Consider the following 57,671-nt stretch of genomic DNA (forward strand, 5'->3'; position numbering starts at 1 on the left):
GGCCCTACAATCCAGCCACAATCTCCTTGTCTGGCTCCGGCCGCTTCAACATTCCACAAGCCAGCAACCCCACCTCGAACAGCACCCACATCGGTACTGCCAGCATCGTCTGCGAAAACACATCCGGCGGTGTCAGGATCATCCCCACCACAAAGCACCCGACGACCACGTAGGGCCTGCTGCGCCGCAATGTGGCCACATCGGCCAACCCTGCCCAGACCACGATGAACGTCGCCACCGGGATCTCGAACGCCAGCCCGAACGCCAGAAACAGCGCCAGGATAAAGTCCAGGTACTGGCTGATATCGGTCATCATCGCCACGCCGTCCGGCGTCACGCTGGCAAAGAAACCGAACATCATCGGGAAAACCAGAAAGAACGCGAACGCCATGCCGGCATAGAACAGCACGATGCTCGATACCAGCAGCGGCAGGGCAATGCGCCGTTCACGGCGGTAAAGCCCCGGCGCCAGAAAACCCCAGGCCTGATGCAGCAGCAGCGGCATGGCCAGGAACAGTGCGCACATCGCGGTCAGCTTGAACGGTGTCAGAAAGGGTGAGGTGACACTGGTGGCGATCATGCTCGCGCCTTCCGGCAAAAAGCGCCGTAGCGGCTCGGATATGAGCGTGTACAGCGTCTGGGCGAAGGGGAACAGGCCGGCAAACACCAATGCCACCAGCGCCAGGCAACGCACCAGGCGTTTGCGCAGGTCGCGCAGGTGTTCGGTCAGGGGCATGCTCGCGGCAGGGTCCATGGCAATACTCATGAAGCATTTTCCTTGGGCAGCACGGCCGTGGCCGCATCATTGGCCGGTTCCGCGTTCAGGCTGATGCCCTGGCGGATCTCCTGTTCCAGGCGTTGCAGAGGTGCCTGGTCGAGGTTGGGCATCTCGATTTCGCGCTCCACCTGCGTGCGCAAGGCGTGCATGGCCCGGCGCGCCTGGCCCAGGCCGCGGCCGAGGGTACGGGCTGCCACCGGCAGGCGCTCGGGGCCCAGCACCAATAGCGCGACGACGCCGATCAGCAGCAACTCGCTGAAGCCTACCTCGAACATCAGGCCTGGCGGTCCGCTTGAGATTGCTGGGCAACTTGGCCGTTCAGCGGGCACTGTTGCTGCACGTGCGCCTGGTCAGCGGCGCTGGCGTCATTGTCACCACCCATGGACTTGCGAAAACCCTGGATCGCCTCGCCCACATCGCTACCCAGGCCCTTCAGGCGCTTGGTACCAAACAGCAAGAACACGATCAGCAGTACGATCACCAGTTGCCAGATTCCAATGCCACCCATAGCGACCACTCCTGTAAGGTCATGAAAAGGAAGGGCAATCCTGCCTTGCCTAGATGACGAGCACATGACGAACGGGCACTGCCATCTAGCTGAAACACCCCGCGTGTTGACTGGCGTTTTTATTCCGCGAGCGAGGCACACACCGATGGGTGGAAGGCAACAGCAGGGTGCGGCCCTGTTGATGGTGATGGTGGTGCTGGCAATGCTGGCGGCGGGCATGGCCTGGCTGGTGGAAGATGGCCGGCGTCAGGTCGACGAAGTGCGCCTGCTGCACCAGCGAGTGCAGGTGCGGGCCATGGAGCAGGCCGGCCTGGCCTATGCTGGGCAGGCCCTGCGTGACCCCGCCTGGCGGCTCAGTCCGCTGTTCTGGCAAGCCTTGCGCGGGCAGCCGCTGAACTACGACTTTGGCGCTGGCCAGGCGCAGTTGCGGGTACGCGACCAGCACACCTGCTTCAATGTAAACGCATTGCTGGGTGCCGATGGCGAACGCGCCGAGCGCCAGCTGCGTTACTTGCTGGGCAATGACATGGCGGCCGAACGCCTGGTCGACGCCCTGGCCGACTGGCTCGATGCCGACAGTGATGCCCGCCTGCAGGGCGCCGAGAGCGCCCAGTACCTGCGTCAGCAACCGCCACGGCTGGCGGCTGACCAGCCGATGCTCGACACCAGCGAGCTGAACCTGTTGCTGGAGCCGGACGCCAGCCGCCAGGCGCGTTACCCGATGCTGTGCGCCTTGCCCCAGACCACGGGTTGGCGGCTCAACGCCAATGCGCTGGGGTTGGAGCATCTGCCTCTGCTGGAGGCGATGTATGAAGGGCGTTACTCGCGTTCGTTGCTCAGCCGCATTGTCAGCGGCAGGCCGGCGTCGGGGTATGTGGACGCGGCTGCACTGCGCCAGGCGCTGGGGGCGGTGGATGACGAAACGTTCGAACGGTTGAGCGAAGGGCTGCTGCTCAACAGCGGGCATTTTCTGTTGCAGCTGTCGTTCGAGGAAGAGGGGCGGGTGATGCGCAGCGAGTTCCAGGTGGAGGCGCTGGGGGTGGTGCAATGGCATGCCCGGGTGCCGGCACAGCAGGTGCGGGTGCGTAGTAGAGAGCCTATAGCCTGGTAGGTTAGCGCAGATCAGGCAGTGCCGATCTCACCACCATCGCTCCGCGGTAGAGGCCCGCGGCCGCCCTTCTCCTCGACTCGTCGTGCGGCTGATGGTGGTGCGATACATGCTTGGAAAGCGCTGCACAAGCTCACACCGTCTTCCAAACTTTTCCACTATTCCGAGTCATAACGATAACGACTATAAGGATAATGGGGCATTTGATCAGTTCCGGTTCGTAATTGTAATGCCATATCTCTGTACATGTTGCGCTCGAGATAGGCGTAAGTTAATGTACCGGCGGCAAAACCGACAGGTATACTTGCTGCGCCAACGGCGCTGTGACTCGCAAGATATATTCCATAACCGAGCCCACCTGATACGGCACCATTTTCGTAACGGGTCATCATAGTTCCCCAGAACTCGGCTAGATCATTTGAACTCCTGAAAATTTCCCTTGCCCCATGCGCAATGGTCTCGATTCCATTGATCTCTAGGGTAACGTGGGGCGCGTTGGGTGGCGGGGTTTGTCCTGCCCTATACAAATTGATTCTCGGATCAAGATGTTGAACGGTGCTGTTGCCGTTACTGGTACTTAAAAGTGGTCTGACTACAGAAATGCGTGGAAGCTGACCGATCACCCAGTTCACTGCTCGACTCACTCCTCGCTGCACGCTTCGGCTGAACCACTGCCAAAACTGTCCAGTCGGGTCATTACGATTGATGGGGTCGTTCTGACAATAGCTATATCCGTTGGTCCCACCTTTACGAAATGGAGACTGAGTGTCAGATTGGATAAATCGCCTCAACGTGGGGCTGTAGAATCGGTGCCCATTGCCAAGTGGGTAACAGTGCAGCATCTGATCAAGTCGTTGCCCGCTATACGCGACAAGTTGTGAAGCGGGCAGCGTGTGGAGAAAACCATAGGGTGTATAGTTCTGTGGCAAGCCTTCAGGAACGATGCGCAAAGCAGTATTTGCATGATCAGACTGTAGGATCAGGCCTGCCTGTGTGGGGGCGTCTAACTCTGCTAAAGCGATACCATTGCCCCGTAACAATTGACGTGGGCTGTCACCGACTTCACAAGCCAAATGGTCGACTTGGAAGAAGAAATTTTTCCTGTTTGACAGCCACTTGGTTGAGCGCATATGCGTGATCCGTGGAGTGGTAGGTGGCCTAATGATTTTCTACGCGCATGTTGATGTCTACTGGCAGATTTATCAGGTCGCTTGGATACGCCACTGTGTGTGCGGCTTCCCAGCGAAGTGGAAAGAGAAAGTTTGCTGATTGCGGTGCAGCCCATCGCAACATAAGGCCGCTCCACGAAATACGCGATCCCTGGTAGGCGCGGGCTCACCCGCGAAGAGGCCTGCACAGCCAGCACAAGGCTGGCTGTGTTACCGCAGGTCAGGCGGTGCCGATCTCACCGCCATCGATCCGCTGAATCACCACCGTCGAAGCCCGCGGCCGTACGGTAGCCCCAGCCGGCGTCGCATCGGTCGCCTTGTCGGTATACGGCCAGTTGTCCGGGTGTTGAATGTTGACGAACAGCGTCTTGTTGTCCGGGGTAAAGGTAATCCCGGTCACCTCGCAACCATTTGGCCCGACAAAGAAGCGCCGCAGGTCCACCTGGTTCTGTGCGTTCACCGGCACCTGCTTGCCGCTGGCATCCACCAGGTCGGTAGGGATCACCGCCAGTAACTGGTCGTTGGTGTAGTCGGTCAACGTGGTTTCGCCGTTGTCGGTCTCGAACCACAGCACGCCGCGGCTATCGAAGCTCATGCCGTCGGGGCTGGCGAACTGGTTCAGTTCGGTCAGGCCGGAGCGGTTGATGTCGGCGGTGCCGGCAGCGTTGGCGCCGAACACGAAGATGTCCCAGGTAAAGCTCAGCTGGTCGTCGCTGTCGTGCCAGCGAATGATGTGGCCGTGGCGGTTCGGGCCGCGTGGGTTCGCTGCATCGACCTTGTCCGGGGTGCGTGCACTGTTGTTGGTCAGGGTCAGGTATACGTCGCCGTTCAGCGGGTTGACCGTGGTCCACTCCGGGCGGTCCATCGGCGTTGCGCCCACGGCATCGCCAGCACCACGGGTGTTGAGGATGATGCCCGGCAGGTCGCCGTACAGCGCCCCCAGGGTGCTGCCGCCGGTAGTGGCGGTGGCCACGTCAAGCAATAGCCATACGCCGGTGCCGTCGGCATTGAAGCGGGCCACGTAGAGCTTGCCTTGGTCGAGGTACTTGGCGCCGGTGGCCAGGCGGTCGGCCGGGGTGGCGTCGGCGGGGTCCCACACGGCGGTGGACACCCACTTGTACAGGTACTCGTTGTTCGAGTCGTCACCCATGTACCACACCAGCGGCTTACCGGCGACGGGCAGGCCGGGGGCGCAGCCCTCGTGGCGGAAGCGGCCCAGCGCGGTGCGTTTGGTGGCCAGGGTGCTGCTGTTGTACGGGTCGATCTCGACAATGTAGCCATAGGTGCTGGCTTCGTTGCGATAGTCGTCGGTGGCGCTGGCGCCTTTGACGGTAACGTCGAAGCGGGCGAATTCGTCGTCCACTTCGCTGGCGTCACCGGCAGCGCTTTCCCACTTGTACTGGCCGCTGGAGGTGCCCACGCCAATGCGGCGCTGGTCCTCGGGGCGGGTGCCCTTGTTGACGAAAATGCCCGGCCAGTTCTCTTCGCAGGTCAGGTAGGTGCCCCACGGGGTATAGCCGTTGCCGCAGTTGTTGTTGGTGCCACGGCAGTGGGTGCCAGCAGTGGAGTATTTGGTCTTGACGTGGTCGGTGCCACGCAGCGGGCCGGTGATTTCCATGCGTGAAGCGGTGGTGAAGCGACGGTTCAGCGGGTCGTTGTCGACCACCTGCCAACGGCCGTTGATTTTCTGCAGGCGTACGACGCCCGCACCGTGTGCGTTGATTTCCTTGCGCACTTCTTCAACCGGGCGCTTGCCGTTGACATCGGTAGTGGGGCCGGCCGGGTGCAGGGCGGCAGTGTCGATGTACTCGAAATTGATCGCCAGCAGGCCGTCTTCCGAGCTGCCGTTGATGGGGAAGAAGTGCATGCCATCGTGGTGCATGCCCATGGCGTTGGCCTGGTCGGTCGAGGTGTTGCTGCCGTCGGACTTCCACGGGTTGCCGTTGCTGTTCAGTGGCGTACCCCAGGGCGCCAGCACGTAGGCGCTATAGCCGGCGGCGACCACACAGGCGTCGGTGCGCGAGCCTGGGATGGACTGGAAGCCCAGTGCCAGTTTCGGCACTTCCGGCTCGGTGACTGGCGGTTCGGTCACCGGTGGCTCGGTGACCGGATCATCGTGATCGGAACCACCACCGTCGAAGCAGCCTGTCAGGCCGGTACCGGCAATCATGGCGATGGCGGCGCCCAGGCTGCCGCGCATCACGCTGCGGCGGCTCAGGTAGGCGTCCATGACGTTGGCCATCGGCAGGTTGCCGCTTTGGTTCCGGTCCAGGTTGTCGCCGGTATCTCGACTCATCAGGTTGTCCTTATGTTGGCTGAGTTGGAAGAAACCGCGACTGTAAGGCGCAAGTGTGATGATTCCTTGGCAGAAATGTTAACGAGCTTTTAAAACTTCCGGTTCTTGGATTGCTCTTCTAAAGATCGAATTGGAATTGCTGTCGGATTTCTGCCATCAAACTGTAATGCCAACGCCGCAACATCCGGGACCCTGAATGGACGTGGATAAGGATGGCGATGCGATGGCGAGCAGTGTGCACAGGCGCGAAGTGATCGGCTGGATGGGTATCGGTGCCTTGGCACCGCTGCTCGGCGCCTGCACAGCCTTCCCAGGGCAGCAGGGCGGCAATGCCCAGCTCGACTTGCTGTACGTCGCCGATACCCTCGATGCCCGCCAACCTGGCCAGGCGGTGGTACCGGCTACCCGGTTGGGGCCGGTCAGCCACTTGGGCCGTGCGCCCTGGATGACCGGCCGCAGCGCCAGTATCGCCTACCCGCAACTGGCGCCGCTGCTCGATGCCCGCCAGGCAACGACAGCCCAGCTGGGCGGTTATGCGGTACTCGCGGCGTTGCTGGAACAACTGCGTGGCGAGGCCGGTGCAGGCAACAGCCTGACCCTGGAAAACGGCCAGGGCTGGAATGGCAGTGGCCTGGCCTACCTGACCCAAGGCGAAAGTGGCGTGCAAGGCAGCCAGCTGCTGGGCATCGAAGCGCGGGTCAGCAGCGACGAGCGTGTGCTGTGGCCACAACGCAGCACGGGCCTGTATCGCCAGGCCAGCGCCATTACCCTCGGCGCCGGGCTGGCTGATGCACAACGCCAGGCACTGGGTGTGCAAGCCCTGCACGTTTTCGAGCGCGGCGGTGCCCGTATTGCAGTGGTCGGCGTGACCGACCCGTACGCCCAGGATCAGAAAGCCTCACTCAAACAGTGGTACCAGTCTCTGCTGCCGGTATTCGAACAAGCCCGGCACGAGGCTGACCTGGTGGTGGCCATGGCCGATGCAGGCACGGGCCCCGGCCTGTGGCTGGCTGAACGGGTGCCGCAAATCGACGTGCTGTTGTGCGCCCGTGGTCAGGACCTGTGGCCCGCACCGGTCGAGGTCACCCAGGCCAGCGGTCGGCGCGTGCCGGTGCTGTTTGCCGGCTGCCGGGGCAGCGGTGCCTTCCGCCTGCGCTGCCAGCGTGTGGCCGGCCAGTGGCAGTTCGACGGGCGTTTTTTCCCGGCCTTTGAACAGCAACTGGCGCCTGCCGCGCAGCTGCGTGTCGCGCAATTGCAGGCGCAACTGCGCCAGCAACGGGCCGGCCACGCGGCCTGGCTTGACCAGCCGCTGGCCCGCGCGCCTCAGGCCTTTTGGCGCCGCGATACCCGTGGCGGCAGCTGGGACTGCCTGCTGCATCAAGCCTTGGCCGACGATAGCAGCATGCCAGTGTTGCTGCCGGGCCTGCGTTATGACTACCCGCTGGCAGCGGGGGCGGCCATTACCCGCGAACATCTGATCAGCCTTACCGGTGGCTACCCCGCGCCAGTGGTCGAGGCACCGGCCAGGCAGGTCGAGCAAGTGCTGGAAAACGCCGCTGAGCAATTGTTCGGTGACCCGTTGCTGCTGGACAACAGCCAGGACCTGCCGCGCTGGCAGGGCCAGGCCTGGAGCGTCAGCTACAGCCCGCAAGGCAAGCGCATCACGGGGTTGGAGCCGGTGCAGGGCCTGTGCCGCACCTTTGGCTTGCAATTCGAAAGCCAGGCCGGCGAGCCACTGTGGCAGCGGGTCGAGGCCTGGCTCGCCCGCCAGCCTGAGGATTGGCAACTGGCGCCGCTGCAACTGCCCGAAGTGCGTTACGTGCAGGGGCACCCAGGCTGGCACCCAAGGCAATTGGCCTCGTGATGCTCACCTCGCGTCTGCTCACCGGCGCTGGCCTGACCCTGGCCGGCTGGCTGTCTGCGCAGTGTGTGCTGCAGTTGAGTCGGCAGCCACACCCGGCCATGGCGCCTGCGGTGGCCGACAGCCCGCTGCCCGGGCTGATGGTCGGTCACTGGCAGGCGCCGCCCGACGACGGCGCCATCACCATCACTCGTCTGCCGCTGCAATACCTCGGCGGCCTCAAGGCCCAGCCATTGGCCGCCAGTGTGGTGGTGCTGCGCTACGGCGAGCAAGTGCGCACCCTGGCCCGCGGTCAGCGCCTGGCGCCAGGGATCGTGCTGCAGGACATCGACAGCGATGGCCTGATTTTCAACAACCAGGGGCGGCGTGAGCGCCTGCCCTGGCCGCCACGCCCCGCCGTGACCGGCTTCAAGCGGCAAGGATGAACGATGCCTGTTAGATACTGCATGGCGGCTGCGCTGAGCCTGGCCTTGTCCATGGCCTATGCCCAAGAGCCGGTGTTCGATGACAACGGTACGCCGATGTACGAAGTGAATTTCGTCGATACCGAACTCGGCGAGTTCATCGACAGTGTGTCGCGCATCACCGGCACCACCTTCATCGTCGACCCCCGGGTCAAGGGCAAGGTCACCGTGCGCACCGTCGACCTGCACGACGCCGACGCCATCTACGACATCTTCCTGGCTCAACTGCGCGCCCAGGGCTATGCCACCGTCGACCTGCCCAACGGCAGCGTGAAAATCGTGCCCGACCAGGCCGCGCGCCTGGAGCCGGTGCCAGTGGAGGCGGGCGGGCAGCAGGGCGAGGGCAGCGACAGCGTGGCCACCCGCGTATTCAGCGTGCGCAACGCCGCCAGCGAACAGGTACTGGGCATCCTCAAACCGCTGATCGACCCACGGGTTGGGGTTATTACACCGTACCCGGCGGCGCACCAGTTGGTGGTGACTGACTGGCGCAGCAACCTCGAACGCATCGCCAGCCTGCTGCGCCAGCTCGACCGCCCTCAAGAGGCACCGGGCAGCGGCAGCACCCAGGTGATCTACTTGCGCCATGCCAATGCCGGTGAAGTGGTCAAGGTGCTGCGAGGGCTCAGCCAGGAAGGGGCGGTGCCGGCTGAAGGCGCGGGTGAGGCAGAGGGCAAGGACCGGCCGGTGGTGCCAGCCGCCGGTGGCTCGGGCATCCGCCTGGAATACGAAGAAGGTACCAATGCCGTGGTCATGGTCGGCCCCGACAGCGAGCTGGCGGCGTACCGGGCCATTGTCGAGCAACTGGACATTCGCCGTGCCCAGGTGGTGGTCGAAGCGATCATCGCCGAGGTGTCCGACAGCAGCGCCCAGGAGCTGGGCGTGCAGTGGCTGTTCGCCGACGAGAAGTTCGGCGCCGGTATCGTCAACTTCGGCAGTAACGGGGTGAATATCGCCAGCATCGCCGGCGCCGCCGCCAGTGGCGACAACGAAGCCCTGGGCGATCTGTTGTCCACCACCACCGGTGCCACGGCGGGCATCGGCCATTTCGGCGGTGGCTTCAACTTTGCCATGCTGGTCAACGCGCTGAAGGGCAAGAGCGGCTTCAACCTGCTGTCCACGCCCACCTTGCTGACCCTGGACAATGCCGAGGCATCGATCCTGGTCGGCCAGGAAGTGCCCTTCGTTACCGGCTCCGTGACGCAGAACAACGCCAACCCGTACCAGACCATCGAGCGCAAGGAAGTCGGGGTGAAGCTGCGCATCAAGCCGCAGATCAATATCGACAACAGCGTGCGCCTGGACATCGTTCAGGAGGTGTCGTCGATTGCCGACACCAGCTCGGCCAGCGACGTGATCACCAACAAGCGCGAGATCAAGACCAAGGTCATGGTCGAGGACAACGGCCTGGTGATACTTGGCGGGCTGATCAGTGACGAGTTGAGTACCAGCGACCAGCGTGTGCCACTGCTCGGCGACATTCCTTATCTTGGCCGGTTGTTCCGCTCCGATGCCACCCGCAATACCAAGCAGAACCTGATGGTGTTCATCCGCCCGCGTATCCTGCGCGACGGGCCGAGCCTGGCGGGCCTCAGTGAAGACAAGTACCGCACCTTGCAGCAGACCACACCGCTGCAGTTGCCGGACCTTGCAGAGGGCACGCGGCTGTTGCAGGTATTCCCTGCCAGCCGCGCACGCCTGGAAGGCGGTGACTGGTGATGCTGCCCTATCGCCAGGCACGGCAGAGCGGAGTGGCCATGGCCCCGGCAGAGCAGGGCTGGCAGCTATGGCTGCGGCCCGACGCCGACAATGCCCAGTTGCAGGAGTTGCTGCGTGTGCATGGCCAGCCAAGCCTGCTCGAATACCTGGAACCTGCGCTGTTCGACGAGCGCCTTGGCCAGCTGTACCAGGCCGGCGATGCCGCCACCGAAGCGCTGATCGAAGGCATCGGCGACCAGGTCGACCTGGATAGCCTGATGAGCGAGATGCCGCGCATCGAAGACCTGCTTGAAAGCGACGACGAAGCCCCGGTGATCCGCCTGATCAACGGCCTGTTCGGCCAGGCGCTGCGGCTGCGCGCCTCGGATATCCATATCGAGACCTTCGAGCAGAGTCTGGTGGTGCGTCTGCGGGTCGATGGCCACCTGCGTGAGGTGCTGCGTCCTCCACGTGCGTTGTCGGCCATGCTGGTATCACGGATCAAGGTCATGGCCCGCCTGGACATCGCTGAAAAGCGTCAGCCCCAGGACGGCCGCATCACCTTGCGCGCGGCGGGGCGCGAAGTGGACGTACGAGTCTCGACCTTGCCCGGCATCCACGGCGAGCGGGTGGTGATGCGCGTGCTCGACAAGCAGGCCAGCCTGCTGGCGCTGGATAACCTGGGCATGCCGGCAGCGGTATTGCAGGGCCTGCGCAGTTGCCTGGCGCGGCCCAACGGCATTGTGCTGTCCACCGGGCCGACCGGTTCGGGCAAGACCACGACCTTGTACGCCAGCCTGAACAGCCTCAACGATGGCAGCCGCAACATCCTCACCGTCGAGGACCCGGTGGAGTACGCCATCGCCGGCATTGGCCAGACCGCCATCAACCCGCGTGCCGGGCTGACGTTTGCCAGTGGCCTGCGCGCCATCCTGCGTCAGGACCCTGACGTGATCATGCTCGGCGAAATCCGCGATCAGGAGACTGCACAGATCGCCGTGCAGGCCAGCCTCACCGGCCACCTGGTGCTGTCGACCTTGCACACCAACAGCGCGGTAGGCGCAGTGACCCGCCTGCGCGACATGGGCATCGAGCCCTTCCTGATCGCCTCGTGCCTGCGCGGCGTCCTGGCCCAGCGCCTGGTGCGGCGTTTGTGCAACTGTGCCGTGGCGCAACCGCTACAGGCTGCCGAGCGCGAGCTGTGGCCTGAGCTTGCGGCGTTGGGCAGCACTTATCACGCCGTGGGTTGCGAGCAGTGCCAGGGCAGCGGTTATATCGGGCGACTGGGGCTGTACGAATTCATCGAGCTGGACGCTGGGCTCATCGGCCTGTTGTACGACGGCGCCAGTGAGCTGGCCATGCAGGACTATCTGGCTGACCGGCGCCAAAGCCTGGTGGCGATGGCCAGCGATTGCCTGGCCCGCGGTGAGACCAGCCTGGCCGAAGTGCTGCGCGTGGTGCAGGGCTAAGGCATGCCGACCTATCGCTACCAGGCCGTTGACCTCGCCGGCAAATCGCACAAGGCCAGCCTGCAGGCTGACAGTGAACGCCACGCCCGCCAGCTGTTGCGCGAGCAGGGCCTGTTCGCCCGTCAGTTGCAGCGTCATGAAGCCGGCAGCCGACAACCCCGACGCCAGCGCCTGAGCCGCGCCCAGCTGTGTGAGCTGACCCGTCAGCTGGCCACCTTGACCGGGGCCGGCATTCCCTTGGTCGATGCCCTTGCCACCCTTGAACGGCAACTGCGTCAGCCTGCCTTGCACAGTGTGCTGGTGGCCTTGCGCGGCTCGCTGGCCGAAGGCCTGGGCCTGGCCCGCAGCCTGGCCCGGCAGGGCGCACCGTTTACTGGCCTGTACTGCGCGCTGGTCGAGGCCGGCGAACGTTCCGGGCACCTGGCCCAGGTGCTGACCCGCTTGGCCGACCACCTGGAGCAGGTGCAACGCCAGCAACACAAGGCCCGCACAGCGCTGATCTACCCCGCTGTGCTGATGGGTGTGTCGCTGGCCGTGGTGATTGGCCTGATGACGTTCGTCGTGCCCAAACTCACCGAGCAATTCGCCCATGCCGGGCAAAGCCTGCCGCTGATCACCTCGTTGCTGATCGGCCTGAGCCAGGGGCTGGTGCACGCCGGGCCGTGGTTGTTAGGGGTGGCGCTGTTGCTCGGGGGGCTGGGCGGCTGGCTGCTGCGCAAACCGCACTGGTGCCTGCGTCGCGACCAGCTGCTGCTGCGCCTGCCGCGTATTGGCAGCCTGCTGCAGGTGCTGGAGAGCGCGCGTCTGGCGCGCAGCCTGGCGATTCTCTGTGGCAGTGGCGTGGCCCTGCTCGAAGCCTTGCAAGTGGCCACCGAAACCATCGGCAACCGGCGTATCCGCCTGGCCATGGAGCAGGTGCGCCAGCACGTGCAGGGCGGCACCAGCCTGCACCGTGCGCTGGATGCCAGCCAGCAATTCCCGCCGCTGCTGGTGAACATGGTTGGCAGCGGCGAGGCCAGCGGCACCCTGGCCGACATGCTCGAGCGCGTGGCCGACGACCAGGAGCGCGGCTTTGCCCGCCAGGTCGATACCGCCATGGCGCTGTTCGAACCCCTGATGATCCTGGTGATGGGCGCCGTGGTGCTGTTCATCGTGCTGGCGGTGCTGCTGCCGATCATGCAACTCAACCAGGGCCTGCAATTGTGACGACAAGGAGTATTGCCATGCAGCATCGACGTAACCGCCAACGCGGCTTCACCCTCATGGAAATCATGGTGGTGATCTTCATCATCGGCCTGCTGATTGCCGTGGTGGCGCCCAGCGTGCTGGGCAACCAGGACAAGGCCATGAAGCAGAAGGTGATGGCCGACCTGGCCACCCTGGAGCAGGCGCTGGACATGTATCGCCTGGACAACTTGCGCTTCCCCAGCAACGAACAGGGCCTGGCCGCGTTGGTCAAAAAGCCGGCTCAGGAGCCGCTGCCTCGGACCTGGCGCAGTGATGGCTACGTGCGTCGCCTGCCGGAAGACCCGTGGGGCACCCCGTACCAGTACCGCATGCCCGGCGAACATGGCCGGGTCGATGTGTACTCGTTGGGCGCCGATGGCCTGCCGGGCGGCGAAGGCCAGGATGCCGACCTGGGTAACTGGGCGCTGTAACGGTGCGTCATCAGCGCGGCTTCAGCCTGATCGAACTGTTGGTGGTACTGGCCATTGCCGGGCTGATGACCGGGCTGGCGGTGGCCGGTCTTGGCAACGGGCAGGCCAGTGTCGAGCAGGCCCTGCAACGGCTGGCGGTCGAGGTCCGCAGCCAGGCCGCGCTGGCCCGGCATGCGGGGCAACTGCGCGGGCTGCGCTGGAATGGCCAGCGCCCGGAGTTCGTCCGCCGCGAGGGCAATGCCTGGGTGGTCGAAGCGGTCCCGCTCGGCGACTGGCCCATGGGCCTGCACCCGGACTGGCCGGCCAGCCCGCAACCGCGCGTACTGTTCACGCCGCATGGCTGGGCGCAGGCGGGTAGCGTGCGCTGGCGCTGGGCCGATGGCAGTCAGCAATGGGCCTGGAGCCGCACCGATGGCATGTGGGTAGTGCCATGAATCAAGCACAGCGTGGTTTCACTCTGCTGGAGGTGACCGTAGCCCTGGCAATCGCTGCTGTGCTGGCGGTGATCACCAGCCAGGTACTGCGCCAGCGGCTGGCAGTGCAGGACAACCTGCAACAGCACCGCCTTGGCCTGTTGTGCGCGCGTGAGCTGCAAGCCCGCTTTGCCGTCGAGCAGTACTGGCCCGCCGAAAACCAGGTAGCCGGCGAGCTCGGCCAAGGTGGCCAACTGTGTCACTGGCAATTGCAACTGCGCCGCACCGGCGTGCGAGACCTGCGCCGTGGCGAACTGCAATTGTTCGCCGACCGTGACCAGCGCCTGCCACTGGGCCAGTACACCGTGTTTCTGGAGCGCCCATGAAACACCGCCAAACCGGCCTGACCCTGATCGAACTGATGGTCGCCCTGGCCCTGACTGCCGTGCTCGGCATCATGCTCGCCGCGCTGGTCAATGGCTGGCTGAAGGTTCGCGAACGCCTGCAGGACACCACTCGGCAAACCTCGGTGCTGGACTTTTGCCTGGCCCTGGAGCGGCGCTTCGACAGCCCGGTGCTGCGCCGTGTCTACGACCAGCGTCTGCCGCTGGCCAGCCGTTGGCTGGACTGGCAGCCCGCCAGCAACCAGTTGCTGTGGGTCGCCAGCACCGGCCTGCCGGCAGCCGAAGGTGGCTCGCGCCTGCAACGCCAGCGCCTGCGGTTCGAGGCCCGCGAGCAACGTCTGTTGCTGGAAAGCTCGGCGGACTTGTACGCCGCTGTCGCCCCGCGCTGGGTACAGCGCGAACGACTCGACCAGGTCAGTGCCATGAACGTTCTGTACTACCAGGGCGGCCGCTGGCTGGCCTGGCCTTCTGACCAACCGGTGCACCCAGGCCGTGGTGTGCGTCTGGAACTGCTGCGTGATGGAGCCCCCTATGTCTGCACCTTCGCCCTTCCATGGGGGCGCTCATGAAACTTGAATGGCGGCGGCGTACGCCGGCCCAGGCGTGGCTGCTGCTGCGCCCGGGTGCTGTCTGGCACTGGGCACTGGTTCAGGACGGTATTTTGCAAAGCGAGGGGCAGGGCGAGCCACCGGCCAACCCGCAGGCCCATGTTGCGCTGGTTCTGCCTGCCGAGGCGTGCAGCCATTTTCGCGTGCCGGCCCCGCCCGGGCTCAAGCGCGAAGAGTGGCCTTTGCTGCTTGAGGATCGCTTGCTGCAGGCCCCGCATGAGGTGGCCTGTGCTTGCCTGGCCCGTGAACCCGGGTACCTTCGTCTCTTGGTAGTGGCGCGTCAGCAGCTGGATGACTGGCGTGGCCAATGTGCCGAATGGGGCTTGCAGACGGTACGTTGCTGGACGGAGCTACAGCTGCTGCCATCACCCGAGCCAGGATGCGCCTGGCAATGGCAACGTACCCCCGGCATGTCGCTCTACAAAGGCTTGGCCGAAGATGGACAGGAGCACTGGCTGGCGTGGCCTGATGCCTTGGGTGGCGTGCCGCAGCCACCGTGGGCAGGGCTGCACAAGACATCGCTGAGCGGCAAGTGGCCAACCGTATTTGCGCCGCTCGACACAATGCCCGGCCTGTTCGACCGCGCCCGCAAGGTGCGCTCGTTGCCGGCGGCGTCTCGCCAGCAGCAGCGGCTGCTGGCAGCTTGCCTGGTGCTGGCCACCGTTTGGGGTGGCCTGTGGTTGAGCCAGCAATGGCGTCAGGCACAACTCTGGCGTAGCCAGGTCATTGCCGTGACCGGGGAGCAGGCCAGCCCTCGGCACGCGGCACAGGCCCTCAAGCGCCTGCGCGAGAGCGTACTGCAGCAGCAACTGCGTACACGTCAGCTCGACGACCTGCAGGCTCGCTTGCAGACCTGGCTGCGTGACAACCCCGGCTTGCGCCTGCAAGCGGTGCGCTTCGATGGTCAGCGTTGGCACCTGCGCCTGGAGGGCGAGGGCAGTGCGCCGCCATGGCCTGATATGGCGGCTGCCGCTGGCGCCACAGTGCAGGTTCAAGATGGCCAAGTGATCTTCGACCTGGGAGCAGCCTCATGAACCGCGACTGGCTGCAGCGTCATCGCATCACGTTCGCCTGGGGACTGATCGCCCTGCTGCTGGCCTTCCTGGCCCTGCGCGAAGGCGTTGCGCAATGGCGCGTGCTTGGCCAGTGGCGTGTGCTGGCCGAACAGGCGGCCAGCCTGCAAGGCGGGCCCGGTTTGAACCTGGAGCGGCTACGTCAGTCGGCTCAGGCCCGTGGGGTCGAACTGATCGAAGTCGATACGCAAGGCAAGGCCTGGCAACTGCGCGGGCAGGTGGCCGATGAGCGCATGCTGCAAGGCTGGGTGCAGAGCCTGCGTGCAGAAGGCGCATTGCCGTTGCAATGGGGGCTGGAGCAGCAGGGCAAGGCTTTGCGATTCGACCTGGTGGTGCAGCCATGAGCCGCAGTGCAGCAATGGCCTGGGTGCTATTGGTATTCGTGCTCACGCTGTTTATCGAGCTTCCGGCCAATTGGGTGGTGCGTGCGTTCGGCCTGCCGGTACGCGATGTTGGTGGAAGCCTCTGGCAAGGGCAGGCCCAACAATGGGGGCCGGTCGGGCCTTTGCGCTGGACGGTGCAGCCCTGGCGCTTGCAGGCCAATGCGCAAGTGGGGTTCCAGGGCCAGGCCTGGCAGTTGCGCGCAGAAGGCTGGCCTTGGCAGTGGCGGCTGGAGGCATCAGCCAAGGGGGCTTTGGCGACGGTCTCGACGGATTATCGCCTGGCCGGCCAGTGGCAGGGGGGGGTGAGGATGCAGGGGGCAGGGCGCCAATGCCAGGCCAGTGAAGGCCGCGTGATCGTAACCGACCTAGCCCTCAGCGACCCTTGGTCCCTGGGCCTTGGGCACGGCTGGCTGGAAATGGATTGCCGCAGTGGCTGGCATCTGCGCGGGCAGTTGGCGCAGCAAGGGCAACATCAACTGACCGTGGACGCCGACCTGCCAGGACGCCGGGCGCAGGTGGTGTTCCAGCTGCAGCCTGAAGCGCAGCTGACGCCATTGTTGCGTGGGGCCCAATGGCTTGGACCGCAGGCCCTGGCGGGGCAGCGAGACCTTCGTTGGTAAGCAACAACGTGGCGCGGCCCCCTGTAGATAGCTGTTGGCGGTCGAGCCTTTCTGAGGTGCTTGGGGCTGAACCGCTTGGTCGTATCAAAAGGGGGCATACCCGCGAAGCAGGCGGCGCGTTGCGTTGCACCGGCTGCGCCGGTGTTCGCGGGTGAACCCGCTCCTACAACGGCCTGTGCCCAACCACCGATTGGTGCCCAACCGCCGATTTGTGCCCAACCGCCGATTTGTGCCCAACCACCGATTTGTGTCCAACCGCCGATTTGTGTCCAACCGCCGATTTGTGCCCAACCGCCGATTTGTGTCCAACCGCCGATTTGTGTCCAACCACCGATTTGTGCCCAACCGCCGATTTGTGTCCAACCACCGATTTGTGTCCAACCACCGATTTGTGTCCATCCCCGATCAGTGTGGGAGCGGGCTTGCCCGCGAAGACGGCAGATCAGGCAATCACGATCACTCGTCGTCGTCGGTCCCGTTGGCCCGCCAGTAGGCTGCAGCCTTTAGCGCGTCTTCCTTTACCCCTTTCTCCAGCAACAACGCCTTGGCCTGGCGAGTCAGGGCTTTTTCCAGCGCCACCCAGGCATACAGCCGGCCTTGCGGCAAGCTCAGGTTACGCACCAGTTCCAACAAGTCTTCCTCTTGGCGACGTACCCAGATCACTTCCACCTGCGCCTTGCTTGGCAGCGGCTGGCGCTCGTGCTCGTCTTCGATCTGGATCACTGCCAGCACCTGGCGTCCCGCCGGCAACTCCTCCAGCCGACGGCCAATGGCCGGGATGGCAGTTTCATCACCGATCAGCAGGTAGCTGTCGAAAATATCCGGCACCACCAGCGAGGCCCGTGGCCCTGCGATATCCAGGGTTTGCCCAGGCGCGGCTTGCGCGGCCCAGGTAGAGGCAGGGCCGTCGCCGTGCAGCACGAAGTCGATGTCCAGCTCATGTGCCACCAGGTCGATGCGCCGTGGTGTGTACTCGCGCATGGTGGGCCGCGCGCCACCGTCCTTGCCCAGGTTACGGGCCTCGATGGCCTGTCGTTGCTCCGGCGTTTCGGCGAACAGCAGCTTGATATGGTCGTCGCTGCCCACGCTGGTAAAGCCTTGCAGCTCGGCACCCCCCAGGGTGATGCGGCGCATGCGCGGGGTCAGCTCGGTGACCCGCAGCACCTGCAGACGGCGCTGGCGGATCTCGTGGTTTACGCGGTGAATGGTGTCACTCATGGGGCGTCTCCCTGAAAGGTTCGGTGGGCCCGGAGGCGATGGCCTTGGCGGTATGGTTGAGCAGGTCACGGACCCGTTCGATTTCTTCCGCTGTCCAGCGGCCGCTGTGCATGTGCAGTGCATGGCGCAGGTTGCCGACCGCTTCATGAATCTCTGGCGGGCGGTCGTGGCCGCGCAGGGCGCGTTTGCTGACCTCGATGCGCATGCGCACGCCATCCAGGGCCACTGCCTGATCCGCCAAGGCGCTGCGGCCGGCATCGGTGATGGCGTAGAGGCGCTTGCTGCCTTGTACCTGGCCGCTGATCAGTTCGGCCTCTTCAAGGAAGTTCAGCGTGGGGTAGATCACCCCTGGGCTTGGGCTGTAGCTGCCGTCGAACAGATTTTCGATCTGGCGGATCAGGTCGTAACCGTGGCCGGGCTGCTCGGCCAGCAAGTCCAGCATCAGCAGCTTGAGGTCACCCGGGGCGAAGACACGCGGGCCGCGCTCGCCACGGGCGGGGCGCCGCTCGAAGGGATCATGAGGGGGATGTTCGCGCATAGGAATAGGGCTCCGTCGTTTGCGATATATCGTAAGATATTACTCAAGATATATCTAAAGACAAGCCCTTCAATGCTGATGATTATCATCTACTGCGTCGATGTGTTCCCTGCCGGTGGCGGTGTGTGCAGGGCAACCTGTGGCGGCTTGCACTCATTCGGGTTGCCGGGCTGCAGGTAAGGCATGAGGATCGGTGCCATGCCCTTGAGCACCTGCACTGGCAGCGCCGAAGTAAATTTGAACGCTTCTGCCGTGCGGCCCGGCACGAAGGCGGTCAGCGTGCCGAAATGGTTGTCGCCGAGGAAGAACACGAAGGTGGCGGTGCGGTTCAGCGAGCGCGAGCCGATCAGCCGCCCGCCGGCGCCGAAACTCTCGATTCGGTTGTCACCGGTACCGGTCTTGCCGCCCATCACCAGCGGCGTGCCGTCCTGCAGCTTGAAACTGCCGGAAATACGCCGTGCGGTACCTGCATCGACCACTTGCGACATGGCGCCTTTGAGTGCACGCGCCACTTCGACTGGCAGAATTCGCACGCCCCGGTCCGGGTCTGTGATCAACTTGGTCTCGTAGGGTGTGTTGGCTGCAAAGTGCAGGGTGTCGATGCGCAGGGTAGGCAGGCGAACACCGTCGTTCTGGATGATCCCGACCAGTTCGGAGAGGGCAGCGGGGCGGTCGCCGGAGCTGCCGATGGCGGTGGCCAATGAGGGCACCAGGTGGTCGAATGGATAGCCCACGCGTTTCCAGCGTTGGTGGATATCGAGGAAGGCTTCGATTTCGACCATGGTGCGGATGCGGCTGTCACGGGCGCCCTGGTGGCGGCTCTTGAACAGCCAGCCGTATACCTCCTGGCGTTCGAAACGACTGGCGTTGATCATCTCGGTCAGTGTCGAGCTCGGGTTCTTCAGCAGGTAGCCAAGCAGCCACAGGTCCAGCGGGTGGACCTTGGCGATGTAACCCTGGTCGGGCAGGTCGTACTTGCCGGGGCCGTAAGCTACGTACATCTCGGACAGACGGCCATCGGTCAGTTTGCCCAGCACGACCTTGTCACCCTTGAGGTGGGCACGCACGAACGCGTTGAAGGTTTCCTGGCTTGCCTCGGGGAACAGGTAGCGGTGTACCGCCGCCAACCGTTGTGGGGTCACGCGCATGCTGTCGAGGAAGGTGTCCAGGCGTTGTTGCGAGGTTTTACGCTGGTACTTCTTCCAGAAGCGCATCAGGTAGTTGGTGCCTTCCTTGTCGGCAAAGCGCGCAAGGTACTCCTGGCGGCGCGGGTCGGCATCGTCCTTGAGCAGCGGCACGCGATTGTACGGCTGCTGGTAAGTCACGTAGCGCACCAGGTCGCGCATCAGGCGGATGAACGGCAGGTTGATCGACTCGCGCAGTGCATCCTTGAGTGTCGGGTTGCGGTTGTTGTCTTCCTTGCGGAAGTTGTTGAACACATGCATCCCGCCACCGGTGAAAAACGCTTCACCGGTGTTGGCCGAGTACTTGCGCTCGAGCGCGGCGTCGAGCATGGCGTCAAGGCTCTGGTTCTTGCTGTTCTGCGCCAGCCATTCCAGCGACCATTGCGTGATGCGGTCGAGTTCAGCCACTTCGACCTTCTTCAGCTCGGCGGCAGGTTTGCCAGCGTACTTGTCGTGCAGCTCGGCGATAATTTCAAGGTAGGTGGTCAGCACCCGCAGCTTGGCGGTTGAGCCCAGCTCCAGCTTGCTGCCTTCGTTGATGTCGAAGGGCTGGTTGGTGCTGTCGGTCTGCACCCGTACCCGCGAGCCATCGGCGGTGCGTTCGAACAAGGTGAAGCTGTAGCTCACCTGGTCGGTGGTCTTGGCAGTGAGCAGCCGCTCGCCGATCAGGCCTATCTGAGCGGCAAACTCCGGGTCGGCAAGGTTTTTCAGGTACTGGCTAACCTGCAGCTGCAGGTCGGCCTGCAAGGTACTGGTGGCTGACAGGTCGAGGCGGTCGAGGTCGTACAGCGGGCGATTGAGCATGGCCGACAGGCGGTTGCGTGCCAGGCTGATGCCCTTGTTGGTAATGATCGGTACGATGGTCGGCTGCGCGACCCAGTCGCGGTACACCGCCTTGCTGGCCAGCGCGGCATCGGCCAGCGGCTGATCGATGACCTTGTTGGCGGCGAGCACGCGGATGTGCGCGTCGGTCAGTTCGGCCAGCTCGACCCGGCCCTTGGACAAGTAATGCGAGGGGCGGCGCTGGGCAATCATCAGCGACAGCACCTGGCGCAGGGCCAGGCCACGTGCAGCCATGCTCTGGGGGTCGGTGGCGGTGGCGTTCAGGGCCTGGTTGACCTGGTCGAAGTCGGCGCCGTACCACACTCGCAGGCCCTCGGCCATGCCATGCACCTCGCCATGCCCAGGCACAGCCGACAGCGGTACGCTGTTGAGGTAGTCACGCACGATGCGCTGGCGTGCTTCGGTGGTGTCGGGGCCGCCCTGGTAGGCACGCACGCTGGCAGAAATCATCTGCCGGATTTTCTCCGCGCCCGACACCGTCAGGCCGTCGGGTGAGTGGCGATATTTCTCCAGCTGTGTGGCCAGGGTGCTGCCGCCGGCAGACTGGCCGGGCAGGGCCAGGTACTTGGCGACCTGGCTGTAGGCGGCCTTGGCAAAGCGTGGCCAGTCCACTGCCGGGTTGTTACGTGGGTCCTGGGTATCCAGCAGGTCGCGGTTTTCGATGAACAGCAAGCTGTTGACCATCACGGGAGGGATCGCTGCAAAGTCCGGGTAAAGGTGCTGGGGGTAGTTGTACTGGTACAGCGTGTCGCCGCGGCAGTCGGTGATCGACAGGCCGGCCTGGATTTTCTCGATATAGGGCGCGAACAGCCCATGATCGACGTAGTTCATCAATGCGGGTGAGAACTTCACCTGTTCGCTGATGAGGTAGTCGCGCTTGAGCAGGCGTGGCAGGAATTCACCCAGGGCGCTATAGCCCAGGCGTTTGTCGAACGGCCCGTCACCGGGGTAGATGATGGCATCGCTGGGACCGGGTTGCAGCGAATAGGTCAGTGTACTGGCCAGTTTGCTGAACTCGCGCGATTGCAGTTCAGAGGTACGGAATTCGTCATACGCGGCAACACCGATGGCTACCAGCGCCACCAGCAGGATGAGGATGATCAGCCGCCACCATAGCCGACGCTGACGGGGGGACTTGGGTTGTGGCGTCTCGGCCGGAGGTATCTCGGGTGCTTCCGTTCTGCTTGGTTCCGATTGCCACAGTGCGCCCATAATCTTCTATCCGGCCAAGTATTTTCGTCTTGCTTGTCTGAAGCTTAGACGTTGAGTGGATAGGGTGAAAAATTTGTAAGAAGAAGGAAAAAGTCATGTGGGGCTATGCGGCTTTGGTGTGGGTTCCTTCAACGGACGATGTTGCTATGGTGCCTTGGCGATTCGTGGGGCACGTTGAAGCCCCAGAGTTCTAGCCAAATTTCAGCACATATACAGTGAAAACACCTACAACGGTCTTCCTATACTGCTCGCCCCCTTCGCCCTGCCGGGCGCTCTAGTCCGGCACATGGGCCGGCCCACAAGGCCAGCCTGGCAAGCCAACGCCACGCCTATCGGCATGGTCGCGGCTGCACGAAGGTCAAATCCAATAACAAAATGAGGTTGTATTGCTATGCCAGTCGGCAACCACTCTGCCCACGGCCAGGCCACTGAAGGCGGCCCGCTCAAGCGTGAACTGGGCGAACGGCACATCCGCCTGATGGCGCTGGGCGCCTGTATCGGTGTCGGTCTTTTCCTCGGTTCGGCCAAGGCGATCGAAATGGCCGGCCCGGCCATCATGTTGTCCTACATCATCGGCGGCCTGGCCATCCTGGTGATCATGCGCGCCCTTGGTGAAATGGCCGTGCACAACCCTGTCGCCGGCTCGTTCAGCCGTTATGCCCAGGATTACCTCGGCCCATTGGCGGGCTTCCTGACCGGCTGGAACTACTGGTTCCTGTGGCTGGTGACCTGTGTTGCCGAAATCACGGCAGTGGCCATCTACATGGGCATCTGGTTCCCCGACGTTCCGCGCTGGATCTGGGCCCTGGCGGCGCTGGGCAGCATGGGCGCGGTCAACCTGGTGGCGGTGAAGGCTTTTGGTGAGTTCGAGTTCTGGTTCGCGCTGATCAAGATCGTCACCATCATCGCCATGGTGCTTGGCGGCATCGGCATCATTGCCTTCGGCTTTGGCAATGACGGTGTGGCAGTGGGGATCTCCAACCTGTGGAGCAACGGCGGCTTCATGCCCAATGGTGTGACCGGCGTGCTGATGTCGCTGCAGATGGTGATGTTCGCCTATCTGGGCGTGGAAATGATCGGCCTCACCGCCGGTGAAGCACGCAACCCGCAAAAGACCATTCCGCAGGCCATCGGCTCGGTGTTCTGGCGCATCCTGCTGTTCTACGTCGGCGCGTTGTTCGTGATCCTGTCGATTTACCCGTGGAACGAAATCGGTAGCCAGGGCAGCCCGTTCGTCATGACCTTCGAGCGCCTCGGCATCAAGACCGCTGCTGGCATCATCAACTTCGTGGTCATCACGGCGGCGCTTTCGTCGTGCAACGGCGGCATTTTCAGCACCGGGCGCATGCTCTATAGCCTGGCACAGAACGGCCAGGCCCCGGCGGCCTTCGCCCGCACCTCGAAGAACGGCGTGCCACGCAATGCGCTGCTGCTGTCGATCGGCGCGTTGCTGCTGGGCGTGCTGGCCAACTACCTGGTGCCAGAAAAGGTCTTCGTCTGGGTGACCTCGATCGCCACCTTTGGTGCGATCTGGACCTGGGTGATGATCTTGCTGGCACAGCTGAAGTTCCGTGCCGGCCTTACCACTGCCGAGCGCAAGGCACTGAAGTACCGCATGTGGCTGTGGCCGCTGAGCTCGTATCTGGCACTGGCCTTCCTGGTGCTGGTGGTGGGGCTGATGGCGTACTTCGAGGATACGCGTGTGGCCCTGTACATCGGCCCGGCGTTCCTGGTGTTGCTGACAGTGCTGTATTACACGTTCCGCCTGGCGCCGAAAGACGCGCAAGGTGTGACGAGTACAGCCTCCTGACCTGACGTGGGGCCGCTTCGCGGCCCCAGCGTTCTCTCAGGCCGCCACTTCGCTGTGCGGCTCGAAACTGTCCGCCCGGGCCAGTTGCCACATCCGCGAATAGAACTGCCCGTTCACCTCGCCGGTCAGCAGCTCGCCTGGCTTCAAGAACACATGCATCTGCGAGAACAGCTTGATTTCGGTGGCCGAAATGCGCCGCACCAGGTGCTTGGCCTCCAGTTGTGCCGGATGCTCCAGGCCTGCCGCCGCCAGCATTTCTGCCAAGGCACGCAACGTGTTGTGATGGAAGTTCAGCACCCGCTGGGCTTTGTCGGGCACCACCAGCGCGCGCTGGCGCAGCGGATCTTGCGTGGCCACGCCGGTCGGGCACTTGTTGGTGTGGCAGCTTTGCGACTGGATGCAGCCGATGGCGAACATGAAGCCGCGTGCCGAGTTGGCCCAGTCGGCGCCAATGGCCAGCACGCTGGCGATGTCGAAGGCGCTGACAATCTTGCCGCTGGCGCCCAGCTTGATCTTGTCGCGCAGGTTCAGGCCGACCAGGGTGTTGTGCACGAACAGCAGGCCTTCACGCAGTGGCACGCCGATATGGTCGGTGAACTCCACGGGCGCTGCGCCGGTGCCCCCTTCCTTGCCATCGACGACGATGAAGTCGGGCAGGATGCCGGTTTCCAGCATGGCCTTGGCGATGCCCATGAATTCCCACGGGTGGCCCAGGCAGAACTTGAACCCCACTGGCTTGCCGCCGGACAGCTCACGCAACTGGGCGACGAACTCCATCATTTCGATCGGTGTCGAGAAGGCGCTGTGGCGCGACGGTGAGATGCAATCCTCGCCCATCAGCACGCCACGGGTTTCGGCAATTTCCTGGGTGACCTTGTGTTTGGGCAATATGCCGCCATGGCCGGGTTTGGCGCCCTGGCTCATCTTGATCTCGATCATGCGCACCTGAGGGCTGCGCGCCTGGGCGGCAAAGCGTTCGGGATCGAAGCGCCCATCTGGCGTGCGGCACCCGAAGTAGCCGCTGCCCAGTTCCCACACCAGGTCACCACCGTGCTCGCGATGGTAGGGGCTGATGCTGCCCTCGCCGGTGTCATGGTGGAAATTGCCCAGCTTGGCGCCTTGGTTGAGCGCACGGATGGCATTGGCGCTGAGCGAGCCGAAACTCATGGCCGAAATGTTGAAGATCGACGCGGAATACGGCTGGCTGCACTGCGGCCCACCAACGATAACGCGGAAGCTGGCCGGGTCAGCCAGCGGTGCCGGGCGCATGGAGTGGCCGATAAACTCGAAACCGGATTCATATACGTCGATCAGGGTGCCGAAAGGTTTGTCCGAGGCTTCGTTCTTCGCCCGGGCATACACCAGCGAGCGCTGGGCGCGGGAGAAGGGCAGGGCATCGCTGTCGGACTCCAGCAGGTACTGGCGGATTTCCGGGCGAATGGCCTCGACCAGATAGCGGATGTTGCCGAGAATCGGGTAGTTGCGGCGTACGGCGTGGCGCTGCTGCAGCAGGTCGAACAGGCCGATCAGGCTGAGAATGCCTGTGGTCAGGGTGAACGGCCACAACCATTCGTGGTGGCTGAAGGGGAGGCTCGCCAAGGTGAACAGCACACAGGCGGCGAAGAAGGCATAACGACTGAGAAGTGACAGGCTCATACAGGGTCCTTGCGATGGCGCGGTCAGGCTCAGGGCCTGGGGCAAACCCCGACCATAGCCAAGTTGCCGGGCGCTGCAAAATAAAATCGGGGTAGCGAAAATCATTCTCGAGCGTAGGAGCGGGTTCACCCGCGAAAGGGCCGGTCCTGCTGACCAATTTCAACCGCCGTTCACCGTTGCCGCCGCTACCGTATTCGCGGGTAAACCCGCTCCTACAGGGGGGCGCGCAGCAGTTTTTGCCGCCAGCTTTCCTGCTCCTGTGCGGACGCCTCGACCAGATACGCGTAACGCCCGGCCATCCGCACCGCCACCGGTATCCCGTCGCGATACAGAAGCCGGTTGCCAATCACTGCCGGCACTTTCGCCCCAGGCAGCAACGAGCCGATCAGGTTCAGCGGGTCACCGGCGCTCACCACCTGCAGCGTTCCGTCCGGTTCACGTCGTCTCACTTGCCGCAGCAATACTACCGCCTCAGGCAAGGCGAACTGTTCACCGGCCAGCCCGGCAATGAAGCGCCCGCCCCGGATCTCGCCACGCGCTTCCAATCGGTGATAGCAGCGCAGCAGCTCACGCCAGGGCGGCAGTACATCACTCTCGCGCGCCAACAGCCGCCAGCAGATCACGCCATAGCGGCGCAGCAGCGTGCGGGCAATGTGCTCCAGGCGCTGGTCGTGATCCGGGGGCGCATCGCTGCGGCGCAGCAGGGCCCAACGTCCGGCATGCGCCATGCTGCTGGAAAGCGGCGGGTGACCTCGGCGGCTGTTACGTGAGCTGCGCTTGGTTGCGGGCGTGATCAGGCTGCGCAAGCCAGTGAAACTGTCCGCCCCGGCCAGGCCCGAGCCCACCAGCTCCTGCAGTGCAGTTTCCAGTTCACTGGGCAGCAGGTGTGCCTCATGTGCCAGTTCATCGAAGAACAGCGCACCCTGGGTTTTCAGCGCTTCGTGCACACGTTGCGCACGTAGGCCAAGGGCGTCGACAGCAGGTGCGGGCGCCAGGCTGCGCCACGTGTTCAACTGGTCCCGCGGCAGCAACACCAGTGGGGTACTGGTCAACGTGCTGCTCGCCACTGTTGCCGCCAGCCGGCTCCAGGCAAACTGGCCGCTTCGGCAGGCTTCGTCGAGCCAGTGCGGACTGTAGTCTTTGATACGCGCCGGCAGCAGTTCCGCCTCCCAGGCCGCTGCGGCGCTGGGGAACCCTTGTAACTGGCCCAGCACTTCGGCCACCGCCTGCGGACCACGCAGGCGCTCGTCTGGCGCCAGGTGCTGCCAATCGAACAGAAAGCGCATGAAGTCTTGCAGGCTGACCGGTTCGATCTCGCGGCGCAGGCGTTTGACCGTGTAGCGGTGGATGCGCGCCAGCAAGTGGCGTTCGCACCATTGCAGGTCAGTTGCACCTGGGCTGAAGTGCCCGCGCAGCACATAGCCTTCGGCTTCCAGGCGGGCCAGAGCCTGCTCGATATCGGTTACCGGTTTGCCCAATGGCGCAGCGATCTGCGCCAGGGTCTGTGGGCCATGGCCGCTCAGGCGGGCGCGCAGCAGTTCGCTCAGTGCGTGGTCGGGCTCAATGGGCTGGTCGAAGCCAGCGAGCCGTTCGAGCGGTGGCTCCCTGTGCGCTGTGGGGTACAGTGCCAGCAGCAGGTTCAGGCGTTCGCGGGCCAACCAGAGCTTGTAATCGGGCAGGCGCAAGGCACGCCCAGCCTTGGCCAGCTGCCTTAGCAGCAAATCCCAGCAGGGGTTGGCATCTACCTCGGCCTGACCGATGGCACCCAGGCTCATCAATGCCTCGTGCATTTCGTCGGGATTGGCCGGCTGTGGCCAGGCCTCGGCCGCGACGGCAGCAATGGCATCAGCGTCCAGCGCGCCCAGGTCGTCGCTACTGTGCACGTCGTTCCAGCGCCGGTTGAGCACCGCCTGGGTACGTCGTTCTTCCAGTGGCGCATCGTCCAGAAAGGCATAAGGCCGGGCGTTGAGAATCGCTGATGCCAGCGGCGAGGGGGCGGGCAAATCCCGGCACAGCAAGCGCACTGCACCGCTTTCCATGCGCCGCAGCAGGGCCAGCCAGCCTTCGCTGTCCATCGCCTCGTGCAGGCAGTCGTCGAGGGTTTGCTCGACCAGCGGATGGTCGGGAATCTGCCGCTCGCCGGCGATGTTCTCCAGGCAGGCGATCTGGTCGGGGAACACGGCGGCAACCAGGTCCTCACTCTTCATGCGCTGGATTTGTGGCGCCACCTTGCGTCCGCCCACAAAGCGCGGCAGTGCCATGGCCACGCCTGCATTCCAGCGCCAGCGCACGCCAAACAGCGGTGCATCGAGCAGGGCCTGGATGAGAATCGGCTCGGCGCTGCGGCTGTTCAGGTAACGCCATACTTCGTCCAGCTCGAAACTGTGGCTGGTCGACAGTGACAGCACGATGGCGTCCTCGCTGGCGGCAGCCTGCAATTCGAAGTTGAAGGTGCGGCAGAAGCGCTTGCGCAGGGCCAGGCCCCAGGCGCGGTTGATGCGGCTACCGTAGGGTGAATGAATGATCAGTTGGGTCCCGCCGGACTCATCGAAAAAACGTTCCATCACCAGCGTATCCTGCGAGGGCAGGGCGCCAAGCACTTCACGGGTGCGGGCCAGGTAGTCGAGCAACTGGCCCGCACAAGCTTCGTCCAGTTCGAAGGTCGCCTGCAACCAGGCCAGTACCTCCACCATGTCGCCGCCTGCCAGCGCCAGTTGCTGGTCGATTCGCGCCTGCAGCCGGGCCACGGCGGCAGACAGCTCGTCACTGCGCCCCGGCGCTTCACCCAGCCAGAACGGAATGGTCGGTGGCAGGCCATGAGCATCCTCTACCCGCACCCGGCCCGGCTCGACGCGCAGAATGCGATAGGAGGCGTTGCCCAGCTGGAAAATATCGCCAGCAATGCTTTCCACGGCAAAGTCTTCATTGACGCTGCCGATGTTCAGCGCCTGCGGTTCCAGCAACACGGCGTAGTCGGCGTTGTCGGGGATGGTGCCGCCGCTGGTCAGCGCGGTCAGCTGGCTGCCACGTCGGCCACGCAGCGTGCCGCTCACTGCGTCACGGTGCAAGTAGGCACTGCGCACACCCTGGCGGCCGTTGTAGCCCTCGGCGAGCATGCGCAGCAGGGCCTGGTAATGGTGCTGGTCAAGCTCGGCGTAAGGTGTGGCCTGGCGCAGGCAATCCAGCAGATCCTGTTCGTGCCAGGCCTGGTTGCTGGCTTCTGCGACGATCTGCTGGGCCAGCACATCCAGCGGTGCCCGGGGGATGTGCAGTGCGTCCAGTTCGCCCTGTCGAACGCAGTCAAGCAAGGCAACGCATTCGATCAGGTCATCGCGTGAGGTGGGGAACAGGCGCCCCTTCGGCACACCATCGACCTGGTGTCCAGCGCGGCCAACCCGTTGCAGGAAGGCGGCAATCGAGCCGGGCGAGGCGATCTGGCAGACCAGGTCAATATCGCCGATATCAATGCCAAGCTCCAGCGATGCGGTCGCTACCAGCACCTGGAGCTGGCCGCTCTTGAGCCGCTGCTCCGCATCCAGGCGCAGCGCTTTTGACAGGCTGCCATGGTGTGCGGCAACCGCCTCCTTGCCCAGCCGGTCGCTGAGGTGGCGGGTGATACGTTCGGCCAGGCGCCGGGTGTTGACGAATACCAGCGTGGTGCGGTGTTCACGGGCAAGGGTGGCCAAGCGGTCATACACCAGGCCCCAGACATCAGTGGCCATCACCGCCCCCAGCGGTACCGGCGGCACTTCGATGGCCAGGTCACGCTTGCGGGCATGGCCGATATCGACAATGGCGCAGGGGCGCCCGCTACCCACCAGAAACTGTGCCACCCGTTCGACCGGGCGTTGTGTAGCGGACAGGCCGATCCGCCGCAGCGGCTTTTTGCACAAGGCTTGCAGGCGTTCCAAGGTCAGGGCCAGATGGGCGCCACGCTTGTTCCCGGCCAAGGCATGGATTTCGTCGACGATTACCGTGTGCACATGGGCCAGGCCTTCACGGCCAGAGGCCGAGCCCATCAGCACGTAAAGCGATTCGGGGGTCGTCACCAGAATGTGCGGGGCCAGCTTGCGCATGGCGGCGCGTTCCTTCTGCGGAGTATCGCCGGTGCGTACCGCCGTGGTGATGCGTGGGGCGTTCAGGCCTTGCTCTGCAATGGCTTGGCTGATGCCTTCGAGCGGGGCCTGCAGGTTCAGACGAATGTCATTGGACAGGGCCTTCAGAGGTGAAACGTAGATCACCAGGGTCTGTGCAGGCAGTTCGCCCTGGTGCTTCATGCCTTCACGCAGCAGCTCATCTAGCACGGCCAGAAAAGCGCTCAGGGTCTTGCCTGAACCGGTCGGCGCGGCCAGCAGCATGGATTGCCCGGCGTGGATCAACGGCCAGGCCTGAGCCTGGGCATCGGTGACCGTGGCGAAGTGGCGGCGGAACCAGGTGCTGACGGCAGGGTGGAACAGCTCGAGCACCGGGTGGTGTTTGGCGGGCAGGTTCATGTGTTGTTTATGGAGGGTGTGCAACAGGTTGGCAAGGGGCCGCTCGTCTGCCAGGCCGGTACAGGAATAACCGGCCTTGTCAGGCCAATGACCCCATGGGATCCTCGCGGGTCATTTTATTCAGCGAGCCCACCCCATGCCCAACATCATCCGCATCGCCGCCGCCCTGCTGATCGACCCTCAGGGCCGCACGCTGCTGGTGCGCAAGCGTGGCACCGAGGCTTTCATGCAGCCAGGCGGCAAGATCGATGCCGGTGAAACGCCGGTGCAGGCGCTGGTGCGCGAGTTGCAGGAGGAACTGGGCCTGCGCATCGACCCGGCTCAAGCCATGCACCTGGGCCAGTTCAGTGCCCCCGCCGCCAACGAGCCAGGCTTCGAAGTGCAAGCCGAGCTGTTCCGTGTCGACAGCGCCGCTGCCGTGGTGCCGGCCGCAGAGATCGAGGAGGTGGTCTGGCTGGCAGCAGATCAGGCACCCGCCATGCCACTGGCTCCCCTGACCCGCGACTTGATCCTGCCGCTGTATCGCCAGGCGCTCAACGCACCGCGCTGACGCCGTCGAGGGTGGCGAACGAGGTGTCCTTGGCTGTCAGCAAAAAATCGCGCATGTAGGGGGCATCGAGCATGTCGGTGCGTACGGCGGCATAAAGCGTGGCAAACAGGCCTTTCTCACCCAGGCGTTTGCCCTTCACATAGCCGCGCGAGCTGTACTCGTGCAGCGCCCAATGCGGCATGCCGCATACACCACGGCCGCTGGCCACCAGTTGCATCATCATCACCGTCAGCTCCGAGGTACGCACGGCGGCTGGCTCGATATCGGCCGGCTCCAGGAAGCGGGTGAAGATGTCCAGGCGATCGCGCTCCACCGGGTAGGTGATCAGCGTCTGGTCGAGCAAGTCTTGCGGCACGATGTAAGGCTTGCTGGCCAGCGGGTGCTGGTTGGCCACTGCCAGCATCGCCTCGTAGGTGAACAGCGGCACATAAGTGATGCCTGCCAGGTCCACCGGGTCGGAGGTCACCACCAGGTCAAGGTCGCCGCGGGCCAGGGCCGGCAGCGGGGCGAAGGCAAAGCCCGAGGCCAGGTCCAGTTCCACTTCCGGCCAGGCATCACGGAACTGGTCGATGGTCGGCATCAGCCACTGGAAGCAACTGTGGCATTCGATAGCCATGTGCAGGCGTCCGGCAGTGCCTCCGGCCAGGCGTGCGATGTCACGTTCGGCACTGCGCAGCAATGGCAGGGTGGCATCAGCCAGTTGCAGCAGACGCAGCCCGGCGCTGGTGAAGCGGATCGGCTTGGTCTTGCGCACGAAAATCGGGAGGCCCAGGCGCTCTTCAAGCTCCTTGAACTGGTGCGACAACGCCGACTGGGTCAGGTGCAGGCGTTCGGCGGCCTCCACCAGGCTGTCGGCCTCGCGCAGGGCATGAAGGGTTTTCAGGTGACGGATCTCCAGCACAGATAACTCCGGGGTATGGAATAGAGGAACCAGGTAATGAGTTGAGTTTCTCTCATGATGCTACATCTGTCGACTGGGCGATCGTCGCACCGCCTGGCGGGAGTCATGAAACTGTCACCGAACTGTGGCAGCGCGCCCGAACAGAATTCATCAGACTCGCGCTCTACTGGGGATCTGCATTCTGGTGTTTCTTTCATGCGGGCTTTTTGGTTTTTCCTTTTCTTTCTGTTCAGCGCACCGGCGAGTTTCGCCGAACAGCGCTGTGACGCCCATGTGCCGGTGCAGCGTGCCGAACTCGGTGCCGTCAGCCTGGTGTACCAGAGCGTCGGTGCGCCACGCGACCCGGCCTTGCTGCTGGTCATGGGCTTGGGCGGGCAGCTGATTCATTGGCCAGACGACGTGGTCGAAGCATTGTGCCGCCAGGGTTTTCGGGTGATCCGTTATGACAACCGCGATGTCGGCCTGTCACGCTGGAACCAAGTGCCACCGCACGCCAACCTGACGCTCGAACTGTTGCGTTACAAGCTGGGCCTGCCCGTGTCGGCGCCCTACACGCTGACTGATATGGCCGATGACGGCTTGCACCTGATGGACGCGTTGGGCGTGCGCCAGTTTCATGTATTGGGGGTGAGCATGGGCGGCATGATTGCCCAGCACCTGGCGGCGATGGCGCCCGAGCGTGTGCGCAGCCTGACGCTGGTCATGTCCAGTTCAGGGGCGGCGGGGCTGCCGGCGCCGGACCCGGCGCTGGTGCAGTTGCTGGCCCGGCGCAGCGCACCGAACCGTGAAGTGGCAATCGAGCAGCAGGCCGACCTGCTGGCGGCCTTGGGCAGCCCTGAGGTACGGGACGACCGCGAGGTGTTGCTGCACCAGGCGGCGCAGGCCTACGACAGGGCGTTCAACCCTGACGGGGCCAAGCGCCAGATCATGGCGATACTGGCCGAGCCGAGCCGCGTCGAGTTGCTCAACCAGTTGCGAGTGCCGACCCTGGTCGTACACGGCACGGCTGATCCGTTATTGCCGGTGATGCATGGCGTGCACCTGGCGGCGCATATCCGGGGCAGCCAGTTGCGCTTGATCCCGGGGCTGGCGCACCGTTTCCAGGAGCCGTTCAAGGCGCCGTTACTGGGGGCGGTGTTGCCTTATTTGCAGGCTCACAGGCAAGAGGTCACGCACATCGCAGGGCTCTGAATCGGCGCCGATTTCGATCAGTGCATCCGCACCCACACAGTCACCAGCACGGTCGCAGCGATCAGCCAGGCCACCGTGGCCAGCGCCATCGAAGCCTCGAGGCGCAAGCGGTCGACCAGTACATACAGGGTTGCCAGGTACACGAAATACGGAATGATCGACCACATGCCAAACAGGATGGTGGTCTTCAGGTCGGCAATGCTGCGCCCCTTGCCGACGATGTAGTGGGCAATCAGGGCGAAGGTGGGGAACAGCGGCACCAGCCCTGCGATGTAGTAGTTGCGCGTTTTCGACAGCACTGCCAGCAACAGCACCACGCCTGCGCCCAGGGCCGCTTTGAATACCAGGTCCACGTTGTTTTCCAGTTTGGGTTCAGTCAGGCGAGGCCGTATTTTTTCACTTTGTCGAACAGCGTGGTCTTGGCCATGCCCAGCTCCTGGCTGGCCTGGCTCAGGTTGCCACCCGTGCGTTGCAGGGCATCAGTGAGCAGGTTGCGTTCGAATGCTTCCACCGCCTCGGCAAAAAGCAGGCCTTGGTTGGCACCACCGCTGGGGCCTTTCTTGAACGCTGGCAGGCCGAGGGCATAGCGTTCGGCCACGTTGCGCAACTCGCGCACGTTGCCTGGCCAGTCGTGGGCCATCAGGCGCGACAGGGTCTGGCTGTCCAGTGTCGGTGTTTCCCGATCAAAGCGCAGGGCCGACTGCTGCAGGAAATGTTCGAACAACTGCAGGATGTCTTCACGGCGCTCACGCAGCGGCGGCAGCTCCAGGGTGACCACGTTCAGCCGGTAATACAGGTCGCTGCGGAACTGGCCGCTCTGGCCCAACGCATCAAGGTCCGCCTTTGTCGCGGCGATCACCCGGCAATCCACCGGGATGCTCTGGTTCGAGCCCAATCGTTCCAGGGTGCGCTCCTGCAGCACGCGCAGCAGCTTGATCTGCAGGTTGATCGGCATGCTCTCCACTTCATCGAGGAACAGCGTGCCGCCATTGGCGTGTTCGATCTTGCCGATGCGGCGTTTGCCGGCACCGGTGAAGGCGTTGGCCTCGTGGCCGAATATCTCGCTTTCAAACAGGTTTTCCGGCAGGCCGCCACAGTTCAGCGCCACGAACGGGTGGCTATGACGGCGGCTGAAGTCGTGCAGGCAGCGTGCGACCAGCTCTTTGCCGGTGCCGGTCTCGCCTTCGATCAGCACGTTGGCTGAGGTGTCGGCGACGTTGGCGATCAGTTCGCGCAAGTGCTCCATGGCCGGTGAGCGACCAATGATGCGTCCTTCCAGGCTGCTCTGTTCGGCCAGCTGGCGGCGCAGGGCCACCACTTCGCGTGACAGCCCGCGCTGTTCCAGCGCGCGGCGTACCACGTCGACCAGGCGCTCGGGGGAGAACGGTTTTTCCATGAAGTCGTAGGCGCCGTTACGCATGGCGCCAACGGCCATGTCGATATCGCCATGGCCAGTGATCAGCACCACCGGCAGGCTGCGGTCACGGGCCTTGAGGCGATTGAGCAGCTCCAGGCCATCAATACCCGGCAGGCGGATGTCGCTGACGACAATGCCGGCGAAATCGTCGCCGATGCGTTCCAACGCCTGTTCGGCGCTGCCTACGCCCTCGCAGGCGATATCCTCCAGGGCCAGCGCCTGCTGGCAGCCGAGCAGCACATGCGGGTCGTCTTCGACGATCAGGACGGTAAGAGGCGCTTGGTTCATGGATGCTCTGCCGATTCGCTAGGGGGTGAAACCAGAGGCAGGGCCAGGACGAAGGCCGTGCCGCCGGTGACGGGATGCTCGACGTTCAGGCTTCCCTTGGCGGCGGCGGCAAGGCTCGCCGACAGGGTCAGGCCCAGGCCCAGGCCATGCTCGCCCGGTTTGGTGGTAAAGAAGGGTTCGAACAGGTGCTTGCGCGCTTCGGGGTCGATACCGTGGCCGTTGTCGCGCACCTGCAAACGGTACTTGTCACCCTGCAACTCGCCTTCCAGCCATAGCTCAGGCTGCGGTTGCGCGGCCATGGCGTCAAGGGCATTCCCGATCAGGTTGACCAGAATCTGCTCCAGGCGGGTCTGGTCGATGGCCAGTTGCTGGTCCTCGAACTGGTGGTGCAATTGCAAATGACAGGCACTGATGCGGTTGGCCAGCACCTGCAGGGTGGCCTCTACTGCCTTGGCCAGTGAAGCCTGGCCGCTGTCATCGCCGCGCCGGGCGAACGAGCGCAGGCTGGCGGTGATGCGGCCCATGCGGTCGATCAGGTCATTCATGGTGCGCAGGTTGGTGCTGGCGGTTTCCAGCGCCCCGCGCTCGAGGAAGCGCACTGTATTGCCAGACAGGGTGCGCAGCGCAGCCAGTGGCTGGTTCAGCTCGTGGGCAATGCTGGTGGACATCTGCCCGATGGCGGCCAGCTTACCTGCCTGCACCAGCTCATCCTGGGCGTGGCGCAAGGTCTGCTCGGCATGCCGGCGCTCGCGAATCTGGCCCTTGAGGCGTTCGTTGCTGGCGCGCAGGTCGGCGGTGCGTTCGGCAATCCGCCGCTCCAGCTGGCTGTTGGCCTCTTCAAGGGCTTCGCGCGCCGCCAGGCGGGTGGCGATCACTTTGCGCCGCTCGTTCCAGGCAATGCCGAGGATCGCCAGCAAGGCAAAGGCAACGCCCACCAGAATGCCCTGCACCATGGATTCGCGACGCAGGTCCTGCAGTGGGGTCAGCAGGGTGAAATGCCAGGGCGTGTCGACCAGGCGTCTGGTTTGCGCCAGGTAGGCCACTTCGTGCGGTTTGCCATGAGCGGTTTCGGTGTTGGCCGGGAAGGTCAGTTTTTCCACACCATCGGCCAGGGTCTCCCGGGCCAGGGGCTGCAATTCGTTCAGCGGCCACCAGTAGTACTGCAGACTTCGCGCCAGGCGCTCCTTGATTTGCGGGGTCAGCGGGCGCACCGACTTGAGGCGCCGGGCCGGGTCGCTGGAGAGAATGATGATGCCATTCTCGTCACTGACGAACGCCTCCAGGCGGGCACGCTGCCAGCGCTCCTCGAGGGTGTCCAGGCGCACCTTGATCACCGCAACGCCTATGATCTTGCCGTGCTCCTCAAGCCCATGGGCCAGGTAATAGCCAGCCTCGCCCGTGGTGCTGCCGATGCCGTAGAACCGCCCTGGCTCGCCGCGCACGGCAGTCTGGAAGTAGGCGCGGAACGACAGGTCTTCACCCAGGAACGAGTCGGCATCGCGCCAGTTGCTGGTGGCCTGTACCCGGCCATTGGTGTCGAGGACGAAGATGGCCCGACTGCGACTGCGACGGTTCAGGCCTTCAAGGTATTCGTTGACCGTCTGGCGTGAGGCGCCGTCCGGGTCGGTGAGCAGGTGCGAGACGCTGTCTTCCAGCTCCAGCAGGCTCGGCAAGTAGGTGTACTTGCTGATTTCGCTTTCGACCGTGCGTGCGTGCAGCTCCAGCTGGCGTTCGCCGTTTTCGCTGAGGGTGCGGATACCATTGCTCTCGCTGATCAGGTAGCCAGCCATTCCCAGGCCGACCATCAGCAGGATGATCAGTGGTGGTAACAGCAATTGACGGATCAGGCGGGAATTCACGGCAGGCTTGGCAGGGCGAAGTAGCGAGGGATCGCATTTCATCACAGTGGCCTTGTTACGACCAGCTTCCGCTGCCTGGTGGGTCCCTGGCAGCGGAAGCTGTGGCCGGGTCAGTGCTGCAGGATCTTGCTGAGGAAGTGCTGGGTGCGCTGGTCGCGGGCGCTCTGGTCACCGAAGAACTCTTCCTTGGTGCAGTCTTCGATGATGCTGCCCTTGTCCATGAAGATGACCCGGTTGGCGACTTTGCGGGCAAAGCCCATCTCGTGGGTTACGCACATCATGGTCATGCCTTCGTGGGCCAGTTGCACCATCACGTCCAGTACCTCGCTGACCATTTCCGGGTCCAGTGCGGAGGTGGGTTCGTCGAACAGCATGACGATCGGGTCCATCGCCAGGGCGCGGGCGATTGCCACGCGCTGCTGCTGGCCACCGGAGAGCTGGCCGGGGTGTTTCTTGGCATGGGCACTGAGGCCTACACGCTCGAGCAGGGCCAGGCCCTTCTTGGTGGCTTCCGCCTCGCTGCGGCCCAGTACCTTGCGCTGGGCAATGGTCAGGTTCTCGGTGATGGTCAGGTGCGGGAACAGCTCGAAGTGCTGGAACACCATGCCCACGCGCGAGCGCAGCTTGGGCAGGTTGGTCTTCGGGTCGGCAATCGAAGTGCCATCGACCACGATGTCGCCCTTCTGGAACGGCTCCAGCGCGTTGACGCACTTGATCAGGGTGGACTTGCCCGAGCCCGACGGGCCACAGACCACCACCACCTCACCTTTCTTGACCTCGGTGCTGCAGTCGGTCAGTACCTGGAAGTCGCCGTACCACTTGTTGACGTTCTTGATGGAAATCATACGGTGATCCTTTTTTGCAGGCGCTTGACCAGCCACGAAGCGGAGAAGCTGATGAGGAAGTAGACGACGCCGGCGAAGATCAGGAACTCATGGGAGCGCCCGATGATGTCGCCGTTGGAGCGTGCCGAGTTGAGGAAGTCGACCAGGCCCACGGTGTATACCAGCGAGGTGTCCTGGAACAGGATGATGCTCTGCTGCAGCAGCAGCGGGGTCATCTTGCGGAAGGCCTGGGGCAGGATGATCAGGCGCATGGTCTGCGCGTAGTTCATGCCCAGCGCTTGTGCGGCGCCCATCTGGCCCTTGGAGATCGACTGCACACCGGCGCGGACGATTTCGCAGAAATACGCGGCCTCGAACATCATGAAGGCGACCACGCAGGAGGTGAAGGCACCCACCGGGGTATCCTCGCCGGTGATCCAGCGCAGCACGAACGGTACCGCCAGGTAGAACCAGGTGATCACCAGCAGCAGCGGGATCGAGCGGAAGTAGTTGACGTAGGCGCCGGCCACGTTCGACAGCAGTTTGCTCGACGACAGGCGCATCAGGGCCAGGATGGTGCCCAGCACGATACCGCCGATGACTCCCATGACCATCAGTTTGAGGGTCATGACCATGCCCTCCCAGAGGGCAGGCAGGGCGGGGATGATTTCGCTGAAATCCATTTCCATTTACTTGCCCCCCACGGAGATCAGGCCAGGCACGGCGACTTTCTTCTCGACCATGCGCATGAGCAGCATCAGGCCCATGTTCAGGGTGAAGTAGATCAGCGTGGCCAAAGTGAACGCCTCGAACAGGTTGGCGGAAAACTCTGCGGTCTGTTTGGTCTGCGCCAGCAGCTCCATCAGGCCGATCAGCGACGCCACCGAGGAGTTCTTGAATACGTTGAGGAACTCGGAGGTGAGCGGCGGAATGATGATCCGGTAGGCTTGCGGCAGCAGCACATTGTTGTAGATCTGCGGGAGGCTGAAGCCCATGGCGCGGGCGGCTGCTTCCTGGCCTTTGGGCAGCGCCTGGATACCGGTACGCACTTGCTCACAGACGCGCGCGGCGGTGAACAGGCCCAGGCAGATGACCACGCTGATCAGCGCCGAAGTGGTCGGGTTGAGGTCCTGCTTGAACCATTCCTGCAAGCCTTCTGGCAGCAGGTCCGGTACCAGGAAGTACCAGATGAACAGTTGCACCAGCAGGGGCACGTTGCGGAACAGTTCCACGTAGGCGGTGGCGATACCCGATACCAGGCGGTTCGGTACGGTACGCATGACACCGAGGAGCGACCCCAGCAGCAGCGCGATGATCCAGGCGGTGATGGCGATGGCGATGGTCCAGCCCAGGCCGGTGATGTACCAGTCCAGATAGGTTTCGCTGCCCACGCCGGTGGACTTGAAGAACACGCCCCAGTCCCAGTTGTAATTCATCGGGATTTCCCCTCAGACGGTTGTTTCACGGGCACCTTCGAGCATCCGGGGGCGCAAGGCGCCCACGGATGAAAGGTTAGACACTAATGAGTGGCCTGCAGAATTGATTCGTGCTCGTGAGCACCAGGCCACTATTTACTGAGGATCAGGACTTCTTCTCGTCCGCAGCCTTGTCGGTCGGCTCGGCGATCAGTTTTTTCAGCTCGTCGCTCATCTGGAAGTTGAGGTTCAGACCTTTAGGCGGGATCGGCTGCATGAACCACTTGTCATAGCTCTTGTTGACTTCGCCCGATTTGAAGTAGGCAACGATGGCGTCGTCGACCGCTTTCTTGAACGCAGCGTCATCCTTGCGCACCATGCAGCCGTAGATTTCGTACGACTGAGGGGTACCGGTGATGACCCAGTCCGCTGGCTTGCGCGCCTTGGCCATTTCACCGGCGAGCAGGGCGTCGTCCATCATGAAGGCCACGGCGCGGCCGCTTTCGAGCATGTTGAAGGCTTCACCGTGGTCCTTGGCGGAAATCACGTTCATCTTCATCTGCTTGTCGGCGTTCATCGCCTTGAGGATGCGCTCGGAGGTGGTACCGGCGGTGGTCACCACGTTCTTGCCGGCCAGGTCCGGGAAGTCTTTGTATGCCGGCTGACCGTCCTTGACCTTGGTCAACAGGCGGGTACCGACTTCGAAGATGCCGACCGAGAAGCCAACCTGTTGCTGGCGCTCGACGTTGTTGGTGGTGGAGCCGCACTCCAGGTCGACGGTGCCGTTCTGCACCAGCGGAATACGGGTTTGCGAGGTGACCAGGTTGTAACGGACCTTGATGTCCGTGCCCAGTTGCTTTTTCAGCGCGTCGACGACGGCCAGCTGGATGTCATGCGAGTAACCGACGGGCTCGGGTTTGCCGGCCAGGTAGGAAAATGGAATGGAGGAGTCGCGGTGCCCCAGTGTGATGGTGCCCGATTCCTTGATCTTCTTCAGGGTGCCGGTGAGCTCCTCGGCCATGGCCGGCGAAGCGATGACTGCAGCCGCGATGGCTGCGCCCAGCAATTGACGAACGATACGCATCAAATTTTCCTCGACGTGTTTGTTTTTTTTATGGAGCCGTTGGCGGACTCTTCGTTCAACGAATACAGCAAGAAGCGGGTGCATTCGGCTACCAAGTGTAGAGCATGACTCGTGCCAAGCCCTGCTGTCGACCTTAAACCACTGGTATTGCTCGTGCTTGACAGTCTCGATCTCTCTTCGGGGTTCGCCAGGCCGAATAAACAGCGATTGCTCGTTCGGTTATCCGAACGCATGGGCAGCCACCTATCCCGGTATCGCTTGCGGTAACTATGCAGTGCGCGGCAAGGGCGCAGACGTAGTGAGCTTTGCTCTTTGCCTGGAGAGTTCCACAGATGTCACTGCACCGGCTCCCGAACGATTCCATCGATAGCCTGATCGCCCAGAATTTGCCTGGATGGCTAGTCGACCACGCCCAACCGGAAAGGCTCGATGCGTTACGTAATGCCCTGAGTCGCCAGGCGCACTGCAATGCGCGGCTTGGCCCGATCCTCCAGGCCATCCCTTCTTTGCAGGCCTACGCAGCAGCGTTGCTCAAAACGAAACTGCGCAAGAGCGGCTTCAGCAACCCGGACGTGACGGGCTGGAGGGTACGGGTCTCGCAGCGGCTGTTGCTGCCCAGCGCTTCGCCTGTGCTGCTGCGGCCCACCTATGTTCGTCGCTCCAGGCGGTCATTGCTGGAGGCGGCGCTGCATAACTATCATCGCAGGGAGACACGCCCCGGGCTCACTCTCAAAGGTGAACTGGTCGATGGCAACGGTAACCGCCTGCCGATGAGCTTCCACGCGTTTGCCTCCGCATGTCGCGAGGTCGACGCAGGGGGCAAGTACCAGGCGTTGCTCACCCACCATCTACAGCCTGAAGATGGCCCGGAGGATGAGCCGGGCCAGGCCGTTTCCCGCTTGCACGGGCTGTTCGAAGCGAGTTTCAAGGCCCATTTCGAGGTGGCGATGCGGGTCGCTGCGTTGAAACAGGACATTGACGAGCGCACGTATTTTTTTCTGTTGCCACTTATTGCCGAAAAGCCGGTGGTACCTGCGCTGGTGGGCACTGTGGTGCCCCGGCAGTTGTACCTGCTGGGCCGCCCGGTTCAGGGCGTGCTGACGCTGGAAGTGCGTTCCTCCGCTGATGGCGCAGTGGAGTCGGTGGTGCTCTGGATACCCGATGACCCTCATCAGCCCGTCTCCCGTCATGCCAGCTGGGATGCACTCGACAACTACCTTGGAAAGCGCTTCCGTGCGCCGGCCTATCGGCGCTTTTTCGCACGCTTCATTACCGAGCGTGAGCGCATCAATTTCTATCGCGTATTGAACGAGCGGGTCGCACAGGCATCGACAGCGGGGGTGGAACTCGACGCCCGTTCTGCACCGATCACTGACGCACCGTTCGTACACCTGCGTCGGCAATGCCTCGCCAAGATCAGGGATGACGCCAGGGTGCTCGCCGTGCCCACCGATGTCGAAGATGACGAAGACCGTGAAGCGCGCATGCAGGGCTACAAAGAGCTGGGTTTGAATGTGCTGAACGTGGCGGGGGCGTTCGTGCCTGTGCTTGGCGAAGTGCTGCTGGTGGCAAACGCGGTTCAGATTGCTGACGAAGTTTATGAAGGGTATGAAGATTGGCGCATGGGTGACCGCGAAGGGGCGTTGAACCACCTGTTCAACGTTGCTGAAAACGTTGTGGTCGGCGGGATGATCGCAGCCGGCAGCCAAGTGGCCGTGCGTGCTCTTGAGCGTCTGGCCTTCGTGGATGACTTGGCACCGGTGTGCACCTCCGCCGGCAAGGTCAAGCTCATGGCCACGGATCTACCCGGTTACGATGCCCAACCATTGCGTGGTGCTGGCGCACAGGAATGGTTATGGCACCTCGATGAGGGCCGTTATCGGGTGATGGAGGATCCGCAGGATGGTCGCGCCAGGATCCTGCACCCTGGTCGTCCCAGTGCCTATCGCCCTGTGATCGAGCAGAATGGCGCCGGTGGCTGGCGCCATGAACTCGAAGCTCCACAGTACTGGGAAGGGCGGGCCAATCTGGTACGCCGTTTGAGTACGCCCCTGGCAGAGCTACCGGAACCGACATGTGACTACCTGCTCCAGGTGACAGGGCTGAGTGAAGCGCAGATTCGCCGTTTGCACGTCGAGCACATGGGCGCACCTGCACGGTTGCTCGATGCCCTGGAGCTTTATCAGGCACATGAATTACACCCGGACTTCAGCGCGCCGCGACTGGCGCAGTACGTTGCTGATCGGCAAGTGCAGCCCAATGGCATCGAGCGGATATTGCGGCGCACTTTCCCCGGCCTGTCGGCTCGCTGTACCCGTGAGCTGCTTCAGCAATGCAGCGGTGCGCAGCTCGATACGCTCAGCAACGCGCAGCGGATCCCTTTGGCAGTGGCCGAGCGTGCACGATGGTCGCTGCGCGAAAGCCGTCTGGACAGGGCCTGTGCCGGTTTGCGCCTGCCGCGTTGCGTCAATCCGGACACCGAACGCCTGGCTTTGGGCTTGCTCGAGCGTCAGCTGAAATGCCCGGACACCCTGCGCATCGAACTGCGCGAAGGTAGCCCGAGTGGCCGGTATCTGGCCGGTATCGGCGCCGAGTCTGCGCAGGATGTACGGTGTATCGTGCGCCGCGGCGACGGCTACCGCTACGCCGGTCAAGGCACATCCGGCCCCTACCTGGCGGCACTGTTGGCGGCGCTGGACGAGACGCAGACAGCCGATCTCGGCGATGCCGCTGTCAGTCCAGGCGCCCTGGGCTCGTTGCTGATCGAGGCCGCTGCCGCTGATCGTACCCAAGCGGCTGAGCTCTGTGGCATGCCGCGTCTGGGCGTTGGCCTGCGACCCCCGACCCGTTTCGGGGATGGGCGTATCGGGTATGCCTTGAGTGGGCGAGGCGAGAGCAGTCGGCGTGCCATAGGGCGTGGTATTCACCAAGTGTTTCCGACGATGACAGACGGGGAGCTACAAGCCTATCTGCTTGACCTCATGGAGCGGCGAGTAGGGTTGTGGGAGCACTACAGCCAGCTGACGGGGCAGTTGGCGCGCCTGCGTCAGAGCCTGCGCCAGTGGCGCAGGGATGCCAGTAACCCACTGGACGCGCTACGCCGCCGTCGGGTCGCTACTGCCGTACGGCGAAGCTGGCGGCGCAAGATAACCGACGAGGCCGGGGACTACGCGCTGATCATCAGCGGAGAGCGTATCGGGAGTCTGCCCGAATTACCGGAGGGGGTGAGCTTTGATCATGTGCGACGGCTGATCCTCAGTGACCTGGGCCTTGGTGAAATCAATGGGGACTTTCTTCGACGCTTTCCCAACCTGATTGAGCTCGACCTGTCCGGCAATCGCCTGACTGCGATCCCTCACGGCATTGAACATATGCCCCGCCTGCGGCAGCTAAACCTGCGCCGCAACAGCGTGATAATGGATGAGGCCGGTGAATTGCGTCTTGCCGGGATGAGTGCGCTGCGGTACCTGGACCTCAGCCACAACCCGTTGGGAAGGGCGCCGGTACTGACGCGCCTGGGCAATTTGCGTGAAGTCAACTTGCGCTCTGCTGGCCTTGAGGCGTTGCCTGAGCGGATTTCATTTCGTGCCCACATAGACTTGCGAAACAACAACATTCGCACGCTGCGCCGAGAGTTGCAGCAGCTGCGCCTGCAGGTGCACCAGTTGTCCTTGCACGATAATCCACTTGGCGAAGCTGACGCATTACTGCTTGATGAGGCACGAGGTGTAACCCCAGGGCAGTGGGGGTCAGCGTCCGCACGCCATCGCGCCATTGACAGTGACCTGTTCAATACCTGGGCCAACAGCACAGCCGACGCTGAACGTGATCGCCAGCAGGCCATATGGACAGCGCTGCTTGAGGAACCGCACTCAGATGGAATGTTCCGCTTTCTGGCAGACTTCGTTCACGGCGAGGACTTTGAGCAGCACCCTGGTCATTACCGCAGCCGAATCTGGCGAATTCTGGAAACGTGTGAGCAGCACGAGCAGTTGCGTCATCAGTTGTTTCTCGAGGCATCTGGTCCCCGCAGTTGTGAAGACCGGCTGCTGCTGTTGCTGGAGCAGATGGAGCTTGGGGTTCTGGTGCTGCGCGCCGTCGAAGATGCTCATGGCAGCCGGATGGAAGCTCGTTTGCTAAGCCTGGCGCGTGGTTTGTTTCGCCTGGACGAGGTCGACCGCCACGCGACGTTGCACGTGCAACGCATGCATGCCGAGCACGCCCCACATATCGATGAAATCGAGACAAGGCTGTTTTACCGACAGCGGCTTGCGCGTCCATTGGGCTTGCCGATCGAGCTCGACGAAATGCACTACCCAAGTTTTGCAAACGTGACCACCAGCGACCTGCTGCGGGTCCAGGACGCGGTTTTGCAAAATGAGTCGACAGATGCCCTGATTGCCTCGTTGGCACAGCGGCCTTTCTGGGAGCAATACGCGCGCGAGTTTCATGCGCAGCGATTTGAAGATCTGGTACAGCCACTGCACCAGCGTATGGAGGCCCTGCAGGCTCAGGTAGATGAGCAAGTGATCAGCGAAAACGAGTTTCTGCAACGCTGTGAAGCACTGAAGGCTGATTTCGATCGCAGCGAGCGGGCATTGCTCGCGCGTTTGGCGCGTGAAGCCTATGAGCGCTGGGCGAGTACGCCCCCTTGACGGATCAAGAGGGCTTCACCGTCGGTATCAGGCTGCGCGGCTATTCGCGCGCACCTTGCGGGCTTGCTGCAGATACGCCTCCAGGGCCATCTGCTCCTGTGCGGTCAGCGACAGGCCCAGCTTGGTGCGACGCCAGATAATGTCAGCGGTTTGCTCAGCCCATTCCTCCTCCAGCAGGTAGTCCACCTCACGGGTGAACAGCCCGGCCCCGATAGCCTGCCCGAGGTCTTCGGGGCCGTGAACGCCATCGAGCAGTCGCCACACACGGCTGCCATAGGTGAGCACCCAGCGTTTGGCCAGGTCGACAGGCAACCAGCCGCAACGCGCAAGTATGGCATCGATCAGCGCCTGTACCGTTGTCATGCCCTCTGCGCCCGGTAGTGGCGCACTGGCGGTCCAGGGGGCGCGCATCTGGGTGAAGAAGGGCTTGAGTTCAGCCATGGCCGATTCGGCCAGCTTGCGGTAAGTGGTGAGCTTGCCGCCGAACACCGACAGCAGCGGTGCCTGGCCAACCTCTGCCGAAAGGGCGAGTGTGTAGTCCCGGGTCACCGCCGAAGGGTTGTCCGACTCGTCGTTGCACAGCGGCCGAACGCCGGAGTAGGTATGCAGGATGTCGGCTTGGCTCAGTTGGTGGTTGAAGTGCTCGTTGACGACCTTCAACAGGTAATGTGTTTCCTGCTCGGTAATGGCGACCGCGGCCGGGTCGCCGCTGTATTCCCGGTCAGTGGTGCCGATCAGGGTAAAGCGGTCCAGGTACGGGATGCAGAAGACGATGCGCTGGTCTTCATTCTGCAGAATGTAGGCATGTTCGCCTTCATACAGGCGCGGCACGATAATGTGGCTGCCCTGGATCAGGCGGATGCCGTAAGGTGCATCGAGCTTGAGGTCGTCCTTGATGAAGCTGGCCACCCACGGGCCGGCGGCGTTGACCAGCGCGCGGGCATGGATCGTCTGGAGGCTGCCATCGGCGTGCTGTAGCTCTACCTGCCACAAGCCCTCTACACGTTCGGCGCGCAAGCAGCGGGTGCGGGTGCGGATATGGGCGCCAAGCTCACGGGCCGCCATGGCGTTGAGTACTACCAGGCGGGCGTCATCGACAGCGCAGTCGGCGTATTCGAAGCCGCGGGTGATTGCCGGCTTCAGCGGGTAGCCCGGGCCAAAGCGCAGGCTGCGCGAGGCGCCCAGGCGCTTGCGCTTGCCCAGGTGGTCGTAGAGGAACAGGCCGGCGCGGATCATCCATGCAGGGCGCAGGTGCGGGCGGTGCGGAAGCACGAAGCGCATAGGTTTGACGATGTGCGGCGCCTTGGCCAGCAGCACTTCGCGTTCAGCCAGGGCCTCGCGCACGAGGCGAAATTCGTAGTGCTCCAGGTAGCGCAGGCCACCGTGAATCAGTTTGCTGCTGGCTGACGACGTGTGTTGGGCCAGGTCGTCTTTTTCGCAAAGGAAGACCTTCAAGCCGCGACCAGCGGCGTCGGCAGCGATGCCCACGCCATTGATGCCACCGCCGATTACGGCAAGGTCATAGCAGTTGGCTGTTGGGGGCTGGGACGAAACTGGCTGGGACACGGGCAAGGCCTCCTGAGGCTATTCACATCGAATGTGAACATTGATGTTCGTTTGCGAAAATATTAGCGCAACAGAACGCCGGTCGCCAGTCAGTCTCTATAGAAAAAACTGATCAAATGACAATGAAGTGAACATTTACGAAAATTCAGGGGGTACGGCTTGGGTGAGGGGGCGCTTGCTCACGCAGACACCAAAAGTCTGGCGGCATGCACCCACCAGCCCTCACACCACCTCAAGCCTGATCTTGTTCTGGTTCAACAATTGGGTAAGGGCCGGGGTCGGTGTCCGGTCGGTCACCAGGCAGTCGACCAAGTCGATCGAGCCCAGGCGCACCATGGCATTGCGCCCGAACTTGCTGGAATCGGCGGCGAGGATCACTTGCCGGGCATTGGCAATGATGGCTTGCGATACCCGCACTTCCTGATAGTCGAAATCGAGCAGGCTGCCGTCCTCGTCGATACCGCTGATGCCCACCAGGGCGAAGTCGACCTTGAACTGGTTGATGAAATCGACACTGGCCTGGCCGACAACACCACCATCTCGGCGCACCGTGCCACCCGCCACCAGCACTTCGAAATCGTCCTTGGCGGCCAGGATCGCCGCCACATGCAAGTTATTGGTGATGACTTTCAGGTGGCTGTGGTTGAGCAGCGCCCGTGCGATCGATTCGGTGGTGGTGCCGATGTTGATGAACAGCGACGCATGGTCGGGAATCTGCCGGGCTACGGCGTCGGCAATGCGCTGCTTTTCGTCACGCATCTGGTCGGCACGCATGGCGTAGGCGGTGTTCTCGATGCTCGAGTCGTAAGCTGCGCCGCCGTGGTAACGGCGCAGCAGGTTGAGCTCGGCAAGCTGGTTGATGTCGCGTCGAATGGTCTGGGGAGTGACAACGAACAGCTGCGCCATTTCCTCGATACTGACATAGCCGCGTTCGCGTACCAGTTCGAGGATTTGTTGTTGGCGGGGGGGCAGATTCATGGGCGGTCCTTTGGGGCTGCCGGACAAATTCTGCAATGATGCCGTAGGAAGGGGATGACGGCCAGTAGACGATTGGGGCCGCATGGCGGCCCCAACAGCGATCATGCCTCGTGATCTTCCCAGTCACGGGTACGCTCGACCGCCTTCTTCCAGCCGGCATACAGCTTTTCTTTCTGCGTTTCGTCCAGTTGCGGGCTGAACTCACGCTCGATGATCGCCTTGTCGCGCAGCTCGTCCAGGCCACTCCAGAAGCCACAGGCCAGGCCTGCCAGATAGGCGGCGCCCAGCGCCGTGGTTTCGCGCATCTGCGGCCGCTCCACGCAGGTGCCGAGGATGTCGGCCTGGAACTGCATGAGGAAGTTGTTGGCCACGGCACCACCGTCCACGCGCAGCTCGGACAAGCGCTGGCCACAGTCCTGCTGCATGGCGTCGAGGACATCGCGGGTCTGGAAGGCGATGGACTCCAGTGCGGCGCGGATGATGTGGTCCACCTTCACGCCACGTGTCAGGCCGAACAACGCACCACGGGCATACGGGTCCCAGTACGGGGCACCCAGGCCGGTAAAGGCGGGCACCAGGTACACGCCATTGCTGTCCTTGACCTTGCTGGCGAAATACTCGGTATCCAGGGCGTCGTTGACGATCTTCAGTTCGTCACGCAGCCATTGCACGGTAGAGCCACCATTGAATACCGCGCCTTCCAGTGCATAGGCCACCTCACCACGCGGGCCGCAGGCAATGGTCGTGAGCAGGCCGTGGGACGACTTCACCGCCTGGTCGCCCGTGTTCATCAACAGGAAGCAGCCAGTGCCGTAGGTATTCTTGGCTTGGCCCGGCTCCACGCACATCTGGCCGAACAGTGCCGATTGCTGGTCGCCGGCGATACCGGCGATGGCTATGCCGCTCTTGGTGTGGCCGTAAACTTCCGAGGATGGGCGCACCTCAGGCAGCATCTGCCGCGGGATGCCCAGGATTTCCAGCAGCTTGTCGTCCCACTGCAGGCTGTGGATGTTGAACATCAGCGTGCGCGAGGCGTTGGTGTAGTCGGTGACGTGCACCTTGCCGCCGGTAAATTTCCAGATCAGCCAGGTGTCGATGGTGCCGAACAGCAGTTCGCCACGCTCGGCGCGTTCACGGGCGCCGTCGACATTGTCGAGGATCCATTTCAGCTTGGTGCCGGAGAAATACGGGTCGGTGACCAGGCCGGTGGTTTCACGAATGTAGTCTTCATGGCCGTCACGCTTGAGCTGAGCACAGATCTCGGTGCTGCGGCGGCACTGCCAGACAATGGCGTTGTACACCGGACGCCCGGTTTCCTTGTCCCATACCACCGTGGTTTCGCGCTGGTTGGTAATGCCCAGCGCGGCGACCTGGGCGTGGCTGATACCTGCCTGGGCCAGGGCCTCGACCATGGTCGCGCTTTGTGTGGCGAAAATCTCCATCGGGTCATGCTCGACCCAGCCCGCCTGCGGGTAATGCTGTGCGAACTCGCGCTGGGAGGTACCCACAACATTGGCGTCACGGTCGAAAATGATCGCCCGCGAACTGGTGGTACCCTGGTCCAGGGCGATGATGTAGTTCTTATCCTGGGTGTCTGTCATGGTCGTAGGCCTTGCAAGAATAGGGGGTCAGGGCTGTGCGTGATGGTGGCATCAATTGGCTTGAGTATCGCCCTGGCGAATGTCATTTGTCTCAGGGGTCGCGGCGGGCGCCATTGGCAGGTTGCGTGCAATCAGGCCGCGATAGCTCGCTGCACCCAAGCAGGCGCCAAGGATCGGTGCAAATACCGGAACCAGGAAATAGGGAATATCCCGCCCGCCAGTGAAGGCGATTTCGCCCCAACCGGCCAGGAAGGTCATGAGTTTTGGCCCGAAATCGCGGGCCGGGTTCATCGCAAAACCCGTCAATGGGCCCATGGCGCTGCCAATCACTGCAATCAGCAGGCCGATCAGCAGCGGGGCCATGGCGCCGCGCGGCAGGCCGTTGTTGTCGTCGGTCAGGGCCATGATCACGGCCATCAGAATGGCAGTAATCACCACTTCGACCAGAAACGCCTGGCTGGTGGACAGCGACGGGTGTGGATAGGTGGAGAACACCGAGGCCAGCTCCAGGCTGCCTTCGCTACCGCGCAGCATGGCGTGGGCTTGTTCGAAATCGAAGAACAGGTTGCTGTACAGCGTGTAGACCAGGGCCGCGCCACAGAATGCGCCGCATACCTGGGCCAGCATGTAGAAGGGCAGCTTGCGCTTGTCGAACCCTGCGAACAGTGTGAGGGCGATACTCACGGCTGGGTTCAGGTGCGCACCGGAAATACCGGCGGTGAGGTAGATGGCCATGCTGACGCCCACGCCCCAGATGATACTGATTTCCCAAAGCCCGAAGCTGGCGCCGGCAACCTTGAGCGCGGCGACGCAGCCGGTGCCGAAGAAGATGAGCAGGGCGGTGCCGAGAAACTCGGCCAGGCATTGGCTGGACAGTGTGGGTTGGCGCAGAGCAGTCGTCATGTATGACCTCGTTTTTTTTGTTGTGAGGCGCGTGGCGCTCGACAGCAAAACCCGGTGTCTATCCCCATTGACCCCGGGTGATGTAGGAAATGCACCTTAAAAGGGCATCGTTTATTCAGAAACGAAAAAATATAGACAAGAAACGCTGATGTCAAAGGTCGAAAGTGAACGGTCAGTCACGATAAGGTCGCTAGAATCAGCTGCTGATCCCTGTACTAGACGCGCGCGATTGCGGTGCGGTGGCTGGGATGTGGGAATTGTCCTAAAGTAGCCGCCGAGTCGTCCCTGACTGGAGCCCTTGCATGACCCCCGCCCTAGACCTGTTGAAGAAGCACCGTGCCGAGCATCGTGTGCACAGTTATGAACATGACCCGAAGTCGGCGTCGTACGGCCTGGAGGCGGCAGAAAAGCTCGGGCTCGACCCGCAACAGGTGTTCAAGACGTTGCTGGCAAGCAGCGAGAAAGGGGAATTGCTGGTAGCGGTTGTGCCTGTGGTGGGTACCCTGGACCTCAAGGCCCTGGCCCATGCTGCCGGGGTGAAGAAGTGCGAGATGGCCGACCCGGCGGCGGCGCAGCGGGCGACCGGTTACCTGGTGGGCGGCATCAGCCCGCTGGGGCAGAAGAAGCGCCTGCGGACCTTCATTGATGACTCGGCGCAGAATTTTGCAACTATCCATGTCAGCGCCGGCAGGCGTGGCCTGGAAGTGGAGTTGGCCGCGGCGGTGCTGGCGGAGTATACGCAGGGCACATTTGCCGGGATTGGTCGAGGCTGAGAACAGGGGGCCGCCAAGCGGCCCCCTGGCGCTTGAGTCAAGTCGCCGAACTGTATCGACGCACGCCGTTCTCCTGGCGTGGCAACTGTGCCGCAACGCTACCCGGTACCGGGAATAGCACGAGGTGATCGGCCTTCACTGCAATTTCCACATTCTCACCGACCTCGTGGTCATCATGGCTAGGGAAGATCGCTTCGAGCTGGCTACCGGTGGGCAACTGCAGGCGGTAGAGCGTGGATGCCCCAAGGAAACTCTTGCCCACGATGTTCGCCAGGAGCGCGCTGCCAGGTGCATGCACGATATCATCCGGGCGCAGCAGTACATCCACCGAGCTGCCCGGCGCCATGATGTAGGCGCGGTTACCGCGCAGCTCACCCACTTCGGTATTGACCGCCTCGTGGCTGCTCATTTGCCCACGGATGAAGTACCCCTGGCCGATGAAACTCGCCACGAATGGCGTCTGCGGTTCGTGGTAAAGGTTATAGGGCGTGTCCCACTGTTCCAGGCGGCCTTCCTTGAAGACGCCGACCTGGTCGCTGACGGCAAAGGCTTCTTCCTGGTCATGGGTGACCAGAATGGCGCTGGTACCGCGGCTTTTGAGAATGTCGCGAACCTCATGGCTCAGGCGCCGGCGCAGCTCCACGTCGAGGTTGGAGAATGGCTCGTCAAGCAGCAGCAGTTGCGGCTCGGGCGCCAGCGCCCGGGCCAGGGCGACACGTTGCTGCTGGCCGCCAGACAGCTCATGCGGGTAACGCCCGCCCAGCCCGCCGAGTTTGACCAGCTCCAGCATCTCTTCGATGACGGCGGCCTGGCGTGGGTGTTTGGCGATACCAAAGGCAATGTTCTGCGCCACGGTCAGGTGCGGGAATAGCGCGTAGTCCTGAAATACCATGCCGATGCGGCGCTTTTCCGGTGCCAGGGTGAAGCCAGCCCGGGAAATGACTTCGCCAGCCAGGTGGATTTCACCTTCGTGCACCGGCTCGAAACCGGCGATGGCGCGCAGGGTGGTGGTCTTGCCACAACCGGATGAACCCAGCAGGCAACCGATGTCGCCTGCGTTCAGGTGCAGGTTGAGGTTCTGGACGATGCGCTGGTCGCCATAGCCGCAGGCGAGGTTGCGCAGGTTGAGCAGTAGGGGTTGACTCATGCGTGGTGGTAAGCCGGTTCTACAAGGAATTCGAGAAGCGCCTTCTGTGCATGCAGGCGGTTTTCAGCCTCGTCCCAGGCGACCGAGCGTGGGTCGTCGAGCAGGTCCTGGCTGATTTCCTCGCCACGGTGGGCGGGCAGGCAGTGCATGAAGAGGACATCGGGTGCAGCCAGGTCGAGCAGTTCGCGGGTGACCTGGTAAGGCGCAAAATGCGCCAGGCGCCGTGCAGTTTCCTCCTCCTGACCCATGGAAGTCCAGACATCGGTGACCACCAGGTGTGCATCACGCACAGCTTCCCTGGCATCCCGGATGATCTGCACGCGGTCACCGCCCAGTGCCATGAAGCGTTGATCCGGCTCATAGCCTTCGGGGCAGGCGATGCGCAGCTGGAAATCGAACTGCCTGGCGGCTTCGATATAGGAGTTGCACATGTTGAAGCCATCGCCGATCCAGGTCACGGTCTTGCCCTGAATCGAGCCGCGGTGTTCAACGAACGTCTGCATGTCGGCCAGCAGTTGGCACGGGTGCGATTCGTCGGACAGGCCGTTGATCACGGGCACACGCGACTTGGCGGCGAACTCGGTCAGGGTGCTGTGGGCGTGGGTACGGATCATCACCGCATCAACCATGCTCGACAGCACGATGGCGCTGTCACCAATCGGCTCGCCGCGGCCCAGCTGGGTGTCGCGGGGCGAGAGGAAGATGGCCTGGCCGCCGAGCTGGATCATGCCGGCCTCGAACGACACACGGGTACGGGTCGAGGACTTTTCGAAGATCATGCCCAGCACACGGTTCTTCAGCGGTTCGAACAGCACGCCTCGCTTACGCAGGTCCTTCAGCTCGATGCCGCGGCGGATCACCCCGAGCAATTCGTCGGTGGTGAAGTCCAGCAGGGAGAGAAAGTGCCTAGCGCTCATGAGTGACTACCTTATCTGCAACGGTATGCAGGTCGACCGTATGGTTTTTTTTGACAACGGGGGTGACCTGCGGCGTAAGCCGCACGGGGCGGACGAAATAGGGAAAGGCGCAATACTATAAGTAAATGTCGCCTGAAGCCAAGGGGGGGAAAAGCGGCGTGATTGCAAAGGGTGTTGCAAAGGGTGTCTTTACCCGTTGGCCGTGCTGTTCTTTATTTGCTACAGACGGTTGTACACGGCTTGCTGGCAATTTGGCAAATGGCTGTCGTAAATCGTGCGCATGATGTCGGTGGATTCACGCGGCGAAGCGCACTGGCCGCGGGGCGGGGGCGGGCGCATAGTCACTGTTCGACAACAACAAGGCAGAGGCGGCCATGACCAAGACCCTGCATCACCGTGCCTGTCACCTGTGCGAAGCGATCTGCGGGCTCAACATCGAAGTCAGCCATGAGGAGGACGGGCGGGCGCTGATCAGCTCGATCAAGGGCGACCCCCTGGACCCGTTCAGCCGTGGCCATGTCTGCCCCAAGGCCGTGGCGTTGCAGGACATCCAGAACGACCCGGACCGCCTGCGCCAGCCCCACAAGCGAGTCGGCGAGCATTGGCAGGCCATTGGCTGGGATGAGGCTTTCGCACTGGCTGCCGAAAAGCTGTGGGCGGTCCAGCAAGCCCATGGGCGCAATGCCGTGGCGGTCTACCAAGGCAACCCGAGTGTGCACAATTACGGCTTGATGACCCACAGCAACTATTTCCTGGGCCTGCTCAAGACCCGTAACCGTTTCTCTGCCACGTCCGTAGACCAGTTGCCCCAACACCTGGTCAGCCACTTGATGTATGGGCATGGGCTGCTGCTGCCGATTCCGGACATCGATCACACGGGGTTCATGCTGATTCTTGGCGGCAACCCGCTGGCCTCCAATGGCAGCATCATGACCGTCCCGGACGTGGAGAAGCGCCTTAAGGCCCTGCGGGCGCGTGGTGGGCGCCTGGTGGTGGTTGACCCGCGGCGTAGCGAAACGGCGGCAATGGCTGACCGCCATTTGTTCATACGCCCTGGCGGTGATGCAGCCCTGTTGTGCGGCTTGCTCAACACATTGTTCGAAGAAGGCCTGGCACGGGGCTCGCACTTGCCGGTCAGCGGCCTGGAGCAGGTGCGCGAGGCCATTGCGCCGTTCAGTGCCGAGGCCATGAGCGCCCAATGTGGTATTGCTGCAGCGGATATTCGCCAGCTGGCACGCGACTTCGCCGCTGCCGGGCAGGCCGTGTGCTACGGCCGCATGGGTGTCTCGACCCAAGCATTCGGTACCCTTTGCCACTGGCTGGTGCAACTTGTGAACCTGGTGACCGGCAACCTCGACCGTACAGGCGGCGCGTTGTGCACGGAGCCTGCCGTCGACCTGGTGGCAACCACCTCGGGCGGCCACTTCAACGCCTGGCAGAGCCGTGTGTCGGGCTTGCCCGAGTACGGCGGCGAGCTGCCGGTGGCTGCCCTGGCCGAGGAAATGCAAACGCCGGGCGAAGGGCAGGTGCGCGCCCTGGTGACAGTTGCCGGCAACCCCGTGTTGTCCACGCCGAACGGCCGCCAGCTGGATGCGGCGCTGGAGGGGTTGGAGTTCATGCTCAGTATCGACCTCTACATCAACGAAACCACCCGCCATGCCGACCTGATCCTGCCCTCTACCTCCGCGCTGGAAAACGACCATTACGACAGCACCTTCAACCTGCTGGCAGTGCGCAATGTCACGCGCTTCAACCGGGCGATCCTGCCCAAGCCGGAGGGAGCACTGCATGACTGGGAGATCTTCGTCGGCCTGGCCCAAGCGTTTGCCAAGCGTGCCGAGTTGGCGTTGAAGCCGACCTGGTCGCCTGCGCAGATGATTGATCAAGCCCTGCGCAAAGGGCCCTACGGTGAAGCAACGCCTTGGCGGCTCTCCCTGGCAACACTGGACGATCACCCGCACGGGCTTGACCTGGGGCCGTTACGCAGCAACCTCGCTGGGCGCCTGGCGACTGCCAGCAAGGCTGTCGAAGCCGCCCCCCAGGTTTTGCTGGACGACCTGCACCGCCTGGCGCAAATGACGCCGCCGGTGCCGGGCGAGCTGCTGCTGATCGGGCGGCGCCATGTGCGCAGCAACAACTCGTGGATGCACAACTTCCATCGTCTGGTGAAAGGCAAGCCACGGCATCAGTTGTTGATGCACCCGCAAGATTTGCAGCAGCGGCAACTGCAGGATGGCCAGCGCGTGCGCATCCGTTCGCGTACCGGCTCCCTGGAGGTCGAGGTGCAGGCCTGCGAGGACATGATGCCCGGTGTGGTCAGCTTGCCCCATGGTTATGGTCATGGGCGTCAGGGCGTGCACCTGCAGATCGCCCAGGCGCAACCCGGCGTGAGTGCCAATGACCTGACCGATGAGCGCTTTAGGGACCAGGTTTCCGGAAACGCTGCGCTCAATGGCGTACCCGTGCAGGTCGAGGCCGCTTGAGGAACGGCAAGGCCGAGCACAGCGCTCGGCTTTCCGATACAATGCGACACCGTGCCGACGACTGTGTCGGATAGTTCAGCCGAGGTGCTACATGGATATCATCGAAACGATCAAAGAGCAGATTGCCAACAACACCATTCTGCTTTACATGAAAGGCTCGCCGAATGCCCCGCAGTGCGGCTTCTCTGCGCGTGCATCGCAGGCCGTGATGGGTTGTGGCGAAAAGTTCGCCTACGTCGACATCCTGCAGAACCCGGAAATTCGCGCCAACCTGCCAAAATACGCCAACTGGCCGACCTTCCCGCAATTGTGGGTAGCCGGTGAGCTGGTTGGCGGCAGCGACATCATGCTGGAAATGTTCGAGAAGGGTGAGCTGCAAACCCTGATCAAGGAAGCGGCTGCCAAGGCCAAGGCTTCTGAAGCCTGATCTTCCGGCAAGCATGAAAAAACCCGCTGATCGCGGGTTTTTTCATGGGGCGAATAGTTACTCTTCGCCCATCTGCGACTGCAGGTAGTTCTCGATACCGATCTTGTCGATCAGCCCCAGTTGGGTTTCCAGCCAGTCGATGTGTTCTTCCTCGGACTCGAGGATATCTTCGAGCACGTCACGCGAGCCGAAGTCGCCAGCGGTTTCACAATGGGCGATGGCGGCCTTCAGGTCGACCAGGCCTTGCTGTTCAATCTTCAGGTCGCACTCGAGCATTTCCTTGGTGTGCTCGCCGATCAGCAGTTTGCCCAGGTCCTGAACGTTAGGAATACCTTCGAGGAACAAAATACGCTTGATCAATTTGTCAGCGTGCTTCATTTCATCGATGGATTCTTTGTACTCGTGCTTGCCGAGTTTGTTCAGCCCCCAATCTTCGTACATGCGTGCGTGCAGGAAGTACTGGTTGATCGCGACCAGCTCGTTTCCGAGGATCTTGTTGAGATGCTGGATGACGCTTACGTCGCCTTTCATGTCGGGTTCCTGCCCTGTAGAAGTGTGTCAATCCACTGAAGTTTGAGCCCGATACTTAGGTGTGTCAAACCTAAGTTCTTGAATACTAAGTGAAAATTAATAGGAATAAGAATGTTTGTGAACCGCGTTGCAACGCTAACTTGTTGAATTTCGGGCATAAAAAAACCGGACACTAGGTCCGGTTCTTGAAATTCTGCGTTCAGGCAGCGGTAAATTCGACGGGGTAGGGCAGGGCTGCCTGGCTGACCTGAAGCTCGGTCAGGGTCTCGCGGACCACCTGCTTGGCCACGCAGGCGCATTTCCCACACTGGCTGGCGACATTGGTGGCGGCTCGCACTTCCTTGTAACTGCAGCATCCTTCATAGATCGCATCGCGGATCTGTCCGTCGGTAACGCCGACACAAAGACACACATACATAAGGGCTGACCATCGCTGGTTGGGTCGATGGGTTGGAGCTTAATGGTAATGAGAATGCTTGTCAAAGATCTTTCTGAGAGGGCTGTGCTTGAGCGACCGGTGGTTGCTTTGTCGACGGAGTCGGCCTGTCATGAGAAGCCGTGTATGATGGTCGGCCTTTGTTGGATGTCGGGCAAGCCCGTCTGGCCCGGCAAACGGTTTTTCACCCTCATCAGGAGATTACAATGAGCGTACTCGTTGGTAAGAAAGCCCCCGATTTCACCGTTCCGGCCGTGCTGGGCAATGGCGAGATCGTCGATAGCTTCAACCTGGCCTCGGCCATCAAGGGCAAGTACGGCCTGGTGTTCTTCTACCCGCTGGACTTCACCTTCGTCTGCCCGTCCGAGCTGATCGCCCTGGACAACCGCATCCCTGACTTCCAGGCGCGCAACGTGGAAGTGATCGGCGTGTCGATCGACTCGCACTTCACCCACAACGCCTGGCGTAACACCCCGGTCAACAACGGCGGCATCGGTCAGGTGAAGTACACCCTGGCTGCCGACATGACCCACGAAATCTGCAAAGCCTACGACGTCGAGTCCGAAGGCGGCGTGGCCTTCCGTGGTGCCTTCCTGATCGATACCAACGGTGTTGTCCGTTCGCAGATCGTCAACGACCTGCCACTGGGTCGTAACATGGACGAGCTGCTGCGTCTGGTTGACGCTCTGCAGTTCCACGAAGAGCACGGCGAAGTGTGCCCTGCCAACTGGAAAAAAGGCGACAAGGGCATGAACGCTTCGCCTGAAGGCGTTGCTGCCTACCTGAGCGAGAACGCTGGCAAGCTGTAATTGCTGCGTGCATGAAAAAACCGGCCTTCGTGGCCGGTTTTTTTTGCCTTCCTGTGCCGGCCTCTTCGCGGGCGCGCCCGCTCCCACAGATTCTCTGCATGCCTGAAGGCAAAGGTGAACCTGTGGGAGCGGGCGTGCCCGCGAATGCCTTTAGCAGATCAATCGTTGAAATCGCGCCAGCCGCCCATTTCTTTCCAGCGGTTGACGATGCCGCAGAACAGCTCAGCGGTTTTCTCGGTGTCATAACGTGCCGAGTGCGCCTCACGCCCGTCGAAGTCGATGTCGGCGCTTTGGCAGGCCCGCGCCAGCACGGTCTGGCCATACGCCAGGCCCGCCAGGGTGGCGGTGTCGAAGCTGGAGAACGGGTGGAACGGGTTGCGCTTCAGGTCATTGCGCGCCACTGCTGCATTGAGGAAACCCAGGTCGAAGCTGCTGTTGTGGCCGACCAGAATCGCCCGCTTGCAGCCGTTGGCCTTGAGTGCCTTGCGCACGCCGCGGAAGATGTCGGTCATCGCGCTTTCCTCGCTGACCGCCATGCGCAGCGGGTGGTCCAGCTTGATCCCGGTGAACTCAAGTGCGGCCGGCTCGATGTTGGCGCCCTCGAACGGCTCCACTCGGTGGAAGTAGGTATGTTCGGGGAACAGGAAACCTTTCTCGTCCATGCCAATGGTGACGGCGGCAATTTCCAGCAATGCATCGGTAGCGCTGTTGAAACCACCGGTTTCAACATCCACCACGACCGGCAGATAGCCGCGGAAGCGCTCGGCCATCGGGTGACGAGGACCGCTGCTGCCTTGGGTGTCCAGGTCGTCTTCGTAAAGGTCTTCGCTCACGCGTTTTTCTCCAGCAGGCGCCAGCGCAGTTTTTCGCCAGCGCGCAGCGGGACTACGGTTTGCTCGCCAAATGGCAGGCTTTCCGGAGCGGTCCATTCTTCGCGGACCAGGGTAATGGTGTCGGTGTTCGCCGGCAGGCCATAGAAGGCCGGGCCGTGCAGGCTGGCGAAGCCTTCCAGCTTGTCCAGCGCGTTACGCTGTTCGAACGCTTCGGCGTACATCTCGATCGCCGCATAAGCGGTGTAGCAACCCGCGCAACCACAGGCTGCTTCCTTGGCGTGACGGGCATGAGGTGCCGAGTCGGTGCCGAGGAAGAACTTCGGATTGCCGCTGGTGGCAGCGTCCAGCAAGGCCACCTGGTGAGTGTTGCGCTTGAGGATCGGCAGGCAGTAAAAGTGCGGGCGAATGCCGCCAACCAGCATGTGGTTGCGGTTGTACAGCAGGTGCTGGGCGGTGATGGTCGCACCCACGTTGGCCGGGGCCTCGGTGACGAACTGCGCGGCGTCGCTGGTGGTGATGTGTTCGAACACCACTTTCAGCGTCGGGAAGCGCTCGACCACACGGCGCATGTGCTCGTCGATGAAGCGCTTCTCGCGGTCGAACACGTCGATCTCGCTGC

The 57,671-nt window shown here is 62.8% G+C and carries 49 protein-coding genes (1 of these 49 running past the window's edge); 21 read left to right on the forward strand and 28 right to left on the reverse strand.

The features are described from left to right. Positions 1–4: 4 nt before the first annotated feature. From tatC to tatA, 3 genes are read right to left on the reverse strand one after another with little or no spacing between them, the layout of a single operon-like run. Positions 5–766, reverse strand: a complete 762-nt coding sequence (gene tatC / locus V7787_RS12255) for a twin-arginine translocase subunit TatC (RefSeq protein WP_104886621.1) — start codon at positions 764–766, stop codon at positions 5–7. Then, positions 763–1,053: a Sec-independent protein translocase protein TatB gene (gene tatB / locus V7787_RS12260; RefSeq protein ID WP_003255013.1), complete on the reverse strand. Its 291-nt coding sequence runs from the start codon at positions 1,051–1,053 to the stop codon at positions 763–765. Before tatB ends, tatC begins: the two co-directional genes overlap by 4 nt. Next, positions 1,053–1,286: a twin-arginine translocase TatA/TatE family subunit gene (gene tatA / locus V7787_RS12265; protein WP_003255011.1), complete on the reverse strand. Its 234-nt coding sequence runs from the start codon at positions 1,284–1,286 to the stop codon at positions 1,053–1,055. The genes tatB and tatA overlap by 1 nt, the downstream gene beginning before the upstream one ends. Positions 1,287–1,431: 145 nt before the next feature. Here tatA and gspK point away from each other — a divergent pair, with 145 nt between their 5' ends. Next, positions 1,432–2,397 carry a type II secretion system minor pseudopilin GspK gene (gene gspK / locus V7787_RS12270; RefSeq protein ID WP_198748060.1) on the forward strand — a complete coding sequence of 322 codons (966 nt, stop codon included), beginning with the start codon at positions 1,432–1,434 and terminating at the stop codon, positions 2,395–2,397. Positions 2,398–2,552: 155 nt separating this feature from the next. Here the strand turns inward: gspK and V7787_RS12275 are convergent, their stop codons facing one another. Together V7787_RS12275 and V7787_RS12280 are read right to left on the reverse strand one after the other, a co-directional pair. After that, positions 2,553–3,524, reverse strand: a complete 972-nt coding sequence (locus V7787_RS12275) for an RHS repeat-associated core domain-containing protein (protein ID WP_081273296.1) — start codon at positions 3,522–3,524, stop codon at positions 2,553–2,555. 259 nt (positions 3,525–3,783) lie between these two features. Further along, positions 3,784–5,859: a PhoX family protein gene (locus V7787_RS12280; RefSeq protein ID WP_064493205.1), complete on the reverse strand. Its 2,076-nt coding sequence runs from the start codon at positions 5,857–5,859 to the stop codon at positions 3,784–3,786. 223 nt (positions 5,860–6,082) lie between these two features. On the opposite strand from V7787_RS12280, the gene V7787_RS12285 reads away from it, so the two are divergent. From V7787_RS12285 to V7787_RS12340, 12 genes are read left to right on the forward strand one after another with little or no spacing between them, the layout of a single operon-like run. After that, a complete protein-coding gene (locus V7787_RS12285) occupies positions 6,083–7,723 on the forward strand; it encodes a hypothetical protein (RefSeq protein WP_064493206.1) in 1,641 nt (546 codons plus the stop codon). Beyond that, positions 7,723–8,145: a hypothetical protein gene (locus V7787_RS12290; protein ID WP_064493207.1), complete on the forward strand. Its 423-nt coding sequence runs from the start codon at positions 7,723–7,725 to the stop codon at positions 8,143–8,145. The genes V7787_RS12285 and V7787_RS12290 overlap by 1 nt, the downstream gene beginning before the upstream one ends. Before the next feature lie 21 nt (positions 8,146–8,166). Then, positions 8,167–9,903 (forward strand): type II secretion system secretin GspD, encoded by a 1,737-nt coding sequence (gene gspD / locus V7787_RS12295; protein WP_064493208.1) that lies wholly within the window; start codon positions 8,167–8,169, stop codon positions 9,901–9,903. Next, positions 9,903–11,351, forward strand: a complete 1,449-nt coding sequence (locus V7787_RS12300) for a GspE/PulE family protein (protein ID WP_064493209.1) — start codon at positions 9,903–9,905, stop codon at positions 11,349–11,351. The genes gspD and V7787_RS12300 overlap by 1 nt, the downstream gene beginning before the upstream one ends. 3 nt (positions 11,352–11,354) lie before the next feature. After that, positions 11,355–12,557, forward strand: coding sequence for a type II secretion system inner membrane protein GspF (gspF, locus tag V7787_RS12305; RefSeq protein WP_064493210.1), 1,203 nt, complete (start codon positions 11,355–11,357; stop codon positions 12,555–12,557). 17 nt (positions 12,558–12,574) lie between these two features. Beyond that, entirely contained in the window at positions 12,575–13,009 is a 435-nt protein-coding gene (gene gspG / locus V7787_RS12310; protein ID WP_064493211.1) for a type II secretion system major pseudopilin GspG, read from the forward strand. A gap of 2 nt (positions 13,010–13,011) precedes the next feature. Further along, complete coding sequence (gspH, locus tag V7787_RS12315) at positions 13,012–13,443, forward strand: type II secretion system minor pseudopilin GspH (RefSeq protein ID WP_064493212.1); 432 nt, start codon at positions 13,012–13,014, stop codon at positions 13,441–13,443. Then, positions 13,440–13,808: a type II secretion system protein GspI gene (locus V7787_RS12320; RefSeq protein ID WP_064493213.1), complete on the forward strand. Its 369-nt coding sequence runs from the start codon at positions 13,440–13,442 to the stop codon at positions 13,806–13,808. The genes gspH and V7787_RS12320 overlap by 4 nt, the downstream gene beginning before the upstream one ends. Further along, positions 13,805–14,395: a type II secretion system protein gene (locus V7787_RS12325; protein ID WP_014589891.1), complete on the forward strand. Its 591-nt coding sequence runs from the start codon at positions 13,805–13,807 to the stop codon at positions 14,393–14,395. Before V7787_RS12320 ends, V7787_RS12325 begins: the two co-directional genes overlap by 4 nt. Further along, positions 14,392–15,468: a type II secretion system protein GspL gene (locus V7787_RS12330; RefSeq protein ID WP_231114310.1), complete on the forward strand. Its 1,077-nt coding sequence runs from the start codon at positions 14,392–14,394 to the stop codon at positions 15,466–15,468. The genes V7787_RS12325 and V7787_RS12330 overlap by 4 nt, the downstream gene beginning before the upstream one ends. Next, positions 15,465–15,851, forward strand: a complete 387-nt coding sequence (gspM, locus tag V7787_RS12335; RefSeq protein ID WP_064493215.1) for a type II secretion system protein GspM — start codon at positions 15,465–15,467, stop codon at positions 15,849–15,851. The genes V7787_RS12330 and gspM overlap by 4 nt, the downstream gene beginning before the upstream one ends. After that, positions 15,848–16,510: a general secretion pathway protein GspN gene (locus V7787_RS12340; RefSeq protein WP_104886612.1), complete on the forward strand. Its 663-nt coding sequence runs from the start codon at positions 15,848–15,850 to the stop codon at positions 16,508–16,510. The genes gspM and V7787_RS12340 overlap by 4 nt, the downstream gene beginning before the upstream one ends. Positions 16,511–16,966: 456 nt before the next feature. Here the strand turns inward: V7787_RS12340 and V7787_RS12345 are convergent, their stop codons facing one another. The 3 genes from V7787_RS12345 to V7787_RS12355 all read right to left on the reverse strand — a co-directional run bounded on the left by V7787_RS12345 (position 16,967) and on the right by V7787_RS12355 (position 21,505). Next, positions 16,967–17,728, reverse strand: a complete 762-nt coding sequence (locus V7787_RS12345; RefSeq protein ID WP_064492340.1) for a siderophore-interacting protein — start codon at positions 17,726–17,728, stop codon at positions 16,967–16,969. Continuing rightward, positions 17,721–18,266, reverse strand: a complete 546-nt coding sequence (locus V7787_RS12350; RefSeq protein ID WP_064492339.1) for a PadR family transcriptional regulator — start codon at positions 18,264–18,266, stop codon at positions 17,721–17,723. Before V7787_RS12350 ends, V7787_RS12345 begins: the two co-directional genes overlap by 8 nt. An 89-nt stretch (positions 18,267–18,355) precedes the next feature. Then, complete coding sequence (locus V7787_RS12355) at positions 18,356–21,505, reverse strand: transglycosylase domain-containing protein (protein ID WP_064492338.1); 3,150 nt, start codon at positions 21,503–21,505, stop codon at positions 18,356–18,358. A 391-nt stretch (positions 21,506–21,896) separates the two neighbouring features. On the opposite strand from V7787_RS12355, the gene V7787_RS12360 reads away from it, so the two are divergent. Further along, positions 21,897–23,315 carry an amino acid permease gene (locus V7787_RS12360; RefSeq protein WP_003254987.1) on the forward strand — a complete coding sequence of 473 codons (1,419 nt, stop codon included), beginning with the start codon at positions 21,897–21,899 and terminating at the stop codon, positions 23,313–23,315. 36 nt (positions 23,316–23,351) lie between these two features. Here the strand turns inward: V7787_RS12360 and V7787_RS12365 are convergent, their stop codons facing one another. Both V7787_RS12365 and V7787_RS12370 read right to left on the reverse strand, forming a co-directional pair. Beyond that, complete coding sequence (locus tag V7787_RS12365; protein ID WP_064492337.1) at positions 23,352–24,971, reverse strand: FMN-binding glutamate synthase family protein; 1,620 nt, start codon at positions 24,969–24,971, stop codon at positions 23,352–23,354. A gap of 212 nt (positions 24,972–25,183) precedes the next feature. Then, complete coding sequence (locus tag V7787_RS12370; RefSeq protein WP_064492336.1) at positions 25,184–29,464, reverse strand: DEAD/DEAH box helicase; 4,281 nt, start codon at positions 29,462–29,464, stop codon at positions 25,184–25,186. Positions 29,465–29,600: 136 nt separating this feature from the next. On the opposite strand from V7787_RS12370, the gene V7787_RS12375 reads away from it, so the two are divergent. Continuing rightward, positions 29,601–30,014, forward strand: coding sequence for an NUDIX hydrolase (locus tag V7787_RS12375; RefSeq protein WP_064492335.1), 414 nt, complete (start codon positions 29,601–29,603; stop codon positions 30,012–30,014). Here V7787_RS12375 and metR read toward each other — a convergent pair. Beyond that, positions 29,998–30,915 (reverse strand): transcriptional regulator MetR, encoded by a 918-nt coding sequence (gene metR / locus V7787_RS12380; protein ID WP_003254981.1) that lies wholly within the window; start codon positions 30,913–30,915, stop codon positions 29,998–30,000. The two genes, V7787_RS12375 and metR, sit on opposite strands and share 17 nt — an antisense overlap. 195 nt (positions 30,916–31,110) lie before the next feature. On the opposite strand from metR, the gene V7787_RS12385 reads away from it, so the two are divergent. Continuing rightward, the gene (locus V7787_RS12385) at positions 31,111–32,106 is read left to right on the forward strand and encodes an alpha/beta fold hydrolase (RefSeq protein WP_064492334.1); all 996 of its coding nucleotides are present in this window, start codon (positions 31,111–31,113) and stop codon (positions 32,104–32,106) included. Between the two features lie 17 nt (positions 32,107–32,123). Here the strand turns inward: V7787_RS12385 and V7787_RS12390 are convergent, their stop codons facing one another. The 7 genes from V7787_RS12390 to V7787_RS12420 all read right to left on the reverse strand — a co-directional run bounded on the left by V7787_RS12390 (position 32,124) and on the right by V7787_RS12420 (position 38,993). Beyond that, a complete protein-coding gene (locus V7787_RS12390) occupies positions 32,124–32,459 on the reverse strand; it encodes a GlpM family protein (protein ID WP_010952237.1) in 336 nt (111 codons plus the stop codon). A 23-nt stretch (positions 32,460–32,482) separates the two neighbouring features. Then, positions 32,483–33,811, reverse strand: a complete 1,329-nt coding sequence (locus tag V7787_RS12395; protein ID WP_064492332.1) for a sigma-54-dependent transcriptional regulator — start codon at positions 33,809–33,811, stop codon at positions 32,483–32,485. Continuing rightward, a complete protein-coding gene (locus V7787_RS12400) occupies positions 33,808–35,712 on the reverse strand; it encodes a sensor histidine kinase (protein ID WP_019438135.1) in 1,905 nt (634 codons plus the stop codon). Before V7787_RS12400 ends, V7787_RS12395 begins: the two co-directional genes overlap by 4 nt. A gap of 68 nt (positions 35,713–35,780) precedes the next feature. After that, a complete protein-coding gene (locus V7787_RS12405; protein ID WP_020190711.1) occupies positions 35,781–36,515 on the reverse strand; it encodes an amino acid ABC transporter ATP-binding protein in 735 nt (244 codons plus the stop codon). Further along, complete coding sequence (locus V7787_RS12410; protein ID WP_003254970.1) at positions 36,512–37,183, reverse strand: amino acid ABC transporter permease; 672 nt, start codon at positions 37,181–37,183, stop codon at positions 36,512–36,514. The genes V7787_RS12405 and V7787_RS12410 overlap by 4 nt, the downstream gene beginning before the upstream one ends. Continuing rightward, positions 37,184–37,930, reverse strand: a complete 747-nt coding sequence (locus V7787_RS12415) for an amino acid ABC transporter permease (protein WP_010952242.1) — start codon at positions 37,928–37,930, stop codon at positions 37,184–37,186. Positions 37,931–38,075: 145 nt separating this feature from the next. After that, a complete protein-coding gene (locus V7787_RS12420; RefSeq protein WP_064492331.1) occupies positions 38,076–38,993 on the reverse strand; it encodes a glutamate/aspartate ABC transporter substrate-binding protein in 918 nt (305 codons plus the stop codon). Positions 38,994–39,325: 332 nt separating this feature from the next. On the opposite strand from V7787_RS12420, the gene V7787_RS12425 reads away from it, so the two are divergent. After that, the gene (locus V7787_RS12425; RefSeq protein WP_104886607.1) at positions 39,326–43,648 is read left to right on the forward strand and encodes an NEL-type E3 ubiquitin ligase domain-containing protein; all 4,323 of its coding nucleotides are present in this window, start codon (positions 39,326–39,328) and stop codon (positions 43,646–43,648) included. A gap of 27 nt (positions 43,649–43,675) precedes the next feature. Here V7787_RS12425 and glpD read toward each other — a convergent pair whose 3' ends face one another. From glpD to V7787_RS12445, 4 genes are all read right to left on the reverse strand, one after another. After that, positions 43,676–45,214: a glycerol-3-phosphate dehydrogenase gene (gene glpD, locus V7787_RS12430; protein WP_336088492.1), complete on the reverse strand. Its 1,539-nt coding sequence runs from the start codon at positions 45,212–45,214 to the stop codon at positions 43,676–43,678. A gap of 222 nt (positions 45,215–45,436) precedes the next feature. Further along, positions 45,437–46,192, reverse strand: coding sequence for a DNA-binding transcriptional repressor GlpR (glpR, locus tag V7787_RS12435; RefSeq protein WP_010952246.1), 756 nt, complete (start codon positions 46,190–46,192; stop codon positions 45,437–45,439). Between the two features lie 101 nt (positions 46,193–46,293). Continuing rightward, positions 46,294–47,793, reverse strand: a complete 1,500-nt coding sequence (gene glpK, locus V7787_RS12440; RefSeq protein WP_064492328.1) for a glycerol kinase GlpK — start codon at positions 47,791–47,793, stop codon at positions 46,294–46,296. Positions 47,794–47,844: 51 nt separating this feature from the next. Next, positions 47,845–48,696 (reverse strand): MIP/aquaporin family protein, encoded by an 852-nt coding sequence (locus V7787_RS12445; RefSeq protein ID WP_003254959.1) that lies wholly within the window; start codon positions 48,694–48,696, stop codon positions 47,845–47,847. Between the two features lie 302 nt (positions 48,697–48,998). On the opposite strand from V7787_RS12445, the gene ybaK reads away from it, so the two are divergent. Next, positions 48,999–49,469, forward strand: a complete 471-nt coding sequence (gene ybaK, locus V7787_RS12450) for a Cys-tRNA(Pro) deacylase (RefSeq protein ID WP_003254957.1) — start codon at positions 48,999–49,001, stop codon at positions 49,467–49,469. A gap of 37 nt (positions 49,470–49,506) precedes the next feature. Here ybaK and V7787_RS12455 read toward each other — a convergent pair whose 3' ends face one another. Together V7787_RS12455 and argF are read right to left on the reverse strand one after the other, a co-directional pair. Next, on the reverse strand, positions 49,507–50,616 hold the full coding sequence (locus V7787_RS12455; protein ID WP_020190705.1) for an ABC transporter ATP-binding protein: 1,110 nt from the start codon (positions 50,614–50,616) through the stop codon (positions 49,507–49,509). Beyond that, positions 50,613–51,533: an ornithine carbamoyltransferase gene (gene argF / locus V7787_RS12460; protein ID WP_014589911.1), complete on the reverse strand. Its 921-nt coding sequence runs from the start codon at positions 51,531–51,533 to the stop codon at positions 50,613–50,615. The genes V7787_RS12455 and argF overlap by 4 nt, the downstream gene beginning before the upstream one ends. A 374-nt stretch (positions 51,534–51,907) precedes the next feature. Between argF and V7787_RS12465 the strand changes: the two genes are divergently transcribed. Together V7787_RS12465 and grxD are read left to right on the forward strand one after the other, a co-directional pair. Then, the gene (locus V7787_RS12465; RefSeq protein ID WP_104886606.1) at positions 51,908–54,016 is read left to right on the forward strand and encodes a molybdopterin-dependent oxidoreductase; all 2,109 of its coding nucleotides are present in this window, start codon (positions 51,908–51,910) and stop codon (positions 54,014–54,016) included. Positions 54,017–54,107: 91 nt separating this feature from the next. Further along, entirely contained in the window at positions 54,108–54,443 is a 336-nt protein-coding gene (gene grxD, locus V7787_RS12470; RefSeq protein WP_003254949.1) for a Grx4 family monothiol glutaredoxin, read from the forward strand. Positions 54,444–54,500: 57 nt separating this feature from the next. Here the strand turns inward: grxD and bfr are convergent, their stop codons facing one another. Next, positions 54,501–54,974, reverse strand: coding sequence for a bacterioferritin (gene bfr, locus V7787_RS12475; protein ID WP_003254948.1), 474 nt, complete (start codon positions 54,972–54,974; stop codon positions 54,501–54,503). Between the two features lie 199 nt (positions 54,975–55,173). Then, positions 55,174–55,392 (reverse strand): bacterioferritin-associated ferredoxin, encoded by a 219-nt coding sequence (locus V7787_RS12480; protein ID WP_003254947.1) that lies wholly within the window; start codon positions 55,390–55,392, stop codon positions 55,174–55,176. Between the two features lie 224 nt (positions 55,393–55,616). On the opposite strand from V7787_RS12480, the gene V7787_RS12485 reads away from it, so the two are divergent. Continuing rightward, entirely contained in the window at positions 55,617–56,219 is a 603-nt protein-coding gene (locus tag V7787_RS12485; RefSeq protein ID WP_003254945.1) for a peroxiredoxin, read from the forward strand. Between the two features lie 158 nt (positions 56,220–56,377). Here the strand turns inward: V7787_RS12485 and rnt are convergent, their stop codons facing one another. Both rnt and pyrC read right to left on the reverse strand, forming a co-directional pair. Continuing rightward, on the reverse strand, positions 56,378–56,989 hold the full coding sequence (gene rnt / locus V7787_RS12490; protein ID WP_010952252.1) for a ribonuclease T: 612 nt from the start codon (positions 56,987–56,989) through the stop codon (positions 56,378–56,380). A 59-nt stretch (positions 56,990–57,048) separates the two neighbouring features. After that, positions 57,049–57,671: the 3' portion of a dihydroorotase gene (gene pyrC, locus V7787_RS12495; RefSeq protein WP_003254943.1), read on the reverse strand. The gene runs 424 nt beyond the window's last position; 623 of the gene's 1,047 nt are visible here — the last part of the coding sequence; its start codon lies off the right edge, out of view; the stop codon is at positions 57,049–57,051.

Source organism: Pseudomonas sp. CGJS7 (genome assembly GCF_036961695.1).

Bases quoted from the DNA above. Each gene is read 5' to 3' on its own strand.
- V7787_RS12375 (WP_064492335.1), top strand. From the start codon at position 29,601: ATGCCCAACATCATCCGCATCGCCGCCGCCCTGCTGATCGACCCTCAG.
- bfr (WP_003254948.1), bottom strand. From the start codon at position 54,974: ATGAAAGGCGACGTAAGCGTCATCCAGCATCTCAACAAGATCCTCGGA.
- V7787_RS12370 (WP_064492336.1), bottom strand. From the start codon at position 29,464: ATGAACCTGCCCGCCAAACACCACCCGGTGCTCGAGCTGTTCCACCCT.
- V7787_RS12355 (WP_064492338.1), bottom strand. From the start codon at position 21,505: ATGGGCGCACTGTGGCAATCGGAACCAAGCAGAACGGAAGCACCCGAG.
- glpK (WP_064492328.1), bottom strand. From the start codon at position 47,793: ATGACAGACACCCAGGATAAGAACTACATCATCGCCCTGGACCAGGGT.
- V7787_RS12405 (WP_020190711.1), bottom strand. From the start codon at position 36,515: ATGATTTCCATCAAGAACGTCAACAAGTGGTACGGCGACTTCCAGGTA.
- V7787_RS12280 (WP_064493205.1), bottom strand. From the start codon at position 5,859: ATGAGTCGAGATACCGGCGACAACCTGGACCGGAACCAAAGCGGCAAC.
- V7787_RS12360 (WP_003254987.1), top strand. From the start codon at position 21,897: ATGCCAGTCGGCAACCACTCTGCCCACGGCCAGGCCACTGAAGGCGGC.
- V7787_RS12340 (WP_104886612.1), top strand. From the start codon at position 15,848: ATGAGCCGCAGTGCAGCAATGGCCTGGGTGCTATTGGTATTCGTGCTC.
- tatC (WP_104886621.1), bottom strand. From the start codon at position 766: ATGAGTATTGCCATGGACCCTGCCGCGAGCATGCCCCTGACCGAACAC.
- V7787_RS12420 (WP_064492331.1), bottom strand. From the start codon at position 38,993: ATGCGTATCGTTCGTCAATTGCTGGGCGCAGCCATCGCGGCTGCAGTC.
- V7787_RS12410 (WP_003254970.1), bottom strand. From the start codon at position 37,183: ATGGAAATGGATTTCAGCGAAATCATCCCCGCCCTGCCTGCCCTCTGG.
- V7787_RS12400 (WP_019438135.1), bottom strand. From the start codon at position 35,712: ATGAAATGCGATCCCTCGCTACTTCGCCCTGCCAAGCCTGCCGTGAAT.
- gspM (WP_064493215.1), top strand. From the start codon at position 15,465: ATGAACCGCGACTGGCTGCAGCGTCATCGCATCACGTTCGCCTGGGGA.
- glpR (WP_010952246.1), bottom strand. From the start codon at position 46,192: ATGAATCTGCCCCCCCGCCAACAACAAATCCTCGAACTGGTACGCGAA.
- V7787_RS12465 (WP_104886606.1), top strand. From the start codon at position 51,908: ATGACCAAGACCCTGCATCACCGTGCCTGTCACCTGTGCGAAGCGATC.
- V7787_RS12350 (WP_064492339.1), bottom strand. From the start codon at position 18,266: ATGCGCGAACATCCCCCTCATGATCCCTTCGAGCGGCGCCCCGCCCGT.
- argF (WP_014589911.1), bottom strand. From the start codon at position 51,533: ATGAGCGCTAGGCACTTTCTCTCCCTGCTGGACTTCACCACCGACGAA.
- gspK (WP_198748060.1), top strand. From the start codon at position 1,432: ATGGGTGGAAGGCAACAGCAGGGTGCGGCCCTGTTGATGGTGATGGTG.
- ybaK (WP_003254957.1), top strand. From the start codon at position 48,999: ATGACCCCCGCCCTAGACCTGTTGAAGAAGCACCGTGCCGAGCATCGT.
- V7787_RS12395 (WP_064492332.1), bottom strand. From the start codon at position 33,811: ATGAACCAAGCGCCTCTTACCGTCCTGATCGTCGAAGACGACCCGCAT.
- V7787_RS12345 (WP_064492340.1), bottom strand. From the start codon at position 17,728: ATGAGTGACACCATTCACCGCGTAAACCACGAGATCCGCCAGCGCCGT.
- gspD (WP_064493208.1), top strand. From the start codon at position 8,167: ATGGCGGCTGCGCTGAGCCTGGCCTTGTCCATGGCCTATGCCCAAGAG.
- V7787_RS12285 (WP_064493206.1), top strand. From the start codon at position 6,083: ATGGCGAGCAGTGTGCACAGGCGCGAAGTGATCGGCTGGATGGGTATC.
- V7787_RS12275 (WP_081273296.1), bottom strand. From the start codon at position 3,524: ATGCGCTCAACCAAGTGGCTGTCAAACAGGAAAAATTTCTTCTTCCAA.
- V7787_RS12290 (WP_064493207.1), top strand. From the start codon at position 7,723: ATGCTCACCTCGCGTCTGCTCACCGGCGCTGGCCTGACCCTGGCCGGC.
- V7787_RS12300 (WP_064493209.1), top strand. From the start codon at position 9,903: ATGCTGCCCTATCGCCAGGCACGGCAGAGCGGAGTGGCCATGGCCCCG.
- V7787_RS12425 (WP_104886607.1), top strand. From the start codon at position 39,326: ATGTCACTGCACCGGCTCCCGAACGATTCCATCGATAGCCTGATCGCC.
- grxD (WP_003254949.1), top strand. From the start codon at position 54,108: ATGGATATCATCGAAACGATCAAAGAGCAGATTGCCAACAACACCATT.
- rnt (WP_010952252.1), bottom strand. From the start codon at position 56,989: ATGGCCGAGCGCTTCCGCGGCTATCTGCCGGTCGTGGTGGATGTTGAA.
- gspG (WP_064493211.1), top strand. From the start codon at position 12,575: ATGCAGCATCGACGTAACCGCCAACGCGGCTTCACCCTCATGGAAATC.
- V7787_RS12365 (WP_064492337.1), bottom strand. From the start codon at position 24,971: ATGAGCCTGTCACTTCTCAGTCGTTATGCCTTCTTCGCCGCCTGTGTG.
- V7787_RS12480 (WP_003254947.1), bottom strand. From the start codon at position 55,392: ATGTATGTGTGTCTTTGTGTCGGCGTTACCGACGGACAGATCCGCGAT.
- V7787_RS12485 (WP_003254945.1), top strand. From the start codon at position 55,617: ATGAGCGTACTCGTTGGTAAGAAAGCCCCCGATTTCACCGTTCCGGCC.
- V7787_RS12455 (WP_020190705.1), bottom strand. From the start codon at position 50,616: ATGAGTCAACCCCTACTGCTCAACCTGCGCAACCTCGCCTGCGGCTAT.
- V7787_RS12330 (WP_231114310.1), top strand. From the start codon at position 14,392: ATGAAACTTGAATGGCGGCGGCGTACGCCGGCCCAGGCGTGGCTGCTG.
- tatB (WP_003255013.1), bottom strand. From the start codon at position 1,053: ATGTTCGAGGTAGGCTTCAGCGAGTTGCTGCTGATCGGCGTCGTCGCG.
- V7787_RS12445 (WP_003254959.1), bottom strand. From the start codon at position 48,696: ATGACGACTGCTCTGCGCCAACCCACACTGTCCAGCCAATGCCTGGCC.
- V7787_RS12320 (WP_064493213.1), top strand. From the start codon at position 13,440: ATGAATCAAGCACAGCGTGGTTTCACTCTGCTGGAGGTGACCGTAGCC.
- V7787_RS12415 (WP_010952242.1), bottom strand. From the start codon at position 37,930: ATGAATTACAACTGGGACTGGGGCGTGTTCTTCAAGTCCACCGGCGTG.
- V7787_RS12325 (WP_014589891.1), top strand. From the start codon at position 13,805: ATGAAACACCGCCAAACCGGCCTGACCCTGATCGAACTGATGGTCGCC.
- tatA (WP_003255011.1), bottom strand. From the start codon at position 1,286: ATGGGTGGCATTGGAATCTGGCAACTGGTGATCGTACTGCTGATCGTG.
- V7787_RS12385 (WP_064492334.1), top strand. From the start codon at position 31,111: ATGCGGGCTTTTTGGTTTTTCCTTTTCTTTCTGTTCAGCGCACCGGCG.
- gspF (WP_064493210.1), top strand. From the start codon at position 11,355: ATGCCGACCTATCGCTACCAGGCCGTTGACCTCGCCGGCAAATCGCAC.